Raw genomic sequence first — 57,386 nt, 5'->3', positions numbered from 1 at the left:
ATTGTGTCGCTGTCGATCTCGGCGCATCCAGCGGACGCGTAATGCTGGCGCGCTATGACAGTGAACATCGCACCCTGACGCTGCGTGAAATCCACCGCTTCGTAAACTGCCTGCAAAAACAGGACGGTTTTGATACGTGGGACGTCGACAGTCTTGAAGACGCCATTCGCCTCGGGCTGGAGAAAGTTTGCGATGAAGGCATCCGCATTGACAGCATCGGCATCGACACCTGGGGTGTGGACTATGTCCTGCTGGATAAGCAGGGCCAGCGGGTCGGGCTACCGGTCTCCTACCGCGACAGCCGCACCACCGGCATTATGCCGCTGGCGCAGGCGCAGATCGGTAAAGGCGATATTTATCAGCGTAGCGGGATCCAGTTTCTGCCGTTCAATACGCTTTACCAACTGCGCGCGCTGGTCGAACAGCAGCCAGAACTGGTGTCGCAAGTGGCTCACGCGCTGCTGATCCCTGACTACTTCAGCTATCGTCTTACCGGCGAAATGAACTGGGAATACACCAACGCCACCACCACCCAACTGGTCAATATCAACAGCGACGACTGGGATGAGACCCTGCTGGCCTGGACCGGTGCGGAGAAAACCTGGTTTGGCCGCCCTACGCATCCCGGCAATGTCATTGGCTACTGGATTTGTCCGCAGAAGAACTCAATTCCGGTGGTTGCCGTCGCCAGTCATGACACCGCCAGCGCGGTGATCGCCTCTCCGCTGGCCGATACCCATAGCGCCTACCTCTCGTCGGGAACCTGGTCGTTAATGGGCTTTGAAAGCCGTACGCCGTACACCAACGACGCGGCGTTGGCGGCCAATATCACCAACGAAGGCGGCGCGGAAGGCCGTTACCGGGTGCTGAAAAATATCATGGGGCTGTGGCTGCTCCAGCGCGTGCTGAAAGAACGCCAGATCGGCGATCTCCCTGCGCTGATCGCCGAAACGCAGACGTTAAAAGCCTGCCGCTTCCTGATCAACCCTAACGACGATCGCTTTATCAACCCGGACGACATGTGCGCGGAAATACAGGCGGCCTGCCGCGAATCCGGACAACCGGTACCGGTCAGCGACGCGGAGCTGGCGCGCTGCATTTTCGACAGCCTGGCGCTGCTGTACGCCGATGTACTTGAGGAACTGGCGGCCCTGCGCGGCGAGGCCTTCTCCCAGTTACACATCGTCGGCGGCGGCTGCCAGAACGCCCTGCTTAACCAGCTCTGCGCCGACGCCTGCGGCATCCGCGTGATGGCCGGTCCGATCGAAGCCTCTACGCTCGGCAATATCGGCATTCAACTGATGACCTTAGATGAACTGAGCAACGTCGATGACTTCCGCCAGGTGGTCACCGCCAACTATAACCTGACGACTTTTACCCCTCATCCTGACAGTGAAATTGCCCGCTATGTCGCGCAATTTCACGCAAAACGACAGACAAAGGAGCTTTGCGCATGACCACTCAACTGGAACAAGCCTGGGAACTGGCGAAACAACGCTTCGCCGCTGTAGGTATTGATGTCGAGGAGGCGCTGCGCCAGCTCGATCGTCTGCCGGTATCCATGCACTGCTGGCAGGGCGATGACGTAGCCGGTTTTGAAAATCCGGAAGGATCGCTTACCGGCGGCATTCAGGCCACCGGCAACTACCCGGGTAAAGCACGTAACGCCACGGAGCTTCGCGCCGACCTTGAGCAAGCGCTGAGCCTGATCCCAGGGCCGAAGCGCCTGAACCTGCACGCCATTTATCTGGAGTCGGAGACCCCGGTTTCCCGCGACCAGATAAAACCGGAACACTTTAAAAACTGGGTGGAATGGGCAAAAGCGAACCAGCTCGGGCTGGACTTTAACCCGTCCTGCTTCTCGCATCCGTTGAGCGCGGACGGCTTCACCCTTTCCCATGCCGACGACAAAACCCGTCAGTTCTGGATCGATCACTGCAAGGCCAGCCGCCGCGTTTCCGCTTACTTTGGCGAACAACTGGGCACGCCGTCGGTGATGAATATCTGGATCCCGGACGGCATGAAAGACATTACCGTTGACCGCTTAGCGCCGCGCCAGCGTCTGCTGGACGCACTGGACGAGGTGATCAGCGAGAAACTCGATCCGGCGCATCACATCGACGCTGTGGAAAGCAAACTGTTTGGCATCGGCGCGGAAAGCTACACCGTCGGCTCCAACGAATTTTATATGGGCTATGCCACCAGCCGCCAGACCGCGCTGTGCCTGGACGCAGGCCACTTCCATCCAACTGAAGTGATTTCCGACAAGATCTCTGCCGCGATGCTTTACGTGCCGCGCCTGCTGCTGCACGTCAGCCGCCCGGTCCGTTGGGACAGCGACCACGTGGTGCTGCTGGACGACGAGACCCAGGCGATCGCCAGCGAGATCGTACGCCACAATCTGTTCGACCGCGTCCACATCGGCCTCGATTTCTTCGACGCCTCCATCAACCGCATCGCGGCATGGGTTATCGGCACCCGCAACATGAAAAAAGCGCTGCTGCGCGCGTTGCTGGAGCCAACAGAACAACTGCGCCAGCTGGAAGCCAGCGGCGATTACACCGCGCGTCTGGCGCTGCTGGAAGAACAAAAATCACTGCCGTGGCAGGCGGTTTGGGAAATGTACTGCCAGCGTCACGATACGCCAGCCGGCAGCCAGTGGCTGGAAAACGTACGCGCATACGAGAAAGCGATCCTCAGTCAACGTCGTTAAGACAAATCGTAGGCCCGATCGGCCCAGCGCCATCGGGCAAATAATGAGACAGGTACACTATATTATGCAAAACATTACCGATTCCTGGTTTGTTCAGGGGATGATCAAAGCCACCTCCGATGCCTGGCTGAAAGGCTGGGACGAGCGCAACGGCGGCAACCTGACGCTGCGTCTCGACGAGGCGGATATCGCGCCGTTCAGCGCAGACTTCCACGCCACGCCACGTTACATCGCCCTGAGCCAGCCAATGCCGCTGTTGGCGAACACGCCGTTTATCGTGACCGGTTCCGGTAAATTTTTCCGCAATGTGCAGCTCGACCCGGCAGCCAATTTAGGCGTGGTGAAAGTCGATAGCGACGGCGCGGGCTATCACATTTTATGGGGACTGACCCACGAGGCGGTGCCGACCTCTGAACTGCCGGCGCACTTCCTCTCCCACTGCGAGCGCATCAACGCGACCCATGGCAAAGACCGTGTGATTATGCACTGCCACGCGACCAACCTGATCGCCCTGACCTACGTGCTGGAAAACAGCACCGATCTCATCACCCGCAAGCTGTGGGAAGGCAGTACCGAGTGTCTGGTGGTGTTCCCGGACGGCGTCGGCATTCTGCCGTGGATGGTGCCGGGCACCGACGACATCGGCCAGGCCACCGCACAGGAAATGCAAAAACATTCGCTGGTCCTGTGGCCGTTCCACGGCGTGTTTGGCAGCGGCCCGACGCTGGATGAAGCGTTCGGCCTGATCGACACCGCAGAGAAGTCCGCCGAAGTGTTAGTCAAAGTGTTGTCGATGGGCGGCATGAAGCAAACCATCAGCCGTGAAGAACTGATCGCGCTGGGTAAACGTTTCGGCGTAACCCCGCTCGCCAGCGCATTAGAACTGTATTAATCGCAACATCGCGCCCCGCTCACCGTTGCCGCGCTGAAACCTAACCAGAGCGGCAATATGTGGATCTCCCGTTTCGCTGTTGCATATGTCGATGTGGCTAACGGTTTTGAGTGGCAGGCCGTGGCAGCCTGTGGGGTACTGAGCGGCATCCCTATCCCTGGCGGTTCCGGCGCCATGCAAGCGCAGCGCCGCCGGACATAATTTCATCGTAATTAAGGAGAATAACATGAGCTTTATGCTGGCACTTCCCAAAATCAGCCTGCACGGCGCAGGGGCGATTGGCGATATGGTGAATCTGGTTGCGAACAAGCAGTGGGGAAAAGCGCTGATCGTCACCGACGGTCAATTGGTGAAGCTTGGGCTACTCGATAGCCTGTTCACCGCGCTGGATGCGCACCAGATGTCGTATCACCTGTTTGACGAGGTGTTCCCGAATCCAACCGAAGCGCTGGTGCAAAAGGGTTACGCGGCGTATCAGGAGGCGAACTGCGACTACATCATCGCATTTGGCGGCGGCAGCCCAATCGATACCGCCAAAGCGGTGAAAATCCTTACCGCTAACCCGGCGCCATCCACGTCCTATTCCGGCGTGGGCAAAGTGAAGAACCCGGGCGTACCGCTGGTCGCGATCAACACCACCGCCGGGACAGCGGCTGAGATGACCAGCAACGCGGTGATTATTGACGCCGAACGTCAGGTAAAAGAAGTGATCATCGACCCGAATATCATTCCGGATATTGCGGTAGACGATGCCAGCGTGATGCTGGATATTCCGGCGTCCGTCACCGCGGCGACCGGTATGGATGCCCTGACCCACGCGGTGGAAGCCTACGTTTCCGTTGGCGCGCACCCGCTAACCGACGCTAACGCGCTGGAAGCTATCCGTCTGATCAACCTGTGGCTGCCGAAAGCCGTGGCTGATGGCCACAACATGGAAGCCCGTGAGCAGATGGCGTTCGGTCAGTATCTGGCGGGGATGGCATTCAACAGCGCCGGCCTGGGGCTGGTTCATGCGCTGGCGCATCAGCCGGGCGCGACTCACAACCTGCCGCACGGCGTTTGCAACGCCATCCTGCTGCCGATCATTGAAAACTTTAACCGCCCGAACGCCGTCGCGCGTTTTGCCCGCATCGCCGGGGCGATGGGGGTGGATACCCGCGGCATGAGCGATGAAGCGGCAAGTATGGAAGCGATTAATGCGATCCGCGCCCTGAGCAAACGCGTGGGTATTCCGGAAGGGTTCAGCGCACTCGGCGTAACCAAAGAGGACATCGAAGGCTGGCTGGATAAAGCGCTGGCTGACCCGTGCGCGCCATGCAACCCGCGCACTGCCAGCCGCGATGAAGTCCGCGAGCTATACCTGGAGGCGTTATGATCCGCAAAGCATTCGTGATGCAGGTTAACGGCGACGCGCACGAAGAGTATCAGCGCCGCCATAACCCCATCTGGCCGGAGCTGGAAGCGGTGCTAAAAGCGCACGGCGCGCATCACTATGCGATCTATCTCGACGAAGCGCGCAACCTGCTGTTCGCCACCGTGGAGATTGAGTCCGAAGAGCGCTGGAACGCGATCGCGAATACTGACGTGTGTCAACGCTGGTGGAAACATATGCGCGACGTGATGCCCGCAAACCCGGACAACAGCCCGGTCAGCGCGGAACTGAAGGAAGTGTTTTATCTGGCGTAAGCGCCAATGAGTCCAGGCCCGGTGAATACCGGGCCTTTTTGCATCAGAAGTAATATTTGAAGCGAACGCGGGCGCCGTAGCGGTCGTCGGAATCGTCGCCGTGAACGTCATCGCCGTCGCTGTTCATGATGGAATAATAGGTACCGAGATAGATATTGAAGTTCTCCATATCCATCACGTTGGCGAACTGATAGGACGCATGAATAGTATGAATGTCATAGGTGCCTTCATCGTTAATCCAGCAATCATCGTCGCAGACGACACCTGAATATTCATCAATCTTGTTATGCGCATAAATATACCCCAGCTCAAAGCGCTTCCACAGGGCGTTCACCCCGGCGGTAAAGTCTTTTTCACTGCTGGCATCCAGATACGCGGTGCTGACGTTAAGCACCACTCCGTTGTCCGGATCGGTCTTTAAGCCGTCCCAGGTCATGGTTAAGCCATAGCCGGTGCGGTCGGACTGATCGACAAAGTCGCCCTGTGCGTCGGTGTAGCCGTAGGCGTTATTGACCACGTTCGATTCCATCGCCGCGGCCACCGAGAACTCATCTTTTGACCACGCGATAACCGGGCGCAGATAGGCAACGTTTTTCTGTTGATCCATCTCACGACCATGGTAGTCACCCTCATTAAACAGCGCGGTACCGTCTTCCAGCAGGGTGTTGAGTTCGAAATACCAGTTATCGATTTGCTTGCTGACAAGGAAGTTACCGCCCGCGTCGGAACGTCCGCGCCCTTCTTTCATCATGTAGATATAGCCGCTGCCGTCGTTGTACAGATCGTTAGCGGTATTGCCGGAATGTTCGACAAAAGTATCCTGATTCAGCGGGAACATATCGTAGGCTTCGAAACGCCCGACTTTCACCTTCCAGTCGTTTTCCTTGCCGAAGAAGAAGACCGCGTCATCAATGTCCACCGTGCCGGACATGTCACCTAAGGGCTGCGCCGAGAAGCCAGCGAAATAGCCGTTATCCAGCTTCCGCATCCCGTCAAAACCCAGCAGGATACGGCCATTCAGATCCCATTGTTCATTCGTTGTGTCAGGATCCATATTGGCATTGGTCATCGCCAGCAGGCCATGTTTGCTTTCGGCATCCATGTTGAATTCCACATCGCCGTAGATTTTCAAATCGCCGTAGCCGGAGAGCTGCAGATTTGGCGTCGCGGCGTTTTTCTGCGTTTCTTCCGTCGGTGTCTGTCCGTTAACCGGAGTGTTGCCCTGAGCGGCTTTGATTTCGCGGATCTCCGCAGCCTGCTGGACCTGTAATTGTTGTACCTGGCTTTCCGCCTGGGCCGCCCGGTTTTCCGCCGCCGCCAGTCGGGCCTCTAATTGCTCAAGCCGTTGTTCCAGAGTCAATTGCGCTGTTTTAGCAAAACCGGTATTTGCCACTAATAATAATCCGATTGCTAAAGATAACGTCGATTTCTTCATTTATTCGCTTTCCTTGAAATAAAGAATGATCAGCGTTTTCCTGTAGGAATACGCGTGGTGAATAATGAGATAAGAACAATTTTATTTTTATATATATTGACACCAGCAATTGAACCCATGAATGATTAAACAGCGATTGCGGGTGCTTTCACAGGCTAATAATTATTAGCATTCTGATTTATTGGTGTAAATGCAGCAAATACACAGTTCGTGAGGAATCTAACAAAAGCGGGGAAATAAACGAAATATCGTAAAAAGTTATAAATATAGATTTAATGAAAATATAATTTTAATTAATCATTGAGCGTGACGTTATTACACCACGCTCGAATTAATCGAAATAATCTTAATTTTGTTCGGCGACCAGAATTGCCTGCGTATCCGGTGCCAGCGCCTTAAATATATGTTCCCGATCGGCGGGGTAACAAATATAGTCACCCACACCTAATTCTTCCGGCGCGTCGGTCAGACCAACCAGCGCTTTTCCCTGCGTCACGATGATATGCTCTATCGACCCGGGCGGATGGGGCTGTGAAACGCGGTCGGCTCCCGGCTGGGTCAGCAGTAAATAGATATCGCGACGTGCGCCAGGGGGGCACGCGGCCAGCAAAATGGCCTGATAGTGCGCCTGCTCCGCCACCACTTTTGTCCCTTCGCCCCGCCGAATCACCTGCGTTTTTTGCACCTGCGGTTCCAGCAGCCGCGCAAAGGGGATATCCAGCGCCACACAGAGCGACCAGAGCGTTTCCAGGCTAGGATTACCGTTTCCCGCTTCCAGCTGTGAAAGTGTGGATTTGGCGATGCCTGCCCGGCGGGCGATTTCCGCCAGCGACAGTCCTGTCCGCTGACGTTCGCGTACCAGACTTTTAGCAATCACGCTGATGGGCTGTGTCATTCACGTCTCCGCGTTTTTTATAACGAACGATTCGTTCGTCTTGTAAATCGATCATGTTCCGTTCATTATAATGGAAACTCGTTCGATATGGCTAAAATGGATGAAACACCTCTTTTCCAGTCTGAAAGCAGACACGATAAAAGCGATATTTCTGGTATGCCTGGCCGTCGGCGTAGTGGGCATGTCCTACGGCTCGCTGGCAATGGCCTACGGTTTCCCGGTCTGGGTACCGTTTGTACTCTCGATTTTTGTACTGGCCGGCGCGTCAGAATTCATGTTCATCGGCATTGTCGCCAGCGGCGGAAACCCGTTAGCGGCAGCGGCAGCCGGTTTACTGGTTAATGCCCGCCACGTACCTTTCGGCGTGACGGTGCGCGATCTGGTCGGCACCCGCGCCGCCAGCTTTTTGGGCTGCCACATTATGAACGATGAGAGCGTGGTGTTTGGCCTGTCGCAGAAAACGCCGGAGCAGCGTAAAGCCGCTTACTGGCTTTGCGGTCTGGGCGTTGCCATTCTCTGGCCGGTAGGTACCCTGCTGGGTACGGTGGTGGGACAGTTGCTGCCCGCGCCGGAAACCATCGGTCTCGACGCCGTGTTCCCGGCGATCCTGCTCGCGCTTGTGGTACCTGCTTTCAAAAACCGTACTACTTTAATTCGCAGCCTGAGCGGCGCCGCCGTGTCGCTTGCTGCCGTGCCTTTTGCGCCGGTCGGGCTGCCGGTGCTGCTTTCCCTGCTTGGCTTACTGACGAGGAAAAAATAATGGGCAACATGACGCTGTTTATCCTCGGCATCGCAATTTTATCGGCGGGTACTTACCTGATGCGCCTCGGCGGCGCAAAGCTGGGGAGTCGTCTGGCGCTTTCCGAGCGCTCGCAGGCGCTGCTTTCCGATGCCGCGACGGTATTGCTGTTTTCCGTTGCGCTGGCGACCACCTTCTACGAAGGCGAACACTTTGCGGGTATAGCGCGTGTGTTGGGCGTGGCTTTCGCGGTATTTCTCGCCTGGCGGAAAATGCCGCTGATTGTGGTGATTATCGCTGCGGCGGTGGTGACGGCGCTCTTGAGAATGGCGGGAGTGCACTAACCACTAAAACAATCGCCGATCGCGATCACATCCTGTTTAAAACTGAGTTTCATTTTTCTGATTAAGCGTAGAAAGTAGTTAGTGTCGAAGAAAAATATCAGTGTCTAGCGTCGAATAATAATCGACGCTATTTTCTACTCTACGCGGGACAAGAAAGATGGCGCGGACAGCCAAAGAAAAATTATTGCATCATATTCTGACGCATTATGCGGAAAGCATTACGGGATTCACGGCCCAGGACTGTACTTGCTTTATGCAGGTCAACCGTAGCGTCATTAGTCACTACCTGAACCGACTGTGCGACGAGGGGCGTTTACGCAAAGAAAACACGCGCCCGGTGCGCTTCTTTATTCAGCATAATGGCGCACAAAATGAGCAAGCGTCCCGTTTAGTGTCGAAAAAGGCTGATGCTTTCCAGAGTCTGACCGGCGCCGAGGGTAGCCTGGCGGAAGCGGTCGCTCTCTGCCGCTCAGCGGTGGACTATCCGGGAGACGGCTTACCTGTGCTGATCTCAGGCGAAAGCGGCGTGGGCAAGAGCCATCTCGCCTCGCTGATCTATCAGTACGCCATCGGACGCGGCGTTATCGCCGCTGATAAACCGTTTGTCGAACTAAACTGCGCTGACTACGCCAACAACCCCGAACTGCTCTCCGCCACGCTGTTCGGCTATACCCGCGGCGCCTTCACCGGCGCCGATCGTGAGAAACAGGGCGCGTTTGACGACGCCAACGGCGGCTTTCTGTTCCTTGATGAAGTGCATCGTCTGTCCGCGGAAAACCAGGAAAAACTGTTCCTGTTTATGGATAAAGGCTATTTCTATCGACTCGGCGATAACCGCACCCGCCATCCGGCTTCGTTACGCTTTATCTTCGCCACCACGGAAAATATTGACACGGCGTTGCTCAATACCTTCCGCCGACGCATCCCGGTTCGGGTAACATTGCCTAACTTTATTTCGCGACCGCTCACAGAGCGTATCGCACAGGTCACTCTGTTCCTGTGTCAGGAAGCGGCCAACCTGGGCAGGGACATCCACCTCGATAATCAGTTGATGCGCCAGCTCGTCTCTTCTCCGGTGCGCGGCAACATCGGCGAACTGAAAAACCAGATCAAAGTCATGTGCGCCAGCGCGTGGAGCAATCACCGCGACGCCGATATCATCAGGCTACGCGGTACGCATCCGGACGGCGAAATGCTGGTGATTTCCGCCGACACAGGAGGACAGGAACCCGACGCCAGTATGCTGCTGCCTAAGGCGATGCATGATGAGGTCATTTTCCGCGATTTTTGCCACAGCGGTAATGTTCTGCTGCTGAACCGCAAAATCGAGCAGTTGCTGGCGACGGTGAAGGGCGTGGTTTCCACTGAAACGCTGTATAACGGCTACGTCTGGCAGAACACAATGCATGCGGTAAACGAACTGGAGTGTCTGACCGGCATCACCTGCGGTCCGGAGATCCGTAAAGCGCTCTGGCTTTGCCTGACCTACGCGTTGCATACGCCACAACAGGCGGAACAGGCCGATGAACTGCTGACCATTGCCGACTACGTTTCCGGCAAAGCGCGCCTGCTAACGGAGGAGTGTATTGCGCTGCTGGCGAAGCACGTCACGCATCAGCAGTTACCTCTGTTGCAGCCATTGTTCAGTTGTATCTTTCATTCTGTGGCCGGGGAAGATTCGCCGATTCAGGGCATTATTGTTTCCCACGGGCGCTCGACTGCGTCGAGCATTGCCGGCATCGCCAACCAGCTGACCGGCGGCTATTACTTTAAAGCCTTCGATATGCCCAACGCGACCTCAACCCGGGAAATTATCGACCTGCTGATAAGCCATCTGTCACGTCTTAAGCACGGCGGCGGGCTGATTATTCTGGTCGATATGGGCTCGCTGAAAGCGATCTACGAAGAGATTAAACTTCATCTGCACGGCGAGCTGCTGGTGATTAACAACGTCAGCACCGCAATGGCGCTGGATATTGCCTCGAAAATCCAGGACAAGTTGCCAATGGAGGCGATTATCGAAGGGGCGAAAGGCGCGTGGGAAGTAGAAACGCGTTATTACGCCGGAATACTTCCCGGCAACAAAATCATCATTTCGTGCATTTCCGGCGAGGGCATTTCCCGTAAGCTTAAAGATATCGTGCAGCGCTATCTGGCGCAGGAGGAGATCGACATCATCACGATGGAATATGACGATCTGAAGTGGAAAATCGCCCGCGCCGACCCGGCGCTTAACGGCACGCGGCTGATTATCACCACCACCGAACTGGAGGCGGGGTACATCCCGCTGCTCAGCGTCGAACAGCTGATTAAAGAGAAAACGCTGGTGCTGAAGCGCGACTACTTTAACGGATTAGTCATGGAAGGCGCTCTGGAGCCGATGATCGAGGAGGTGGTCAAACTGTTTACCGTCGAGGGGGTTGCCAGCAGGTTGAACTTCCTCAATCCGGTGGTGATCATCGACGAAGTGGAAGCCGTTATTAAGCAGTATGAGTCTTTCTACAAAATCCACTTTGAAAGCTATCTGCGTATCAACCTGTTTATGCATATAGCGCTGATGATTGAGCGCGTCATGGTGAATAACGGCGTCCGGCACCGCGAAGAAGCTGAACTCACGTTGGATCAGCAGGCTTTTGTCGCCGTACATGACACTTTTTTCCAGGCGCTAAACCGTAAATACAATATCACCCTGCCGCTGACCGAAGTGCTCATGATTTATGAAATTATGGAGCCGTGGATAGCCACCGAAGCGCTCTGTTAACGTTTCTGCCAGCTACAGACTGGCAGACGCTTCGACGCTGCGTTCGCAGCCCTTTTCGACACAGCAAAAGCCCTCGAACACTACGTTTTACTTCATTAAATTCAATAAGATAAAAATATGGCATGCCGCTTGCAATACCTTCAACAGATACTGAAAAATGAAGGAATGCACAATGCGAGAGTTGTACATCGCAACCCACGGGCACTATGCGCAGGGCATTGTCTCAGCGCTGAATCTGCTGGTCGGCGACGATCATGGCGTAACGCCGATTTGCGCCTACTGCGGCGACATCGGCTCAACGGCGGAACTGGCAGCCCGCTTTGAAGCGATCGTTCAGCAGACGATTAGCCAACAAAAGGAACTGGTGCTGTTTACCGATATGCCCGGCGGCAGCGTTAACAACACCGCCGTCCAACTGCTGGTTAAATATCCGCATATCCATGTGATCAGCGGCGCAAATTTGATCATGCTGATGGAGTTCTGCCTTTCTGAACAGACCGAAACCTTAGCGCGTATCCAGGACGCCATCACCGCCGCCAGCGGTGCGATGCAGTATGTGAACCGCCTGCCTGAAATTCTTACCGCTCGTCAGGCGGAATCAAGCGTCCCTGCTGACGATATGGACGGCTTTTTTGCCGCGGAGAGGCCATTATGACCATCGCTCTGGAAACGCTTGACCCGCGCTATTTCAAACCGCAACCGGGCCTGGATCGGCGCTGGCTGAGCGAAGCGCTGAAGGAAGTTATCACGCAGATAGACGCGATGCTGCCGCGCTTTACCACAACCTTTCCGGCAGCCAGCGCGGTTGATGGTCGCTATCCTGTCGTTGAAAAAGTCGACTGGACCGAAGGCTTCTGGACCGGAATGCTGTGGCTGGCCTGGGAGGTCACCGGTGCCGATAAGTATCGCGTCATTGCGGAAGGACTGCTCGACAGCTTTGAAGAACGCCTTGATAAGCAGATTAAGATTGATACGCACGACCTGGGATTTCTGTACCTGCTCTCCTGCGTTAACGCCTGGAAACTGACGGGCAACCGTCGCGCGCGCGAACTTGCGCTGCGCGCCGCCGAACGGCTGTATCAGCGCTTTAACGCAACGGCTGGAGTGATTCAGGCCTGGGGCGATTTGAACGATCCCGCGCGCCAGGGACGAATGATCATCGACTGTAATCTCAACGTCCCGCTGCTGTTCTGGGCGGCAAACGAAACGGGCAATAGCGCCTGGCGTGAAGCGGCTACCCACCATCTGGCGCAGGCGGCGCGCTATCTGGTGCGCGACGATGCCTCAACGTTTCATACCTTTTATATGGATATCCACAGCGGCCAGCCGCTGCGCGGCGATACCCATCAGGGCTTCAGCGACAGCTCCTGCTGGGCGCGCGGTCAGGCCTGGGGTATTTACGGTTTCGCGCTGGGTTTTCGTCATACCGGCGACGCCTGCCAGCCGGAGCTGGCGCGTAAACTGGCCCACTATTTTCTCAACCGGCTGCCGGACGATTACATCTGCTACTGGGATCTGATTTTCACTCCGCAGGATAACGCCTGGCGCGACACTTCCGCCGCCGCTGTCGCCGCCTGTGGGCTGGCGGAGCTGTTAACCCTGCTGCCGCTCAGCGACCCGCTGCGTCCCGCCTACGCGAACGCCATCGAACTGATGATGCGCAATTTACGTGAGCGCTACTTTGCCCACACGCAGGACGGCCTGCTGCGTGAAGGCGTTTACAACTATGGCCGCAACGTGGGTATTAATGAACCTAACCTTTGGGGCGATTATTTTTATTTCGAAGCCCTGGTTCGTCTTTCCCGCGTCTGGACACCCTACTTTTGCTAACTGGAGCTACACATGATTTCTTTAATTCGTATTGACGATCGCTTAATTCATGGCCAGGTCGCCGTTGTCTGGACTAAGCACCTCGGCGTCAACCGCATCCTTGTCGCCAACGATCAAATCGTAAATAACGACGTGCAGAAAATGTCGCTGCGGATGGCGGCGCCCGACACCGCGAAATGCGCCATCATGGCGGTAAAAGATGCGGGCGATGTGCTTAACGATCCGCGTTCCGAAGCGATGAAAATTATGGTGATCGTTAACAATGTCGCCGATGCCCGGCGTCTGGTTGAACAGGTGCCCGCGATAAAAAGCCTCAACGTCGCCAACTTCGGGCGCATTACCGATAATCTGGCGGCGAAAAAACGCATCAGCGATACCGTGTACGTCACGCCGGAAGACGTAGCGGATTTTCATGCCATCGCCGCGCGCGGCGTAAAAGTTGAATACCAGGTTCTGCCCTCTCATCCGGTGAAGAATTTGATTGAGATGCTGGATAGCGCCGCCAGCTAAGCGAGGTCGTCATGTTAACGTCTGCATTATTTGTCGCACTGGTGATGTATATCGCCAAGTTCGCCGACCATACGCTCGGCCAGCCGCTAATCGAACGTCCGCTGATTTGCGGCGCGATGGTGGGCTTTGTGCTGGGGGATTTTCAGCAGGGGATTATTATCGGCGCCACGCTGGAGCTGATTTTTCTTGGCACCATCACCATTGGCGGTTCAGTACCGGCCGATCTCGCCGTCGGTTCCGTCCTGGCGACGGCCTTCACCATCCTGACCAAAGCTGAACCCGCCGTCGCAGTGGCGCTGGCGCTACCAATCAGCCTGCTGGCGGTATTCGTGTATCAGGTGCTAAAGCTGGTTTACACCGCACTGGTGGAAAAATATGACGCATTGCTGGAGGAGGGACGCGATCGCGCGGCGCTGGGCATCACGCTGGGAATGACGATGTTTTACGGCGTGCCCTTTGCGGTACTGGCGTTCTTCGGCATTCTTTTCGGCACCGACGTCATCCGCAGTCTGGTCGAAAGCATTCCGGACCCGGTGATGCGCGGAATGACGGCGGTCGGTGGTATTCTGCCCGCGTTAGGCTTCGCCATTCTGTTGAAAGCGCTGTGGAACCGTAATATCGCCGCGTTCTTCTTTATCGGCTTTGCGATGGCGGCTTATTTACAATTGCCGATTATGGGTATCGCGATTATTGCCGCTTCCGTTGCGGTCTATCTGTGCTTCAACGAGTTCAATCAACTCAAGGCGAATAAACAAGCCACTGTCGCCGCGCCTGCGTCGGTGGACGATAAGGATGGGTTCTTCAATGACTGATATCCATAACAGCGCGTCGTGCGCGTATGACGACAGCAAAAGCGAAAAAAAGATGTTTCGCCAGCTGTTCTTCCGCCAGTTCCAGCTACTAGGCTCCATGAACTTTACTCGTATGGAAGGCCTGAGCTACGGCTGGGCCATCGCCCCCATGCTGAAAAAAATCTACGCAGGCGATCCCCACCGTTATACGGAGTCGCTCAAGCGAAACAGCCAGTTTTTCAACACCAATCAGCATCTGGCGCCCTTCATTATGGGACTGACGCTGTCGATGGAAAAAGAGAACGCCGCTAACCCGAACTTTGATACTTCAAGCATCAACGGCATTAAAGTGGCGCTGATGGGGCCATTCGCGGGCGTCGGCGACTCATTCTTCTATGGGGTATTGCGCATTATCGCCACCGGTATTGCGATTGGCCTGGCCTCACAGGGCAACCCGCTGGGGCCATTGCTGTTTCTGCTAATTTATAACATTCCCAGCTATCTGCTGCGCTATTACGGCGGGGTGATGGGTTACCGTCTGGGATCGAAATACATCGCTGAAGCAACGCAGTCTGGGTTACTTGGTTGTATTACCAAAGCGTCGTCGATAATGGGCTTAATGATGGTAGGCGCTATGAGCGCTAGCATGGTGAAATTTACAACCACCTTTAAAACGACTATCGCCGGGCAACCTTTTGTGCTTCAGGAGATACTCGACAAAATTTGCGTCGGGCTGATTCCTCTGCTGCTGGTGCTTGGCTGTCTGAAGCTGCTTAATAAAAAGGTGAGTCCGAATAAAGTGTTGATTATGCTGATTGTCTTTGGATTCGCCGCCGCAGGCGTTGGGGTAATTTGATGTGATACGCGCTGTGTCTGTTAGCACAGCGCGTATCAGGCCTACGGCTGGAAACGCCTGCAGACCTGACAAGGCAGAACGCCGCCGTCCGGCAAGGCTTATTTCAGCAATTCAGCAGTCATGTGCACACGGTTACCAGTATAAGCCTGGGTAATTTTGTAGGCGCTGGCGCCAGCTTGTTCAGCCTGAGCGGCGATTTTCGCTTCCGCGCTTTCCAGCGTCGAGCCGGTTGCGGTCACGGACTGCGCGGCGAAAGTACCGAAGGACGTAGCGAGAGCGATTACTGCGACAAAAGTTTTGATGCTTTTCATGATATAAACCCTTTCACTTGGTTGTTTGAGTAAGGCACTGTGCCTTTATGTGATAAATAATAGGCCGTTACTCAGACAACTGAAAGCGGAAGGATTTGCCAATCTAATTCAAATAAACTGAATATGTTATCCGGCAATTAACCGCTGCGGGTGCGTATAAACGGTCGCCCTGCCCGGCTTACAAAAGCCCACCAGCGTCAGGTTGCAGCGCTCGGCTACTTCCACCGCTAATGTAGTGGCGGCTGAGAGCGCAAATAAGATTTCAACGCCGCACATCGCCGATTTCTGCACCATCTCATAGCTGGCGCGACTGGATACCAGCGCCGCCCCCTGTTCCCAGGCTTTTCCTTCCCCGGCACGACGCCCGAGCAGTTTATCCAGCGCCACATGACGTCCCACATCTTCATGACCCCCCGCCAGTTCGCCACAAGGCATAACCCAGGCTGCGGCATGGGTGCATCCGGTCAGTTTTCCGATGGGCTGAAAGTCCTTCAGATGCTGTAAAGCCGGGTCGAGACTGGCGAGATGAAACGTCTGGGTGAATGGCAGCGGCTGCACCGGTTTACCAATGTCGTTAAGCTGTTCCACGCCGCAGACGCCACAGCCAGTCCGTCCAGCCAGCGCGCGGCGACGTTCTTTCAACCCCATAAAGCGGCGGCTGGAAAGCTCAATCCGCACCTCAAGCCCGTTACAGGACGGCACGACATCCATACCAAAAATATCCCGCGGGCTGGCGATGATTCCCTCAGAAAGGGAAAAGCCAACGGCGAAATGCGTAAGATCTTTCGGCGACGCCATCATCACAACGTGCGAAATGCCGTTATAGACCAGCGCAACCGGGACTTCTTCCGCGACCTCATCCCGCTGAGGATGTTGCAAATCCTCGCGCGTCCAGAGGCTAACCTCGCGATAACCCGTGACATTTGTCACATATTCGACTTCTTCTGGATGTATCTTATTCACTTTCTTTTAACCGTATAAGAACAGACGTACCAACATTGTGGTATTCTGTCACAAACCCCACCGGGACAAGGGGAAATTGACCCAATTCTGGACCTTTGCGGTCCTCTCCGCAAAGAAAAATAACAACCACTCCCTGAGCATTCCGACTGAATGTGAATGAGAAGTGACAATGTCGAAACAAGGAGCAAACCATGCAGGTCAGCAGAAGGCAGTTCTTTAAGATCTGCGCTGGCGGTATGGCAGGCACCACGGCGGCGGCACTGGGCTTCGCGCCCGGCGTAGCGCTAGCGGAAACACGGCAATACAAACTGCTGCGCACCCGCGAAACCCGTAATACCTGCACTTACTGTTCCGTTGGCTGCGGGCTGTTAATGTACAGCCTCGGCGACGGGGCGAAAAACGCCAAAGCATCTATCTTCCATATTGAAGGCGATCCGGACCATCCGGTAAACCGCGGCGCACTCTGCCCGAAAGGGGCCGGTCTGGTGGACTTCATCCACTCCGAAAGCCGCCTGAAGTACCCGGAATACCGCGCGCCAGGCTCCGATAAATGGCAGAAGATCAGTTGGGACGAGGCGTTTGACCGCATCGCGAAGCTGATGAAAGAAGACCGCGACGCCAACTACGTTGCGCAGAACGCTGAAGGCGTGACCGTCAACCGCTGGCTGTCGACCGGCATGCTGTGTGCTTCAGCCTCCAGTAACGAAACCGGCTATTTAACGCAAAAATTCTCCCGCGCGCTGGGTATGCTCGCGGTCGACAACCAGGCGCGTGTCTGACACGGACCAACGGTAGCAAGTCTTGCTCCAACATTTGGTCGCGGTGCGATGACCAACCACTGGGTCGACATTAAGAACGCCAACCTCGTCGTGGTAATGGGCGGTAACGCCGCTGAAGCGCACCCGGTCGGGTTCCGCTGGGCGATGGAAGCGAAAATTCGCAACGGCGCGAAGCTGATTGTGATCGATCCGCGCTTTACGCGTACCGCGTCGGTGGCCGACTTCTATGCGCCGATTCGTTCCGGTACTGACATTGCTTTCCTGTCAGGCGTGATGCTGTACCTGCTGACAAACGAAAAATACAACCGCGAATACACCGAAGCTTACACCAACGCCAGCCTGATCGTGCGTGAAGACTTTGGCTTCGACGATGGCCTGTTCACCGGCTACGACGCGGAGCAACGCAAATACGACAAAACCAGCTGGAACTACGAGCTGGACGAAAACGGCTTTGCGAAACGCGACACCACCCTGCAACACCCGCGCTGCGTCTGGAACCTGCTGAAACAGCACGTTTCCCGCTATACGCCGGACGTTGTCGAAAATATCTGCGGCACACCGAAAGCCGACTTCCTGAAGGTGTGTGAGTACATCGCGGAAACCAGTGCGAAAGACAAAACCGCGTCGTTCCTGTATGCCCTCGGCTGGACGCAGCATTCCATCGGCGCGCAGAACATCCGCACCATGGCGATGATCCAGTTGCTGCTCGGCAACATGGGGATGGCGGGCGGCGGCGTTAACGCCCTGCGCGGTCACTCTAACATTCAGGGGCTGACCGACCTGGGCCTGCTGTCGCAAAGCCTGCCGGGTTACCTGACCCTGCCGAACGAGAAGCAGACCGACCTGCAAACCTACCTTACCGCCAATACGCCGAAGCCGCTGCTGGAAGGCCAGGTCAACTACTGGGGCAATTATCCGAAATTCTTTGTCTCGCTGATGAAGTCCTTCTTTGGCGACAAAGCAACGGCGGAAAACAGCTGGGGCTTTGACTGGCTGCCGAAGTGGGACAAAGGGTACGACGTGCTGCAGTACTTCGAGATGATGAACGAGGGCAAGGTCAATGGCTATATCTGCCAGGGCTTTAACCCGGTGGCGTCATTCCCGAACAAAAACAAAGTGATCGCGTCCCTGTCGAAACTGAAGTTCCTGGTGACCATTGATCCGCTCAACACCGAGACCTCAACCTTCTGGCAGAACCACGGCGAGTCGAACGATGTCGATCCGTCGACAATTCAGACCGAAGTGTTCCGCTTGCCGTCCACCTGCTTTGCGGAGGAAAACGGGTCTATCGTTAACTCCGGCCGCTGGTTGCAGTGGCACTGGAAAGGTGCCGACGCACCGGGAATAGCCCGTACCGACGGTGAAATTCTGGCGGGTATTTTCTTGCGTATGCGCAAGATGTACGCCGAACAGGGCGGCGCCAACCCGGAACAGGTGCTGAACATGACCTGGAACTACACCAAACCGGATGAGCCAGATTCGGAAGAAGTGGCGCAGGAAAGTAACGGTAAAGCGCTGGCGGATATCGTCGACCCGGCAACGGGCGCGGTGATCGTCAAGAAAGGCCAGCAGCTCAGTTCGTTCGCCCAGTTACGTGACGATGGTACCACCGCCAGCGGCTGTTGGATTTTTGCCGGTAGCTGGACACCGGAAGGTAACATGATGGCGCGTCGCGATAACGCCGATCCGTCAGGCCTCGGCAATACGCTGGGCTGGGCGTGGGCATGGCCGCTTAACCGTCGTATTTTGTATAACCGCGCCTCCGCTGATCCACAAGGCAACCCGTGGGATCCGAAACGTCAAATCCTGAAATGGGATGGGACGAAATGGAGCGGGATGGACATTCCGGACTACAGCGCCGCCGCACCGGGTAGCGATGTCGGACCGTTTATCATGCAGCCGGAAGGGATGGGGCGCCTGTTTGCTGTCGATAAGATGGCGGAAGGTCCGTTCCCGGAACACTATGAGCCGTTTGAAACACCGCTGGGCACCAACCCGCTGCACCCGAACGTGATCTCTAACCCTGCCGCCCGCATCTTTAAGAGCGACGCCGAAGCGCTGGGTAAAGCCGATAAGTTCCCGTATGTCGGCACCACTTACCGCCTGACCGAGCACTTCCACTACTGGACCAAGCACGCGTTGCTTAACGCTATCGCCCAGCCGGAACAGTTTGTGGAAATTGGCGAGAAGCTGGCGAACAAGCTGGGCATTGCCCACGGCGATACGGTGAAAGTCTCCTCTAACCGCGGTTACATTAAGGCTAAGGCGGTAGTGACCAAGCGTATCCGCACGTTGAAAGCTGACGGCAAGGATATCGATACCATCGGTATTCCGATTCACTGGGGCTACGAGGGCGTGGCGAAAAAAGGGTTTATCGCCAATACGTTAACGCCATTCGTTGGTGATGCGAACACGCAGACGCCGGAGTTTAAGTCCTTCCTGGTGAATGTGGAAAAGGTATAACGGAGACGACTTATGGCTTATCAATCGCAAGACATCATTCGTCGTTCCGCGACTAACGGTTTCACCCCCGCGCCCCAGGCGCGGGATCACCAGCAAGAAGTGGCGAAGCTTATCGACGTAACCACCTGTATCGGCTGTAAAGCCTGCCAGGTGGCCTGTTCGGAGTGGAATGACATTCGTGATGAAATCGGCAGCAACGTCGGGGTTTACGATAACCCGGCGGATTTGACCGCCAAATCATGGACGGTGATGCGCTTCTCGGAAGTGGAACAGAACGACAAACTGGAATGGCTGATCCGCAAGGACGGCTGCATGCACTGTGCCGATCCGGGCTGCCTGAAGGCGTGCCCGGCGGAAGGGGCGATCATTCAGTATGCTAACGGCATTGTCGACTTCCAGTCTGAACAGTGCATCGGATGCGGCTACTGCATCGCCGGATGCCCGTTCGACGTGCCGCGTCTGAATCCGGAAGACAACCGCGTGTATAAATGTACGCTGTGCGTCGACCGCGTCAACGTCGGCCAGGAACCGGCCTGCGTGAAAACTTGCCCAACCGGCGCTATCCACTTTGGCTCAAAAGAGGATATGAAAACGCTGGCGGGCGAGCGCGTCGCCGAGCTGAAAACTCGCGGTTACGACAACGCAGGCCTGTACGATCCGGCAGGCGTCGGCGGTACGCACGTGATGTACGTGCTGCACCATGCCGACAAGCCGAATCTGTACCACGGCCTGCCGGAAAACCCGGAAATCAGCGCCACCGTGAAGTTCTGGAAAGGGATCTGGAAACCTCTTGCAGCGGTCGGCTTTGCAGCGACCTTTGCGGCCAGCGTCTTCCACTACGTCGGGGTCGGTCCGAACCGTGCGGAGGAAGAAGATGACAACCTGCATGAAGAGAAAGACGAGGTGCGCAAATGAAACGTCGTGACACCATCGTGCGCTACACCGCACCGGAACGCATCAACCACTGGATCACCGCCTTCTGCTTCGTGCTGGCGGCGGTGAGTGGACTGGGCTTTTTCTTCCCGTCCTTCAACTGGCTGATGCAGATTCTCGGCACGCCACAGCTGGCGCGCATTCTGCACCCGTTCGTGGGCGTGATCATGTTCGCCTCGTTCATCATCATGTTCTTCCGTTACTGGCATCACAACCTGATCAATCGGGACGATATTTTCTGGGCGAAGAACATCCGCAAGATTATCGTCAACGACGAGGTTGGCGACACCGGACGGTATAACTTCGGCCAGAAATGCGTGTTCTGGGCGGCGATTATCTTCCTGGTGCTGCTGCTGGTGAGCGGCGTGATCATCTGGCGTCCGTACTTTGCCCCGGCGTTTTCCATTCCGGTGATCCGCTTTGCGCTGATGTTGCACTCCTTTGCCGCCGTCGCGCTGATCGTGGTGATTATGGTGCATATTTACGCTGCGCTGTGGGTGAAAGGCACGATTACGGCTATGGTTGAAGGCTGGGTTACCCGCTCGTGGGCGAAGAAACATCACCCACGCTGGTACCGCGAAGTGCGTGAAAAGCAGGACAAATCATCGTCCTGACCCGCTGATTATCCATCCCAATGACTCTGGCGCCGGGAACATTGTTTCCGGCGCTATTTCGTGTCAGGCTCCGCCAGCTAATCCGAACGGTGAATAGTCTGCTCCGTTAAGATCGGGTATCGTACCGCACACATTGCGATGTCACCGGTATATCCCGCAGACCGATTGCGGTTATCATTACTGATATTCACCAGAGCGGGCGCGTGGCAGGCGCCAAATCAAGAGCGGATGACAGACCACCGATCCGCCTAACCAGGAAGCACTCAATGAGCATTCGTATCATCCCGCAAGATGAGCTGGAAAAAAGCGAGAAGCGCGCGACGGATATGATCCCACCGTTATTATTTCCCCGGCTCAAAAATTTATATAACCGTCGCGCCGAACGTCTGCGCGAACTGGCAGAGAACAACCCGCTGGGCGATTACCTGCGCTTTGCTGCGCTGATCGCCCACGCGCAGGAAGTGGTGCTGTACGATCACCCGCTTCAGATAGACCTGACCGCACGCATTAAAGACGCGAACGAACAGGGCAAACCACCGCTGGATATTCACGTTCTGCCGCGCGATAAACACTGGCAAACGCTGCTGCATTCGCTGATTGCGGAGCTGAAGCCCGAAATGAGCGGCCCGGCGCTGGCGGTGATCGAAAACCTGGAAAAAGCCTCCGAACAAGAGCTGGAACAGATGGCGAGCGCGCTGTTCGCTGCGGATTTTGCCTCTGTAAGCAGCGACAAAGCGCCGTTTATCTGGGCTGCGTTGTCACTTTACTGGGCACAGATGGCTAACCTGATCCCGGGCAAAGCCCGCGCCGAGTACGGCGAACAGCGCCAGTATTGCCCGGTGTGCGGCTCAATGCCTGTCTCCAGCATTGTGCAAATTGGCACCACGCAGGGGCTGCGCTATCTGCACTGCAACCTGTGTGAAACCGAATGGCACGTGGTGCGCGTGAAATGCAGCAACTGCGAGCAGAGCCGCGATTTGCACTACTGGTCGCTGGAAAATGAGCAGGCGGCAATCAAAGCCGAAAGCTGCGGCGACTGCGGAACCTACCTGAAGATTCTCTATCAGGAAAAAGACCCGAAAGTCGAAGCGGTGGCTGACGATCTTGCCTCGTTGATTCTGGACGCCAAAATGGAGCAGGAGGGCTTTGCCCGTAGCTCTATCAACCCGTTCCTGTTCCCGGGTGAAGGGGAGTAAAGCTTACCTGGACCGGATGGCCCCCGTCGTCCGGTCTACAAGTGATATGGCGTGATCACCCCCGTATCCCGGCAAAGTCTTTTGTATTACGCATCACAAGCTGACAGCGATGGATTTGGGCGGTTGCCAGGATGATCGCATTCGGCAGTTTCATACCATACTCCTGCATCAGGCTGACGCTGCGTTCTGCGATATCCTGTGTAACGCCAATCACGTTGAAGACGCTTAAAGCTATACGCGTGCGGTTTTCCTGATGATATTTCTTCGCACCGACCATTACTTCCATCCATGTGATAAGGCTAATCGCATTTTGTGTGGGATACGTTTCAAGCCCCTGTTTCGCTTCACGACGACCGTTAAACAAATCGATCTATGGGTATCAAATAATACAGACCCTTGCGGCATCACCATTCCTCGCGCAATTTCCTTTCGTATTCGATACCGTCTTCTTCGCAGCCCTGCCACAGTCCTGACGCGTTAGAAAGGGTATTTTCTGCCAGACCTTGTCTTTCAAGGTACTGTTCAACTGCTTCGCGTAATAGCTCAGCACGCGGTAGGTTGCGCTGCTTTTTGAAATCATCAAGACGCTTGATCACATCGTCTGGCAGGTCGAGTAAAACCCTGCCCATAACCATTCCAACCATCATACTCATATATCTCTCCGGCATATCGTTTGCAGCTATTTTTCGCACAACATACACCCGTGGCGGCAGGGAAAAAAGCGCTTTCAGACGTGACTTTCACTTTTGCGAGGCGCTTTCCAGAATCGCTATCACGGTAAAATTCGTCATTTTATTTCGCCCCTATCCAGGCTATAACACTGTGTATTCATACAGATAAAGGGTGAGAAATATGGCGCTGGAAAAGGGCATTGCAAAGTTGGTTGGAGACTTTATCGCCGCAGGACGCCCCTCTGTTCGCGGTCAGCGTATTGATGACAGGAGGGCGGGCTATGTCGCCAGTACGGTGCTCGCCGGCGACACGGAAAGTCGTGTCGAAGTGGAAGTGTGTGTACTCGAAGAAATAACGTTTCGGGTGGTTTCTCCCCGTCACGCATCAGGCGCGCTGCCCTGTGTGATCTATTATCACGGCGGCTGTTTTGTCAGCGGAGGATTTGCCACCCACGATAAGCAACTACGCCAGTTGGCTTACCGCAGCAACTGCCGGGTAATCGCCGTCCAGTACCGTCTCGCGCCAGAGCATACTTTCCCGGCGGCGCATGACGATGCTGAAAAAGGGGCAAATCTTGTCTGGACCTACCACGAGCGATTTGGCATCGACCGACAGCGCATTACGCTTGCCGGAGACAGCGCGGGTGGGCAGTTGGCGCTGGTAACCGCGATGCGCCTGAAAGCGGCGAAACGCTGGCTGCCTGCGCAGTTGTTACTCATTTACCCTATGCTCGACGCCACGGCGCATTTTGAAAGCTATACCCGCAATGGGCTGGATTACCTCATCACGCGTGACACATTACTTACCGGCTATGAGATGTATTTATCACACACCGACCGCCAGCACCCCGAAGCCAGCCCTTTGTGGAGAGAGGATTTCAATGGCCTGCCGCCCACTCACATTATTAGCGCAGAGTACGATCCACTGTGCGATGAAGACGAAGCGCTGTATGACCGCCTTACGGCACAGGGCGTAGATTGCACCTGCCAGCGTTACCTCGGCGTTATTCATGGATTCTTCCAGCTTGGCGGAGTAAGCCAGGCCGCGCGCAGCGCAATGCAGGATATCGCCTGGCGCATTGGACAGCAGAAGGCAGCCTACTCCTCCTCGTTCCCACCTTCTTCATAGGGACCGAAGGGCTTTGCGGGCAGGACGATATAAATGCCTTCAAATATCGCGCCGGTTGTTTCATCGCCCAACAGTTCGACCTGCAGCTGGACGCGCGCTTTTTTACCTCGCGCCAGTCGGTCGAGATCGCCGCTCAGTGAGCCGAGATCGGCTACCGCGCTGGGTCTGCCGCTGATGGGCTTGCTGTAGCGAATATGGGCGTCGGCAAGAATAATGGTGCCGCCGAGGTGGCGCTCACGCAGCATTAGCCAGATAAGCCCCCAACCGGTGAGTGTCGCCAGCGAAAACAGACTTCCGGCGAACAGCGTGTGGTGCGGGTTTTGATTGCCCGTCTCCGGCATGGTGGTAATGAATTTTTGCCCGGTGTACTGCTGAATACGTACGCCCATTTTCTCGCTTAGCGGGATATGTTCATACCAGGCCTGCTGTAACTGTCCGCACCAGTCGCCGCGATGCAATATGTCGTCGAGCGAAGCGACAGGCTTAATCATCAAAAAATGGCGTACCGGCGTGGTTTGCGGCGTGGTAATTTCGCCCTGATTCACAAAGCCCAGCTTGGCGAAGAAGTCGACCGCGTCCTCTCGAGCGCTACAGGTTACTCGCTTAACGCCCTCCTGACGCGCCACCGACTCCAGCGTCATCGCCATCAGCGTCCCCAGTCCTTTTTCCTGTACTGCGGGATCAACGGCCATAAAGCGGATAGAGGCTTCGTTATCGGCATTAATGTACAACCGTCCCACGGCAACCAGGTTACCGTCTTCATCCACGACCATCTGGTGATGCGCCATCGCGTCCCAGGCGTCACGTTCGGAACCTTTTGGCTGATGCAGCGGTTTACGCAGCATTTCCCAGCGAAACTGATAGTAACGCTCTAATTCTTCTTCTGTTTGCGGTACACGAAGGTGATACATAGCTGTACTCTCTCTTGTTACCCGCGGCCACGCCGGAAGCTGATTCATACCTGAAGCCAGAACGTCACGGGACCATCGTTGACCAGCGCAACCTGCATATCCGCAGCGAAGCGTCCGGTTTGCGTGTTCATTTCCTGCTGGCGGCAGCGCCCGACGAAATAATCGTACAGCGCCTCAGCACGTTCCGGCGTTGCCCCTTTGGAGAACCCGGGACGCATGCCGCGTTCCGTATCGGCCGCCAGCGTAAACTGCGATACCACCAGCACGCTTCCGCCCGCCTGCTGCACGTTTAAGTTCATCTTGCCGTCAGCATCGCTAAAAATACGGTAGCCCAGTACGCGCTCGCATAAGCGATTCGCTTTCTGCTCGTCGTCATCCTTTTCGACACCTAATAAGATTAAAAGTCCGTTGCCAATTTCACCCGTCACCTCTCCCTCCACGGTGACGCTGGCACGGGTTACGCGCTGAATGAGTGCAATCATGGTTGGTCTGCTTCTTCTTGTTCTGCGGCTTGTTTGAGTTTGCGGTATTCCCCGAGAGTGACAGTTATTTCCGCGCCAAGCAAGACGATACACCAGGTCCAGTATACCCAGACAAATAAAATCGGGATCACCGCCAGCACGCCATAAATGAGCTGATAAGACGGAAACATGGTGATATAAAGCGCGAAACCTTTCTTTCCTGCTTCGAACAGCACCGCAGCGACAAATGCGCCGACAACGGCATCACGATTGGGTACGCGCGTAGTCGGCACAATACTGTAAAGCAACCAGAAAGAGAGCCAGGAAAGGATCAGCGGGAAAATGCGCAGGACATCATCAATCACCGAATTGAGATCGCTTGCCCAGCGCAATGAAAGTAAATATGAGCTGATGGCAAGACTCGCCCCGGCCAGTAGCGGCCCGAGCGTCAGGATCATCCAGTACACGGCAAAAGAATAGACCTTTGGCCGCGTACGCTTGCTGCGCCAGATGGTATTGAGGGCGCTGTCGATGGCGTACATCAGCAGCAGTGCGGTAACGATCAGCCCACACGCCCCGACGGCGGTCATTTTGTTGGAATTCGCCACAAACTGTTCGATATAGCGCTGAATCACATCGCCTGTGGCGGGGATAAAGTTGGCAAAAACAAAGTGCCGGAGCTGAACGCTGACTTCGGAAAACATGGGAAAGGCGGCAAACAGCGCAAAAACAACCGCGATCAACGGCACTAAAGAGAGCAACGAGACGTAGGCGAGATTTCCTGCCAGCGTCGTCATATTGTCTTCATCAATGCGCCGCCAGAGCAGCTTTAGCCAGGCCCGGATCGGGCGCGTATGGTGCCTGGCTTTTTGATGCGTGGTTTTTAGCATAACAGCGTCGCGAAATAATCAGGAATGGTGGATTTATCGGTCACCAGAATGCTGGTCATCCCAACCTGGTTAGCCCCTTCTATATTATCGGCGTTATCGTCAAAAAAGACCGCATCGCTCGCGGAAAATCCTTCCTGCTGGAGAACGTGCTGATAGATACGCGTTTCCGGCTTGCGCATACCGAGATCCTGAGAAAGATAGATATGATCCGCCGCCTGGCGAATCTCAGGGTACTCTTCCGGCCAGAACGTGGTATGCAGACGGTTAGTGTTCGACAGAACAACCACGCGATGTCCCTGCTCACGCAGTTTATGCATGATGTCGATCACCTCAGGCCGCAGCGCGACAAACACCGCTTGCCAGCCGTGAGAAAATTGCTCATAGCTCAGCGACAGTTCCATCTCCTGACACAGCGCTTCGGCAAACGCTTCGTCAGTGATTTCTCCGCGCTCATGCTGGTGGAAGACGTCTCCCATCGTAAAACTTTGCTTTAATGACGCCAGCGGTACACGGCTCAAATCACTCCATGCCCCTAACACGCGGTTGAAGTCGATATCGACAATCACATTACCTAAATCAAAGATATAGAGCATGTTCATCTCCTTACTCGCCGTGGATGAATAACTGTAGCGGGAAAGGCGAAGTTTGACTATCCGTCTGACCGGGAAGATCAGCGAAAAAAAGGCGATGCATTTTCAGCATCGCCTCTGGTGACATCACCCGATTATCGGGCCTGTGGTTTCAATCTTTACAACGATTTATGGCAGCCTGTCGTATCAGAAAGTGTACTTCACGCCAAGCATCGCGGAGGTATCACTGTAGCTGTTGTCGCCCACCTGCTGTGCAACGTTACCCCAGACCTGCAGCCGTGGCGTCACCTGCCCTTCCACACCCACTTTTAGTTCGCCAATATTGCGCGTGCCGCTGATTTCATCCGTGATGGAGCCCATCTGCACGGCCTGGTTATTGGTATTGTGGATCCAGTTTGCCTCTACGAACGGCTGGAACTCACGCCCTTTACCGGCGTCTTTTTCCGCGTGCCCTTTCAGGTAAGCGCGAACGCCAAGACGGGTCATCAGATTGCCGTCAGTTTTATCTTTGACAACCGTTCCGTTATTTTCACGGTGGGTATCAGCCTGCACATCCATCCAGATAACCTGGGCTTTCGGCTGGATCCAGTAAGTTGCGTTCTCACTTTCACCGACCAGGAAGCTGTAACCGCCTTCCACAGACGCCGTGATACCGTCGGATTTGTAGCTTTCGCTGGCCAGATGGTCACCGCGAACGGTGTTATCGAACCAGTTGTACAATACCCAGCTGTCCAGGTAGGTGCCGGTTTTATCGGCTTCGTTCGCATACCAGGTGGCGTACAGGCCAACGCTATAACCGTCTACAGAACCGCGAGAGGCATAGCCTGTCTGGCTATTACGGGTTTTGCTTTTCTGGTTGGCATAGCCCGCCATCGCGCCGAGATGCCAGCGGTCAAGGCCGTCACTGCTCCATTGCGCCAGGTCGCCGCCAATTTGCAGGACGTAGCGGTTTGCCGTGGTTTTCAACTGCCCGCTGGCGTCGTCGAAGCGAGTATGACCGCCCTCGTTGCGCATCCACATACTGGTGACTTTTTCTTCTCCGGTCAGCACGTCGGTGTACTGCGTCTCACCCAGACGGTCGTGCAGTCGGGTGATAAACATCGTGTTGGCTGCGTAATTGTTCGCCAGATAGCTGCCAAATTCCGGACGATACTGGTGCTCAACCGGCGTGGGTTCAGGCGCAGGCGGCGTCGGTGGTGTTGGAGGCTCCGGCGGCTCAGGAGGGTCAACCGGATCGACCGGGTCTGGCGGTGTCGGAGGCTCTGGCGGATCGACCGGATCGGGATCCGGTTCTTCCGGCGGATCCACAGGCGTCAGCTCACTGGTCAGATACCAGTCGCTGGCTTTTTTCACCACATCGTAGTCATACGCGCCCGCGACAATACGTCCGGCTTTGGTGAAGGTACCGTCAGAGTTCCCTGCGACCTCAACGATTTTGATACCGTCAACGGTCAGCTCGCCCATGCCGCCAATGTTGTTAATGCCGACGTTGGTATTGCCGGAGGTATCGCCCTGTACAATCAGCTTATCGGTAAATGAACTGTCGCCTTCCAGAACCGTGTTCAGTACCAGCAACGCGTTAGTACCAATATAGTTACCCATCACGGTCAGGGTCTTGAAGGTGGACTGATCGTCGCGGGATACGCCGTCAGGGCTGTAGCGCAACGTCGCCTGATCCAGCGTCAGGTCAGTCAGCGTGGAGTCTTTGGTCATCGTCCACAGGCTGTCGCCGCCTTTCATGTTCAGGTTAACTTTTGACGTGGCGTCTACGCTGGACGAGCCGACGAACAGGGAAGTATCTGCCATATTCAGCGCCACGGTACCGCCATTGATGGCGTTGATATTGCCTTCAATATCAAACACGCCTTCGCTGTCGGTCAGCGCCGTTCTGTCGATGTTTAACCGGTCGGTCCTGAGATACGTATCGGCAATCTCCGGCACTGCCAGCGCCTGGCTGGCAATGATTGAATCAACGCCGTTGGCCTGAATCACATCGGCGCTGTCAGCCACTCTCAGCTTCGCGCCTCCCGCCAGATACACCGTACCCGGACGGATATTATCCGTGTAGGTACCTTGCTGTTCCGTAGAGGCGTAAATAGCGAATGCGTTGGTTCCCGTGGTTGAAATATCCACCCCGTCACCTAGCTGGATAAGGCCGCCCTTATTGGCGTAAACAGCATGCCCCGCTTTGGTGGTGGTAGAAATTTCAGAGTCATCGCCGATAAAGACATACGCATTACCTTTGGTGTTATGGCTTTTCCCTTGCAGAATATCCACAATCCCCATGCCGTTGGTATCTCTGTCCCGGTTACCGGCGTAAACAGCGTAGCCTTTACTGTCTGCCACATTCGCCGCAGTACCCGTGCCTGTGACTTTCAACACGTTTTTTCCGGCCAGGACAATAATGCTGTTTGCTCCCGCGTTCTGGAAGTTATTCGCCCGGACGGCAACGCCATCTTTTACCGCAATATTCGCAGATTCAGAGACATAAACCAGAGAGTCGTAGTTATTATTAAAATCGGACGCCGCATTAATGCCGTCAGCCGACGACCCCGTGGTTTCAATGGTTAAATTTCTGGCTTTAAAAAAGACCGCTTCGCTGTTGCCCCTAATCGCATCGGCAGCAGAACCGGACGTTTTAATAGTAATGTCTTTCAGACTTGGCGCATTCATGCCGTTCGTCTGTAGATAAACACCAAAGCCCCCGAGCGGGGATGTAGCGCCTGTCCCGGTGGTTGTGACGTTAATCAGATCGTAATCACCAAGGGGGGTAGCACCTGCGTAATAATAAAGTACGTTGTTATGGTCCAGCGTCAGCTCCGCGTCTGCTATCGGAACATGGCCGCCTACAGCAATAAGCGCAACGGCAATGCTTAATGCCGTCTTATTAAAAAGCGCGCTCTTTTTCAGATCTTTATTCATGGTTTTCATATTTCCACCTTTTCCTTAACGTTTGTTTTTACACGTACTCGTCAGGAATCAGGACTCCGTTTTCTAATGAAAATAACTGCTTGAAAAAACCAAAGGTAAAAGGACCGCGCTCTTTAAATTAAAGCGACGCCGAACTTAAAAATTTATGCACCTTACCTTTTACGGCATAAATATCTTTAATTAATCGGGCTGTCAATGGGTCTTAAATAACGTAAATTAATATTCAGGAGGATTTTTTCTTAATTATTTGCATTATTCCTGGGCGTTTTTTTAGCCAAAATAGAAACAACGTTCCTAAAGCCAAATCAGCAAATAAATCAATGAGTAAAAAAAGCATTTTTTGTAAAAAGAAGGGCGTTTTAGGAGTAATGTTTTTGACACCAGGATAATTATCAAAATCTGATTTTTGTGATAAAAAACCGCCGGGACGGCGGCGATTTTTCAGTAGTGTCTTCCGGAAAGCTTACGTTCAAAACGGCTAACAGGATTTATCCCCAGCGGAATGTCAGGCTTCGCCTTGAAACTGCCATCGGCTCTCAATCACCAAAGGTGAATCCACACAGACTAACTGCGGAGTACGGTTAATGCCATCAGGAGCCTGCGTAAGTGGATTGACACAGGTCGCATCTGGCTGTTTATCAAACACCACAAGACTCTGCGCAGCAGATGTCATCAAAATACTTAACTTTCCGGGCCATTTCAGTCTGACGTTTACCCCGGACGTAAAACCAAAACAGTCATCCCATGGCCCTTCACGTGGGGGGATTCTGTTGCCTGTTGGCAGTTCATCATCGCCAGGCTCTTCCTGCCAGTCTGGCTGGAAAAGAACCTGTAATTCTTCGTCTTCGCGATGAGACGTTAGCCGTTTAGCAAACCAGGGATGCCACCCGGCAGACGCCGGAAACGTATCTGATGCTGTGCGAATTTCCAGACGCAAAATCAGGGCATCCTCTTCCAGAGCGAGCGTTTGCAAAACTTCGCCTTGCCATGGCCATGGTGAGCCAAGCAGCATAGCGAGTTTTAAGGTATCTGCGGTTTGCTCCATCACCTTCCAACAGGAATAACAAGCCATTCCATGCAGTGCATGGGGCGGTTTATTGGCAGGTAATGTATAACTCTGCTCACCCACATTTATCGTGGCGTTACCCAGCCGCCCTGCCCAAGGAACCATCGGGAAACAACCATACTGAAACGCTCTTCGTTGCGGTTCCCACTGGCGCAGCACTTCATATCCAAATGCCTGTAATGATGTCATTCTGGCACCATCATGTGGATAAACCTGTAGACGGATGTTTCCTTTGTTCAGCGTGATAACATCGCCTACCGGTCCTGGCCATAGAGCATCAAAAGCCTGTTGCAACGCTTGTTGATGCGCGTGATTGCATTTATTTTTCATGAACTTGTTCTCTGATATAGCGGTAAGAAGAAAATCGTTTCTTAGCGTCTTTTTTATTGGGTGAATGCGGCTTAATGAGCCAGACGCAAATAAAAGAGAGGGCAGAAATGGCAAAAAGGAACAGAGCAACATACCAGGGTTTGCCGTTCCCCATCGCCAAAAGAGTGGAGGCAATAAGCGGGCTCATTCCCCCCAGAATAGCTGAGAATTGATACGCAAATGAAAGCCCGGTGTAACGGACGCGGGTACCAAACATGCGGGTAAATAATGTCGGCTGAACCGCAAACATCATCGTCGGGCCTAAGTTATAGCCCAGGATCATACTGCACCAGATAATAAGCGTACTCTTCGTGTCCAGCAGGAAGAAAAATGGAAACGCAAACAGAACGCAAAAACCCGCGCCAAACAGATACATTTTCCGCTGCCCAACGCGATCAGAGATCCAGCCAACCAGTGGGCAACACACGATGCCAATCGCCGAAGCAATAAGCATACCGGTTAAAGGGATATCACTTGATAAGGCCAACTGGCTGGAGATATAGACTATGCCAAAGGCATTGATGATATTGGACGAGACGCTCTCTGCCAGTCTGGCCCCCAGTGCCAGCATGATATTCCGCGGATGCTTGCGAAAGAGCTCAATGAGAGGCGGTGCCGTTTTCTCAGACGAGGTCGCCGTATTATGCTTTTTAAAATCCAGTGTTTCTTCTGTATGTAGTCGTATAAACATGCCGACGATTAACATCACAGCGGATAACCAGAAAGGAATACGCCAGCCCCAGGAAAGAAATTGTTCCTGCGTCAGAAAATGATTACAGAGCGCAAATACGCCCGTTGCCAACATAATGCCCACCGATGCCGCTGTTTGCGGCAATGAGCCTAAAAACCCACGTTTATGTTGGGGAGCAGACTCAATGGTCATTAATGCCGCGCCACCATATTCTCCTCCCAGGCCAAATCCCTGAATCAGACGCAGAATCATCAACGTAACAGGAGCCCAAATGCCGATCTCCTGATACGTTGGGATAAAGCCGATCAAAAACGTCGAGCTACCGACAATGCCCAATGTCCAGATAAGCGTTATTTTTCGCCCAACTTTATCGCCGAAGTGGCCAAAAACAATGCCGCCTAAAGGACGCGTCAGAAAACCCACACCAAAGGTTGCGAAGGCCGCAATCAAACCAATAAAAGGATCGCTGTCAGGGAAAAACAACGGTGCAAAAACCAGTCCTGCTGCCGTACCGAAAATAAAAAAGTCGTACCATTCCATTAGCGCACCAGCAAAACTGCCAAGCACAACGCGCCTCATGGCTTTGCCAGATAACCCTTCTTTCGGTACCAGTAATTCTTTAGCCATAATTTTCCTCTCCGGGTCGGCGAGAAAGCTACGGAACAAACCACGTCAAAGGTGGAGAGCGTTATTTATAAGCGCGTCGACGCTGGCCGACGCGCCTGATAATTATTTCTCCAGTTCTGCCAGTACCTCGGCATCTTCGGCATCAACGTTAGTCCCAAGAGGTTCCCACTTAATCAGTACGCAGGTCAGGAATCCAAGGAATGGCACCATGGCCAGCCAGTAGAAAGCCTCTGTCTTCAAGGCTCCCCACAGCATAGGCCAGAAGATTAGCCCGGCAATCGCCCCTGTTCTCATGATGGCCCTTGCAAATCCTACCCCCGTCGGGCGGATAGTCGGTGGATACGAGAGCGTGGCGATCGTCATCCCTAACCCGCCTGGCCCTGCGGAATGGAAGAAAATAATCGCCCCCAGAAGGGCCAAAGAAAGCCAAGGATTTGTGGTTGCCAGAGTACCGAGTGCCAGCAAGGCAATGGTCACGAGTGCAAACCCGTACATTGATTGCAAGCGTGTTCCCAAACGCTGGAGGATCAGCGAACCAATCATCCCCCCGGTGATGCCACACAGAGCATTCACGACAGCGGAGCCCGTTAGAGCACCGGTTAACCCGCCGCTCAGAATACCGGCCAATGTCAGCGGTAAATAAACACCCACCGCGTTATACTGCCAGGCCTGCATTGTGGCAACGACGCAACCCAAGATGGTGCGCTTGCGATAGCGCGAGTTGAACAGAATGCCATATCCCCCACGCAGCTTATTTTCCGTCTTTTCTGAAGTCTGGTTCTGCATGAGTGAGGGTGCGGCGACGCGTGCCTGAACACCATAGCGTTTGGCCAGAATGTCGCAGGCCTCTTCATATCGTCCTACCCGCGCCGCCCACATCGCGGACTCGCCAATAAAGAAGTAGCGGAGGAACATGATAATGACGGCAAAAATAGCGCCAATGAAGATCCCATAACGCCAAAGCTGCTCTTCTGCAATGCCAGAGAGAAGCAGCGGCAACAGAACGAGATAGACCACCGTGGTGGAGACATACCAGGCCATTTGCCAGAGATTAACGGATGAGCCTGTTTTCTTCGACGTAGACCCGCGAAGTTCCGCAACTGCATTTGTCGCCAGAGGGAAATCTATTCCCAGGCCAAATCCCATAATTACGCGGCATACCAGCACCCACCAGATATTGGGGGCTATTGCTACCGCCGCTGCGCCTATCGTGCATAAACCCATTCCGATGATAAATGCGCGTTTTTGCCCAAAACGGTTTATTACCCGGTTGGCTAATAAACCGCCAATCAGCGCCGCAACTAAAACAGAGGCGTTAACGGTGGCGGCGAGGCCAGGGGAAATACCGAATTGCGCCGCGATGTATTTGTTACCAAATCCGACCATCGCAGCCTGATAAGCGTCAATGAGAATGCCACCCAGCGCGATAAAAATAACGCCAGCACTGGTATTGACTGCTGAATTTTTATTAACAATATCAATCACATCCTGAGGGCGACTGATTGAATAAGGTGCAGGACTGGTGATGTCACTCATCGCAGTATCCTTTTTCATTGTTGTAGGGTGGCGCTGCTGTGATGCAGCGCCAGACAGAGGCTTAAGGTATTAATCTTCAGCAAATTGCAGCATGACTTTTATTGAGTCATTTTGCTGCGCACGTTCAAATGCTTTGGCAGCCTCGCCAACCGGGAACAGATCCGTCACCAGTTCACGGGTATCAAAGCGACCATCCGCAAGCCACTCAATCACGACATCAAAATCTTCCGGGATGTACATACCGGAATTGAGCAGATCGCGTTCGAAACGCTGCATCATCGGCAAAGGAATCTCACGAGGACCATTTGGTACGCCCATGCAGACGACCGTTCCACCCGCATAAACACGCGTACAGGCATCATTCAGGGTGGTCTGCGCGGCAACCACATCGATCGCCCCGGTGAAACGAACCTGTGGGTCAAGCTCACCTGGAGCCCAGACTTCTGCTGCCCCCAGTTTTTGTGCAAGCGCACGTTTAGCCGCATCCGGTTCAATGACGGTGATTTTCCCCGCCCCCATGATGCGCAGAGCCTGAACAATGGAAAGCCCGATTGTGCCTGCACCAATCACTAATACGCTCTCCAGCGAGGCTTCAGGCATACGATTGACGCAATGACGGGCACAGGCTGCGGGTTCAGCGAAGGCCAGAACTTTCAGGGGCAGAGAGGCAGGGGCGACATGGCAATTTCGGGCCGGAACAATATGCTGCGAGCGTGCAAAACCTGGTGCACGAAAACCCGCGACCTGCGGGGGTTCACAGAGATTGAAACGACCCGCTTTACAGGCACGGCATTCCATGCAAGCCATAATCGGATCGACTACGACATGATCGCCCGGTTTCACGTTCGTCACTTCACTTCCGACTTCCGTTACGCGTGCCGCAATTTCGTGCCCCGGCACAACAGGCGGTTTTGCGAACGGATGCCCCCCTTTCAGGACATGCAGGTCTGACCCACAAATACCATAGAACACCGGGGCAATGCGGACTTCATGGGGATTAAGCTGCTGGTGTGGCGCTTCGACATATTGGGTAGTGACTTTCCCAATATCAGAAAACAAAACCTGAGTAATTTTATCCATAATCATTCTCCAAATTCGTTATGAACTGGTGATTAGCGTTGAGTCATCCCTTCATCCACGATCTCCGCTAAACGTTGTAACCGTGGAACAGATACATCACGCAACATAGTTTGAGGATCTTGGGCGCCGATGACCGAAGCCCATACGGCACGCCCTGCAAGGAATCCGCTCGCGCCACCTTTAATTGCAATACGAACTGCGCGGCCAAATATATCCGCATCAACACCAGAGGAGAGAATGACCCATGGCATTTTCATTTGATCGTTCAGTTTTTGACACGCCGCCAGAAGCATCTGTTCGTCCCCTTTGCCGCCTAATGGCATCTCTGCTTTGTAGAGATCGGCGCCGGTGCCGCCTAACTCAGCCGCAGCAGCCACAATGGCGCTTTCCCTATCAAACTCCCAGCCACGACGTGGTGGACGCACGACGGGTTCAATAATGCTGACCAGACCAGCGCTGCGGCAGCGCTGTACGAATTCATTCACCATATCAAGACGCGCTTGCGCAGGTTCGTCTTCACGCCAAAGTACCAGCAGCTTCATTGCTTTTGCGCCCATTTTACGAGCCTGTTCGGGGTCAACAGCGGTATCAATTTCAACACTATCAACCGGTATACCATTGCCCGGTACGAAATGGTCAGCCGCTACGATCAGGCCACATGTATCCGCTACAGCCCCCTGCGCAACAATTTGATCGAGGCAGAATTGTTTATCAGCGAGAACAGCGGAAGCATAAGGAGACAGGATGCGCGTTGCCGCAACCTTAAAGTCCGTCAATACGCTATCGGCAACGGGTGTGGGATGTCCGGCTGCTGCAAACATCAGGCGCATCGCTTCACGCTGATCAACCGCCAGCATGGCGAATCCACCACCGGGGCGGGAAATATCTTTCAGCGTGTATGGGGTGTTATGGGAAGACATAGTAACTCCTGTGAATGTTTATAGCCTTAAAGTGAGTCCGGGCGGCCCGCCTGCTGACGAACCTGAGATAACAATGCGCTCCAGTCCTGACGACCCCTGCCGTTTTCACTGGCACTGGCATAGTAGGTTTCTGCTGCTACGCCCATATTGAGCGGCGCACCTGTCTGATGAGCGACATCAACTGCGATACGCAGATCCTTCAACGCAAGATCCACCATAAATGCCGGACTAAGGTCTCCTTTCAGTACTTTCCCCGGCCATGTGGTAGTAAAATGTCCTTTGCCTGCGGCGGTACCACTCATCACCTTAATTGCCACATCGAGGCTTAGCCCCAGAGACTCACAAAGGACAGCGGCCTCTGCTGATAAGGCATTCAGTGCAATGCTCATGTAGTTATTGATAAGCTTCACGCGGATCCCCATGCCTGGGCCACCCGCCTCTACCAGTTCATTACCCATACACAGTAGAATGGGGCGCGCGCGTTCGACCTGCTCAGGTGTACCACCAGCCAGAATTAACAGTGTGCCGTCAATGGCGTTAACGGATGTCCTGCCAACAGGTGCATCCATCATGCTGATGCCCCTCTCTTTCATCTCGTGAATCAGCGCATCGGTCTGCAATGGGTGAATAGTGGACATATCAATGACCAGCGCATCATCAGACAGGGATTCGCATACTCCCTCTTCCCCAAACAGAACTTGCCGAACGACGTCGCCATTTGGCAGCATGGTGATCACAACAGCAGCATCTTTGGCGGCGTCAGCTGGCGTTTGCGCCGCAATGGCCCCTTTTTTCACCGCCTCCTCCACAGCCTGCGGATTCAGGTCAAACACACGTAAGGTATGTCCTTTCTGTAAGAGATTGCTGGCCATTGGGCTACCCATCTGCCCCAACCCTAAAAATGCGATAGTTGTCATGAACGCTCTCCAGTCTCTGGTTGGCAAAATAATTACACATAAAGTTCTTTTTCGTCTATTTTTGAGCATATTTGTAATTTATGATGAAAAACGAGACTAGCGTCACCAATTTGATCATTTATGTCATTAAAATAAACAAAAGACGACAGCCTTACACAGGACTAAACAGATATGACCAGAATCGCATGCGTTGGGATCACCGTTCAGGATCGGATTTACTCTCTTAATCACCTGCCTGAGGGTGGAGGGAAATATCAGTCAAATCACTATATGGAGACCGGAGGCGGCCCGGCAGCCACGGCGGCGGTAGCTATTGCCAGGCTCGGCGTTGAAGTGGATTTTATCGGGCGAGTGGGTGACGATAGTTGTGGGAGTACGTTACTTAATGAGCTTCAGGGTTGGGGAGTAAATACCACATATTGCCGTCAGTACCCGAATGCCCGTTCTTCGCAGTCAGCCATTCTGGTTGATCAAGATGGCGAGCGGATCATCGTGAACTATCCGAGCCCTGACCTGAAAACCGATGCGCAATGGCTGGAATCGATCGATTTCACACGTTACGACATTGTTCTGGCTGATGTTCGCTGGCATGAGGGAACGTTAAAAGCTTTTACTCTGGCTCGTGCAGCGGGCGTCATGACCGTCCTGGATGCGGATATGACGCCGCAAGACATCGCCCCACTGGTCGCTCTCGCCGATCATGCCGTATTTTCTGCGCCTGGACTGAAGCGAATGACCGGACGGGAAGATGCCGAACAAGGGCTGAAACACGCGGCGAAACATACCGACGGCAAAGTCTATGTCACACAGGGTAATGAAGGATCGTTATGGATTGAAAATGAGCGTTTGTGTCATCTTCCCGCCTTTTCTGTCAAGGTTGTCGACACGACTGGCGCTGGGGACGTGTTTCATGGCGCAATGGCAGTAGCATTGGCGGAAAAAATGCCGATTGAACAGGCTATTCGCTTCGCCAGTGCGGTCGCCGCAATGAAATGTACACAGGCGGGTGGACGGGCCGGAATTCCTAATCGTGAGCAAACCGAATCATTTTTGTCACTTTATGCGTAAAATAGCCTGCATCGACGAAGAGACGTACAGGAGTATTCATGAGCATCACTGAAGTCACCGGGAACCCACGACACGATCAGCTTATTCATTACATTGCAGAACGCGGCTATATGAATATCGAAGAGTTAGCACAGTTGCTGGATGTGTCCACGCAAACCGTGCGCCGGGATATTCGTAAGCTAAGTGAGCAAGGGCTCATCACTCGCCATCATGGTGGGGCAGGACGGGTTTCCAGCATCATGAATACGGCTTTTGAACAACGGGAACTCTCACTGACACAGGAAAAGCGAGCGATTGCAGAAGCCGTTGCAGACTATCTTCCGGAACGTTGCACCGTATTTATCACTATTGGTACGACGGTAGAAGCCGTTGCCCGCGCCTTGCTCCATCGCCGTGATCTTCGCATCATTACAAACAGCCTGCGGGTGGCGCAAATCCTGTATAAAAACCAGGATATTGAAGTGATGGTGCCCGGTGGGACATTACGCGCGCATAATGGCGGGATTGTGGGGCCGGGTGCTGAGAATTTTATTGCTGGATTCAGAGCCGACTACCTGATTACCAGTATCGGGGCTATCGAACAGGACGGAACACTGCTGGAATTTGATGTTAATGAAGCCCTTGTGGCGAAGACGATGATCAAGCATGCGCGAAATACCTTGCTGGTTGCCGATCATACTAAATTCACCGCATCTGCCGCAGTGTCTATCGGTAATGCACGCCACGTGCGGGCTTTTTTTACAGATGCCCCACCGCCAAATACTTTCAAGCATCTGCTCAATGAAGAGAACGTTGAGCTGGTCATTGCCGAACAGGATGATGCCTGATTTTACAGAGATAAAAAAAGCCGCTGAATTTCAGCGGCTTTTTTTCATTTTTGCTTGCCGGACGATGCCCGGTTTACCCATTACACGCCCGATGCGCTAGCAGGCATTTGGCGGGATTACTCTTCTTTCGGACCACGCATCGCGCGACGGCGATCGTTTTCCGTCAGATGACGCTTACGAATACGGATAGACTGTGGCGTCACTTCTACCAGTTCGTCATCATCGATGAATTCCAGCGCCTGCTCAAGCGTCATCTTAACCGGCGGAACCAGAACCGTTGCTTCGTCCGTACCGGACGCACGCATGTTGGTCAATTTCTTACCGGTCAGGCAGTTTACCGTCAGGTCGTTGGAACGGCTGTGAATACCGATGATTTGGCCTTCATAAACTTCCGCACCGTGTCCCAGGAACAGCTTACCGCGATCCTGCAGACCGAACAGCGCAAACGCCACCGCCTTACCCTGACCGTTGGAGATCAGTACGCCGTTGTTACGCTGGCCCACTTCACCCGGACGCACGTCGTCGTAGTGGCTGAAGGTGGAATACAGCAGACCGGTACCGGACGTCATGGTCATGAATTCGGAACGGAAGCCGATCAGGCCACGGCTTGGGATCACGTAGTCGAGACGCACGCGGCCTTTGCCATCCGGATTCATGTTTTTCAGGTCGCCTTTACGCTCGCCCAGCGCCTGCATCACGGAACCCTGGTGCTGTTCTTCAACGTCCAGCGTCACGTTCTCGAACGGCTCTTGTTTACGGCCATCGATTTCACGGAAGATAACTTTCGGACGGGAAACCGCCATTTCGAAACCTTCACGACGCATGTTTTCGATAAGAACAGACAGGTGAAGTTCACCGCGACCGGATACACGGAACGCGTCCGCATCTTCGGTTTCTTCAACGCGCAGCGCAACGTTGTGTACCAGTTCTTTGTTCAGGCGGTCAAGGATCTGACGAGAGGTAACGTATTTACCTTCTTTACCACAGAATGGCGAGGTGTTGACGTTGAAGAACATGGTGACAGTCGGTTCGTCAACAGACAGCGCTGGCAGCGCTTCCACATTCTGCGGATCGCAAATGGTGTCAGAGATGTTCAGCTCACCCAGACCGGTGATAGCAATGATGTCGCCTGCTTCCGCCAGATCGCTGTCGATACGCTCCAGACCCAGGTGAGTCAGTACCTTACCGACTTTACCGTTACGGGTTTTACCTTCGCTATCAATGATAGTGATCTGCTGGTTCGGCTTCACTTTGCCGCGTTTGATACGGCCAATGCCGATAACGCCAACGTAGTTGTTGTAGTCGAGCTGGGAGATCTGCATCTGGAACGGACCGTCAAGGTCAACGTCCGGCGCAGGTACGTGGTCAACGATCGCCTGGTACAGCGGAGTCATGTCTTCCGCCATATCTTCGTGATCCAGACCAGCAATACCGTTCAGGGCGGATGCGTAAATGATCGGGAAGTCCAGCTGTTCGTCGGTCGCGTCAAGGTTTACAAACAGGTCGAATACCTGATCGACAACCCAGTCCGGACGCGCGCCAGGACGGTCAACTTTGTTGATAACCACGATAGGCTTCAGGCCATGAGCAAAGGCTTTTTTGGTCACGAAGCGCGTCTGCGGCATCGGGCCGTCAAATGCGTCAACCACCAGCAGCACGGAGTCGACCATGGACATGACACGCTCAACTTCACCACCGAAGTCTGCGTGCCCAGGGGTATCAACGATGTTGATACGGTAATCATTCCATTTAATAGCGGTGTTTTTCGCGAGGATAGTAATCCCACGCTCTTTCTCCAAATCGTTGGAGTCCATCACACGCTCTTGAGTTTCGGCACGAGAGTCGAACGTACCGGATTGCTGCAGCAGCTTATCAACCAGGGTAGTTTTACCATGGTCAACGTGCGCGATGATGGCGATGTTACGCAAATTTTCGATCACAACTTTGCCTCAGGCATTAGAAATAGCGCGTTATTGTACACGGATTAATCGCACTACAAAACAGGATCACAAACATCCTCCGCAAACAAGTATTGCAGAGTTTCTTTGTGATCGCTTTCACGGAGCGTTAAAAGGGTTATTCATTGTGCATTGCACCAACATGGTGCTTAATGTTCACATTAAAGCACTATTTTGGTGCAACATACGCAGTATGGTGCAGCCCTTTTGCACGATGGTGCGCATGATAACGCCTTTTAGGGGCAATTTAAAAGTTGGCACAGATTTCGCTTTATCATTTTTACGGCGACACGGCCAAATGATGAAAGAATTGAACACCTCGTTACCACGACGACCATGACCAATCTGGAGAGTTAAGTATGTCCGCTGAACACGTTTTGACGATGCTGAATGAGCACGAAGTGAAGTTTGTCGATCTGCGCTTCACTGATACCAAAGGTAAAGAACAGCACGTCACAATCCCTGCTCATCAGGTGAATGCCGAATTCTTTGAAGAAGGCAAAATGTTTGACGGCTCCTCGATTGGTGGCTGGAAAGGTATCAACGAATCTGACATGGTGCTGATGCCGGACGCCTCTACTGCGGTTATCGACCCGTTCTTCGCAGACTCTACCTTGATCATTCGTTGTGACATCCTGGAACCGGGTACGCTGCAGGGCTATGACCGCGATCCGCGTTCTATCGCCAAGCGCGCGGAAGACTACCTGCGTTCTACCGGCATCGCCGACACGGTGCTGTTCGGGCCAGAACCGGAATTCTTCCTGTTTGACGACATCCGTTTCGGCAGCTCTATCTCCGGTTCCCATGTCGCTATTGACGATATCGAAGGCGCCTGGAACTCTGCCACCCAGTATGAAGGCGGCAACAAAGGCCACCGTCCGGCAGTGAAAGGCGGTTACTTCCCGGTTCCGCCAGTAGACTCCGCTCAGGATATTCGTTCTGAAATGTGCCTGGTGATGGAGCAGATGGGTCTGGTCGTTGAAGCGCACCACCATGAAGTGGCAACCGCAGGTCAGAACGAAGTGGCAACCCGCTTCAACACCATGACCAAAAAAGCGGACGAAATTCAGATTTACAAATATGTGGTTCACAACGTTGCGCACCGCTTCGGTAAAACCGCGACCTTTATGCCAAAACCGATGTTCGGTGATAACGGTTCCGGGATGCACTGCCACATGTCGCTGTCGAAAAACGGCACCAACCTGTTCTCTGGCGACAAGTATGCCGGTCTGTCCGAGCAGGCGCTGTACTACATCGGCGGCGTGATCAAACACGCAAAAGCGATCAACGCCCTGGCGAACCCGACCACCAACTCCTACAAGCGTCTGGTTCCGGGCTACGAAGCGCCAGTCATGCTGGCCTACTCCGCGCGTAACCGTTCCGCATCTATCCGTATCCCGGTAGTGGCTTCTCCGAAAGCGCGTCGTATCGAAGTGCGCTTCCCGGACCCGGCGGCGAACCCGTACCTGTGCTTTGCCGCCCTGCTGATGGCGGGTCTTGACGGTATCAAGAACAAGATCCACCCAGGCGAAGCGATGGACAAAAACCTGTACGACCTGCCGCCGGAAGAAGCGAAAGAGATCCCGCAGGTTGCTGGTTCTCTGGAAGAAGCCCTCAACGAGCTGGATCTGGACCGCGAGTTCCTGAAAGCGGGTGGCGTCTTTACCGATGAAGCTATCGATGCCTACATCGCCCTGCGCCGCGAAGAAAACGACCGCGTACGCATGACGCCGCACCCGGTAGAGTTTGAGCTGTACTACAGCGTTTAATCGTTTTAAGTTGCCGTGGAAACTTTTGCCTGCTCCGGCAGGTTTAAGACTGATGTCGACCCTCATCGCCGCCATTCGGCGTGAAGGTTGTCAGCAATCTGTAGCCCATCATCTGATGGGCTTTTTTCTCCGCCAACAACCTGATCCTTCGCGCTTTTTCTGCGTAAAAGCTATAATGCACTAAAATGGTGCAGACTGTCAGGAGACTGCTGTATGGCAACAGGCACGCCGCCCGATGCTGGGCAGATCCTCAATTCGCTTATCAACAGCATCTTGCTGGTCGACGATGAGCTGGCGGTACACTACGCCAACCCGGCTGCTCAGCAGTTGCTCGCTCAAAGCTCACGCAAACTGTTTGGTACGCCGCTTCCTGAACTCCTGAGCTACTTCTCCTTAAATCTTGAACTCATGCGCGAGAGTTTAGAGGCGGGACAAGGTTTTACGGATAACGAAGTGACGCTGGTGATTGACGGGCGTTCGCATATTCTTTCCGTCACCGCGCAGCGTATGCCGGACGGCCAGATTTTACTGGAGATGGCGCCGATGGATAATCAGCGCCGTCTGAGCCAGGAGCAGCTTCAGCACGCTCAGCAGGTCGCCGCACGCGATCTGGTACGTGGGCTGGCCCATGAGATAAAAAACCCGCTCGGCGGCTTACGCGGCGCGGCGCAACTGTTGAGTAAAGCCCTGCCTGACCCGGCGCTGCTGGAATACACCAAAGTGATCATTGAGCAGGCCGACAGGCTGCGTAACCTGGTCGACCGGTTGTTAGGTCCGCAGATGCCAGGCACCCATGTCACGGAGAGTATTCATAAGGTGGCGGAGCGTGTGGTAGCGCTGGTGTCGATGGAGCTACCGGATAACGTCACGCTGATCCGCGATTACGACCCCAGCCTGCCGGAGTTGCCGCACGACCCGGAGCAGATCGAACAGGTGCTGTTGAATATTGTTCGCAACGCATTACAGGCGCTGGGACCGGAGGGCGGAGAGATCGTGCTGCGCACCCGTACCGCCTTCCAGCTTACGCTGCACGGCGAGCGCTACCGTCTGGCGGCGCGTATTGACGTGGAAGACAACGGGCCGGGGATCCCTTCCCATTTACAGGACACGTTGTTTTATCCGATGGTCAGCGGTCGCGAAGGCGGCACCGGGCTGGGCTTATCCATCGCCCGCAATTTGATCGATCAACATTCCGGCAAAATTGAATTTACCAGTTGGCCAGGGCACACCGAGTTTTCGGTTTATCTGCCTATCAGGAAATAAGGTGACGTTTATGCAACGAGGAATAGTCTGGGTAGTCGATGACGATAGTTCCATCCGTTGGGTGCTTGAACGTGCTCTCGCTGGGGCGGGTCTGAGTTGCACCACATTTGAAAACGGTAACGATGTACTGAACGCACTGGCGAGTAAAACGCCGGACGTATTGTTGTCCGACATTCGGATGCCTGGCATGGACGGGCTGGCGTTGTTAAAGCAGATCAAGCAGCGCCATCCAATGCTTCCGGTCATCATAATGACCGCGCATTCTGATCTGGATGCCGCCGTCAGCGCCTATCAGCAGGGCGCGTTTGATTACCTGCCAAAACCGTTTGATATCGACGAGGCCGTCGCGCTGGTTGAGCGCGCCATCAGCCATTATCAGGAACAGCAGCAGCCGCGCAATATTCAGATCAACGGCCCCACCACCGATATCATCGGCGAAGCGCCCGCCATGCAGGACGTGTTCCGCATTATCGGGCGGCTGTCCCGTTCTTCTATCAGCGTGCTGATTAATGGTGAGTCCGGGACCGGTAAAGAACTGGTCGCCCACGCGCTGCATCGCCATAGCCCACGGGCGAAAGCGCCGTTTATCGCGCTGAACATGGCGGCGATCCCAAAGGACCTGATTGAATCCGAGCTGTTTGGTCATGAAAAAGGGGCGTTTACCGGCGCGAACACCATTCGTCAGGGTCGCTTTGAGCAGGCCGATGGCGGTACGCTATTTCTTGATGAGATCGGCGATATGCCGCTGGATGTGCAGACACGCTTGCTGCGCGTGCTGGCTGACGGTCAGTTTTACCGCGTAGGCGGCTATGCGCCGGTGAAGGTGGATGTGCGAATTATCGCCGCCACGCACCAGAACCTCGAACAGCGGGTACAGGAAGGTAAATTTCGTGAAGACCTGTTCCACCGTTTGAACGTGATACGCGTTCATCTGCCGCCACTGCGCGAACGGCGGGAGGATATTCCACGACTCGCCCGCCACTTCCTTCAGGTCGCAGCGCGTGAACTTGGCGTTGAAGCTAAACTGCTGCACCCGGAAACCGAAGCCGCGCTGACGCGTCTGGCGTGGCCGGGCAACGTTCGACAACTGGAAAATACCTGCCGTTGGTTAACGGTGATGGCGGCCGGTCAGGAGGTGTTGATCCAGGACCTGCCAGGCGAGCTGTTTGAAGCGACAGTGCCAGACAGCCCTTCCCACTTGCAGCCAGACAGTTGGGCGACCCTGCTGGCGCAGTGGGCGGATCGGGCGCTGCGTTCCGGTCATCAAAACCTGCTGTCTGAAGCGCAGCCGGAAATGGAGCGCACCCTGCTGACAACTGCGTTACGCCACACCCAGGGGCATAAACAGGAAGCCGCGCGACTGCTCGGCTGGGGTCGAAATACCCTGACGCGGAAGTTAAAAGAGCTGGGAATGGAGTAAGCGTCGGCGCGCGCGTGTAAAGATTAATAATTGAGCGCAAATTGCCGTTATTTTGCGCTTTACTGTTCCGATGAGTTGAGTATGATCGTGCCCGGCAAACGGGGGACACATTATGCTGGAATCGATTATAAATCTGCTATCAAGCGGAGCGGTCGACAGCCATACGCCACAAACTGCGGTCGCCGCAGTACTGTGCGCGGCGCTGGTTGGGCTGTTCAGCTAACGGAGTGCCGGATAACGCTTACGCTTATCCGGCTAACTCTTTACTGTTCGGCTTAAATCACCCGCGAGAATTGCTGCATCCGCGCTTTCTGACGCAGATAAGCATCGAAGCACATGCAAATGTTGCGAATCAGCAAACGGCCTTTCGCTGTCACCTGAATCCCTTTCGCATTCACATCCACCAGCCCATCTTTCGCCAACGGCGCCAGCAGTTTCAGATCTTCCGCGAAGTAGTCGGCGACATTGAGATCCCATTGCTGTTCAACGGCAGAATAGTCGAGACGGAAATTGCAAATCAGCGACTTGATGACGTCACGACGAATACAGTCGTCACGCGTCAGGGCTATGCCGCGCCACAGCGCATTTCCCTGTTCATCCACTTGCTGATAATAGTGCTTAAGCTCTTTCTGGTTCTGCGCATAGCAGTCGCCAATCATACTGATGGCGGAAACGCCCATCCCCAACAGGTCAGTATCGCCCTGGGTGGTGTAGCCCTGGAAATTACGATGCAAAACGCCTTCACGCTGGGCAATCGCCAGCTCATCGTCCGGACGGGCAAAGTGATCCATGCCAATGAACTGATAGCCGCTCTCTGTCAGCGAGGCGATGGTCTGCTGGAGAATATCCAGCTTCTGCTGAGCACTCGGCAGATCCGCGTCTTTAATCTTACGCTGGGCGGCAAACAGCGTCGGCAGATGCGCGTAGTTAAAGACGCTCAGCCGATCCGGATTCAGTTCCGCCACCCGCTTCAGAGTAAAAGCGAAGCTTTCCGGCGTTTGTTTCGGCAAACCATAAATCAGGTCAATATTGGTGGAGGTAAAACCGATTTCACGGGCATGGTGAAGCAGCGCAAAGATAAACTCTTCGTCCTGTTCGCGGTTGACCAGACGCTGCACCTCTTTATTGAAGTCCTGCACCCCCATGCTCAGACGGTTAAAGCCTTCCGCTCGTAAATGATCGAGCACATCCAGTTCAATTTCGCGCGGATCAACTTCGATCGAGATTTCCGCATCGGCGTTGAAATGGAAATTATCGCGCAGCAGGGTCATTAAGCGGCTGATTTGCGCTTTATTCAAATAGGTTGGCGTACCGCCGCCCCAGTGCAGCTGGCTAACCTGCCGACCAGCAAACAAGGGCGCGCGGTGCAGCATTTCCTGTTCCAGGGCATCCAGATACTGATCGGCTTTGTGCTGCTGGCGGGTGACAATCTTATTGCAACCGCAGAAGTAACAGAGTTTGTGGCAAAACGGAATGTGGACGTACAGCGAGAGCGGACGCTCAGGATAACGCGCAACGGCCTGCAAGAATGCCTGCTCATCAAACGCTTCAGAAAACTCGAGCGCGGTCGGGTACGAGGTATATCGTGGCCCGGAATAGTTATATTTCTGGATCAGGGCCAGATCCCAGTCTATTTGTTGTTCAGACATGCTCACTCCTTCCGATGGCGTCTCTGGCGGGTACGGCGTACCGGCCTCACTCCACTGCGAGTGATAAGCCGGTTGCGCAGCCACTTTTGTCGCCGCGACAACCGTTGTAGTTTAACGAATAACCACACCAGATAACATATAACCGGAAGGGTTATAAGCAGGACGGGAAGGCCCACGGTGTAAACCGTCAGTTACCCCCGCGAAGCAGGCGCATCATATCTTCCTGCTGCTCGTCTTCTTCCTCTTCTTCGTCATCATCGTAGGAGAGGCCCAGCTTCTGCATCAGTTCGTCGATGCGATCCAGTTTGGCATCCACCCAGCTCTGATCTTCGGCGCTCAGGGTTTCGCCAGCTTCCAGACGTTCTAACAGCGCATCCAGGCGCTCATCCGTTTCCAGTAAATCCAACTCAGCCTGCGGTGAAAGCATAGGTTTCTCGCTCTTCGGTTTGTGCTGTTTGGTGACTTTTTCCGTCACGCCCAATGGAATGGGGGTTTTACTGCCAATACGTGGATCTTTTGCTTTTTTCTGGTTTTTTGCGCCCGTCGCCGCGTCACCACCCGTCGCACGACTACCCGCCGCGTGACCACGGTGTTTTTTCTGGCGCTTGCGGTCGCGAGCTTCCTGATTCAGCTCTTCGCGGGTTTTACGGCGCGCCTTTGCAGGCCCTTTGCCGCGTGGTGTAGATGTGGATTTCATAGTGATTCGTCTTTGGCTGTTTTATTCAGTATACATTTGCGCCAGAATCTAGCAGAAATAAAGAAAAAAGGCGACAGATTGCTCTGTCGCCTTTTAACCTGACTCACAACCCTTAACGGGTTCTACATTCCGTGTCGGCTCTCAACGCACCCTGTTTTTCCTTCAGCCTGGAACGTTCCGTGTCTTTTCCATTTCCGTAATCTCAACGTCTCCGGACGTCTGTCTTCCTGACAATCCTGTGTCTTCGCCTCCTGGCGCTCCTGACCCTCATCCTGAGTCGTTTATCCTTCCAGCGTCCTCGCTATAAGTAATACTCTACTCTTTTGACGAAAACAGACAAGCCATCGGGCGTGTAATACAGACATTTTCAGATTATTACACAACGTTAATAGATTGATTTAGTTACTTTAATTGATTTTCAGCCCTGCAATTATGCCTAAATTTCGTATAAGAATTGTCGGCAATGTCTCACAAAGCACAGGGTTTTTGCTTACAGACGTCGTGCGCCGAAAAATCCGTCTTTTGCTGCCGTTCAGGTATAATCGCCGCAAAGCTTTGACTGACGGAGACGACCGCTTTGATTAACTTGAATTATCAACAGACGCATTTTGTGATGAGTGCGCCTGATATTCGCCATTTACCTTCCGACACCGGAATTGAAGTGGCTTTTGCTGGCCGTTCTAACGCAGGCAAATCCAGTGCGCTGAATACGCTGACCAATCAGAAAAGCCTGGCGCGGACCTCAAAAACGCCTGGCCGTACCCAGCTTATTAACCTGTTTGAAGTGGTCGACGGCAAACGCCTCGTTGACCTGCCTGGCTATGGCTACGCCGAAGTACCAGAGGAAATGAAGCGTAAATGGCAGCGCGCGCTGGGTGAGTATCTTGAAAAACGTCAGAGCCTGCAGGGTCTGGTTGTGCTAATGGACATTCGCCATCCACTGAAAGATCTCGATCAGCAAATGATTCAATGGGCGGTTGAAAGCAATATCCAGGTACTGGTTCTGCTGACCAAAGCGGACAAACTGGCAAGCGGCGCGCGTAAGGCGCAGTTAAATAAAGTACGCGAAGCAGTGCTGGCTTTTAATGGCGATGTACAGGTTGAAGCGTTTTCGTCGCTGAAGAAACAGGGCGTGGATAAGTTGCGGCAGAAACTGGACAGTTGGTTTAGCGATTTGGCGCCGGTAGAAGACGTACAGGACGAAGCGTAAGTTTCGTCATGCCGGATAGCGGCGTGAATGCCTTATCCGGCCTACGGACTCATCTTTATAGCAGAAAGAACGCAATAAAAAACGCCCCAGTCAGAAACTGACTGGGGCGGCTAAAATATTCAGCCAAATCCGATTACGTGAAGTAAAAGGTCTGAAAGATAGAACATCTTACCTCTGTACCCTACGCGAATAACTTTACTCTTTTTTAAGCAGCTCAGAAAGCACTTTTTGTAATTTTTTTTCATTCTTTACATAAGGAATTCCAATACTCATCACAAAATGCTTCTGCTTATGTTGCTTACTTACGAAAAAGGTGAGTTATTCCGCGTCCTCTTAGTGCGCCTGATCCCAGTTTTCACCGCTACCGACTTCCACCAGCAACGGTACGTCAATGCGCGTACAGTTTTCCATCAATTGGTGGATCTGCTTCGACACGGCATCCAGGTCGTCTTTATGCACTTCGAACACCAGTTCATCGTGCACCTGCATGATCATACGAACGCGCGGCTGCTCGCTTTCCAGCCAGGCATCAACGGCAATCATCGCACGTTTGATGATATCGGCGGCGGTGCCCTGCATCGGGGCGTTGATCGCCGCACGCTCAGCACCTGCGCGGCGCGCGCCGTTGCTGGACTTAATATCCGGCAGATAGAGACGGCGGCCCTCCAGCGTTTCAACGTAGCTCTGCTCTTTCGCCTGGGCACGCGTACGCTCCATATACTCCAGAACGCCAGGATAACGCTCGAAGTAGAGATCCATATACTTCTGCGCTTCCTTGCGCGGAATGTTGAGCTGGCGCGCCAGACCAAAGGCGCTCATGCCGTAGATCAGGCCAAAGTTGATCGCTTTCGCGCTGCGACGCTGTTCATTCGTCACGGTGTCCAACGGCAGGCCAAACACTTCCGCCGCGGTGGCGCGGTGGATATCTTTGCCTTCTGCAAACGCGGTCAGCAGCCCTTTGTCACGCGACAGATGCGCCATAATGCGCAGTTCAATCTGCGAATAGTCGGCAGACACAATAACGTAGTCCTTCGGCGGGATGAACGCCTGACGGATACGACGTCCTTCTTCGTTACGTACCGGAATATTTTGCAGGTTCGGGTCGGTGGACGACAAACGCCCGGTTGCGGTGACGGCCTGATGATACGACGTATGTACGCGCCCGGTTTTCGGGTTAATCATTAACGGCAGTTTGTCAGTGTAGGTCGATTTCAGCTTCGCCAGGCCACGATACTCCAGTATCACCTTCGGCAGTGGGTAATCCAACGCCAGCTCTTCCAGCACCTCTTCCGACGTTGACGGCGCGCCTCCTGGGGTTTTCTTCAACGGCTTGATCCCCTGTTTTTCAAACAGGATGGTTTGCAGTTGTTTGGTTGAAGAAAGATTAAACGCTTCTCCTGCGATGTCGTGCGCTTTCTGCTCCAGCTCCGCCAGACGCAGCGTAATCTCTTCTGAATGCTTGTGCAGAACCGCCGGGTCGATCATCACACCGTTGCGCTCAACGCGGGAAAGCACCGGCACCAGCGGCATTTCGATGTTTTCAAAAACGTTCAGCGGTCCTTTATGCTGCTGAAGTTCTGGCCACATTTTCAGATGCAGTTGTAACGTGACGTCCGCATCTTCTGCCGCGTAGCGCCCCGCCTCTTCCAGGGCAATCTGGTTAAAGGTCAGCTGATTTTTGCCTTTGCCAGCAATCTCTTCGAAGGTGATGGTTTTGTGTTTCAGCCAGCGATCGGAGAGACTGTCCATATCGTGACGTCCGGCCACGCTGTTCAGGATGTAGGACTCCAGCATGGTATCAAAGGCAATGCCGCGCAGTTCTATGCCATAGTTCGCCAGAATGCCGCGATCGTATTTCAGGTTTTGCCCAACCTTGCGGACATTTTCGTCTTCCAGCAGCGGCTTGAGCAGTTCCAGCGCGCGGTCACGGGCGATCTGATCCGGCGCATCCAGATAATCATGCGCAACCGGAACATACGCCGCCACGCCGGGTTCAATAGCAAACGACAGTCCCACCAGGTTGGCGGTGAGGTTATCAAGGCTGTCCGTTTCAGTATCAAAAGCGAACACTGGCGCTTTTTTCAACTTCGCGATCCACGTTTTCAGCGTCGCTTCATCAAGGATGGTGACGTAGTTGTCATAAGAGAGCGCGGCGGCAGGTACGTCAGCGGCTTCATCAATCACAATCGTCTCTTGCGGTTTAGCCGCAGGCTTCGCGCCCTTCGCTTGCAGCCATTTTCCAGCCTCGACATCGGCGGTCCAGCGTTTGAACTCGTATTTGCGGAACAGGCCCAGCAGCTCATCGGCAATCGGCTGCTGTACAGCCAGTTGTTCACAGGTCAGTTCCAGTTCGACGTCGGTTTTAATGGTTGCCAGCTGGTAAGAGAGATAAGCAACTTCTTTATTTTGCTCAAGTTTACCCGCCATCGTTTTCGCCCCGCGGAAGGTCAGTCCGGCGATTTTCTCCGGCTCGGCATAGAGAGTATCAAGTCCTCCCAGCCCCTGGAGCAGCGCCTGGGCGGTCTTCTCGCCGACCCCCGGTACGCCCGGTATGTTGTCCGAGGAATCGCCCATCAGCGCCAGAAAGTCGATGATAAGCTCTGGCGGTACGCCATATTTATTGACCACTTCCTCCGGGCCCAGAATCGTGTTGGTCATGGTGTTGATCAGCGTAATATTGGGCGTAACCAGCTGCGCCATATCTTTATCACCGGTGCTGATCAGCACCGGACGGCCCACCTTCTCGGCCTCGCGCGCGAGGGTGCCGATCACATCGTCCGCTTCCACGCCCGATACAGCCAATAATGGCAGACCCATCGCTTTCACCATCGCGTGCAGCGGCTCGATTTGCGCACGCAAGTCATCCGGCATCGGTGGGCGATGCGATTTGTAATGCTCGAATAACTCGTCACGGAAGGTTTTGCCTTTAGCATCAAACACCACTGCGGCATGCGTTGGCTGATACTGCAGGATCAGGCTGCGCAGCATGTTGAGGACGCCATACATCGCGCCTGTCGGCTCCCCCGCGCTGTTGGTCAGCGGCGGGAACGCATGGTATGCGCGATAAAGATAAGAGGAGCCATCTACAAGGATAAGTGGGTTTTCTGGGATCTGAACCATAATGTCCGTGCCTGTTTATCAGATTATGGGTAAAGGATGCCACAGACGGGATGAAAACATCAGTTTTTCGCCGCATTTGTAGGAATTCTTTTGTCGATCTTCGGGATCGCTCGCAACATTATCTGTGGATAACTTTGTGCATAATTAGTTTTCTTCGATTTAATTTCAAATGCATATTTTTGCGATAACTCATTTTACATATTATTTTCAATGAGTTATAAAATTAACCAGGAATTTTCCTCACCTTTTCAGCGAAATATGAAATGTGGATAGATAAGCCGTCTTTTTTGAATCAGCGAAGATCCGTCATTTGGATCGTTTTCTGATAAAATCAGCCACCTTGCGCATTTAAGCGCACTGTTTATGGCTAATCCTTTGAATACATTATTGATGACGAGATTGCTCGCTTCGCTGACGTTATTGCTTAGCATCGTACTGACCATTTTAGTCACTATTATCTGCTCTGTGCCGATCATCGTTGCCGGGATCGTAAAGCTTCTGCTCCCCGTCCCCAGCGTTTGGCGCAGGGTCTCCCTGTTTTGTAATTTTATGATGTACTGCTGGTGCGAAGGGCTGGCGCTGCTGCTACATCTAAATCCCTGGCTGAAATGGGATGTGGAAGGTCTGGAAGGGCTGAGCAAGAAAAACTGGTATCTGCTGGTTTGTAATCACCATAGCTGGGCAGATATCGTGGTACTTTGCGTACTCTTTCGTAAACACATTCCCATGAATAAGTACTTTCTCAAGCAGCAGTTAGCATGGGTACCTTTTATTGGCCTCGCCTGCTGGGCGCTGGATATGCCGTTTATGAAGCGCTATTCGCGCGCTTATTTGCTGCGCCACCCGGAGCGGCGCGGTAAAGACGTGGAAACGACCCGCCGCTCGTGCGAGAAATTTCGTGCGCATCCGACAACCATCGTAAATTTTGTCGAAGGTTCCCGCTTTACTGAAGAAAAGCGCCAGCAAACCCGTTCACCGTATAAGAATCTGCTGGCGCCTAAAGCCGCGGGGATCGCAATGGCGCTAAACGTGCTGGGCGCCCAGTTCGACAAATTGCTTAATGTCACATTGTGCTACCCGGAGAATGACCAGACGCCCTTCTACGACATGTTGAGAGGTAAGCTGACGCGCATTGTGGTTCGCGTGGATATGCAGCCCGTTACCCGGCAACTGCACGGGGACTACGTTAACGATAAAGACTTTAAGCGCCATTTCCAGCGCTGGCTGAATACGCTGTGGAGTGAAAAAGACGCCCAAATAGAGGCAATAAAAGCTGAAAATAATAAAGCCGGTCAGTGACCGGCTTTATTATTATTTTTTGCTGACCAGATATTTCACGGTATCTGCGTACTGCTGTACAAAGATATCCATGCTGCTGGTGTCCATCCCCTGCGGATTCACCTGATATTTGCCGTTAACAAACATCGCCGGAACGCCACTCAGTTCCAGGTCGGCCGCCGCTTTTTCCTGCTGTGCGACCAGTGATTTCACCACAAAGCTGTTCCACGCCGCGTCGTAGTCTTCACCCTTAACGCCAGCATCAACGAACACTTTACGAATATCCGCTACGCTTTGTACTGTCTGGTTTTTCTGTACCGCTTCGAACATCGGCACGGTTACTTTATCTTCCACACCCAGCGCCATCGCTACGGCCCACGCCTGGGTCAGATCTTTACCCAACGGGCCGAGGAATTCGACGTGGTATTTGGTCATTTTGACGCCTTCCGGCAGTTTTTTCTTCACGTTATCAGAAACATGAAGCACTTCTTCGAACTGGTAGCAGTGTGGGCAATAAAAAGAGAAGAATTCCAGCACCTGCGGTTCACCGGCAACGGGCTTTTCCAGTGTGGAGTACTGCTTGCCATCCTGGAATTGCGCTGCCGATGCGCTAAAAGCTAAAACCATACCAGCCAGCGCCAGCCAAATCTTTTTCATGATTGCGTCTCCGATTAATACATAGGTGTTAATTGTAATGGGGGTTCGTGCAGGATTTTAGTCTGCTCGATGAACGTCGCGGTCTGACGCTGCCAGTAATCTTCCCCGGTTAACCACGGGAAATTCTTAGGAAAGGCAGGATCGTCCCAACGACGCATCAGCCAGGCCAGATAATAAACTAAACGCATCGCGCGTAAAGGCTCTATTAGCCCGATTTCAGCCGGATTAAATTCACTAAATTCTTCATACGCTTCGATAATCGCTTCCAGCTGCATGCGCTGTTCCGCTTTGTCTCCATTCAGAAGCATCCAGAGATCCTGTATAGCCGGACCATTACGGGAATCATCTAAATCCACAAACAGGGGTCCATCGCGCCAGAGAATGTTCCCGACATGACAGTCGCCGTGTAGTCGCAGCATGTCAAACGATGTATGCCAGCGATCCGTCACCGCTGCGATCAGCGCATCGGTCGCTTTCAGGAAGGCCGCTTTCTGTCCGGAGGGAATAAGTACGGCATGCTCAAACAGTTTGCGCGGTTCAGTGAGGTATTCTTCCAGACCGATGGTGGGGCGGAACGTAAAAGGCTGACGTCGTCCGGTACGGTGCATACGCCCAAGATAGCGGCCAACGGACTCCATCTGATCGATATTATCCGCTTCAAACTGTCGGCCGCCTACGCTCGGGAAGATGGCGAAGTGGAATCCCTGATGATGCAACAGCGTCTGGCCATCAAAGGCCAGCGGTGCGGCCACCGGAACATCATCATTCACCAGTTCCTGCGCAAAATGATGCTCTTCCAGGATCTGTTCAACGGACCAGCGCTCAGGGCGATAGAATTTCACAACAAAACGCTGACGATCTTCATCCTGAAACTGATAGACGCGGTTTTCGTAGCTGTTCAGCGGGGTCAGTCCGGAATCCACCCGGATCCCCTGTTCAAACAGCGCATCCATGATGGTATCCGGGTGTAATGTCTGGAAAGTAAAAGCGTTATCGTTCATCCCATCATCCGGAAAATGCTTTGAATGATTCAGGATATCATTTCATGACGGTTTCGGTTGCGCCGCTTACAAGCTTTTACTCTTTAATTACGCCGCGTGCGCGCAGCAACGCCGTTTTGAAATCTTCCTCGTAGTCTTTCTGAATCCCGGGAATAACGGCGTCTTTGGCAGAGTCGCGCATTTTCAGGTGATAGATCAGAATGTCGTCAGTTAAATCCGCCAGCTCGCCGTCAAAACCTGACTCTTTGGCCAGTTTCTGCAAAAATTGCAGCAGGTTCAGGTCTGGCTCCTTTTGCCAGGCAGGCTGGAGGAGTTCAATAACTTCATTCAGACGTTTACATTTCATGGTAGTGCTCCTTACTCTTGAGACAGACACGTTAGCAGGGTCAATCCCACAATAAAAGAGGCGATATCAGTGAATGAGGATAGTGCAATAACAGGGGTTGTGCTGGCGGGCGGAAAAGCCAGGCGAATGGGCGGAATAGATAAGGGGTTACTTGAACTGCAAGGGAAGCCGCTGTGGAAACACGTTGCCGATACGCTCTTATCGCAACTGGATAGTGTGATGGTGAACGCAAACCGCCATCTTGATCGCTATCGCGCCGGTGGGCTGAAGGTTATCACCGATTCACTGGAGGATTACCCTGGTCCGCTCGCCGGTATGCTTTCCGTTTTTCAGCAGGCGGAAGGCGACTGGTTTCTGTTTTGCCCGTGCGACACGCCGTTTATTCCTGATGATTTGGTCGCTCGCTTGCGACATCAGCGACACAATGCGCCAGTGGTATGGGTTCACGATGGCGAGCGGGATCATCCTACCATCGCGCTGGTAAACCGCTCGGTTCAGCCATTTTTGCAGCAGTATTTGTGCTCTGGTGAGCGCCGGGTAATGGTTTTTATGCGCCAGGCAGGCGGACATGCCGTTGATTTCAGCGATTGCAAAGAAGCTTTCGTAAACGTGAATACACTTGAGGAACTTGCCAGATGGCAGGACAAACCATAATCCCTTTACTGGCGATAGCTGCATGGAGTGGAACCGGAAAAACCACGCTGTTAAAAAAGCTGATTCCAGCGCTTTGCGCCAGCGGCGTCCGTCCGGGTTTGATCAAGCACACCCATCATAATATGGACGTGGATAAGCCAGGTAAAGACAGTTATGAACTGCGTAAAGCAGGAGCCATGCAAACCCTGGTCGCCAGCCAGCAGCGTTGGGCTCTGATGACTGAAACGCCGGAAGAAGCAGAGTTGGATTTAGCGTATCTGGCAAATCAGATGGATGCTTCTAAGCTGGACCTGGTGCTGGTAGAAGGGTTCAAGCATGAAACAGTGGCGAAGATCCTATTATTCCGCCAGGAATGCGGCCACGGGGTGGATGAACTGGCTGTAGACGAGCATGTCATTGCGATTGCCAGTGATGTGCCGCTTGACATGAGCGTACCCGTTCTGGATATAAATGATATACCGCAGATCGCCACCTTTGTTTTGGACTGGCTGAAGGGGTATTCCTCGCCGTCGCCCGAATAAGGCAAAGCCGCCATCCCGTGCCGGATGGCGCTGCGCTGAGATGGCCTGTGCCAGAAACGCAAAAAGCCCATCCGTCAGGATGGGCTTTTCACTTGTTTGATGCCTGGCAGTTCCCTACTCTCGCATGGGGAGACCCCACACTACCATCGGCGCTACGGCGTTTCACTTCTGAGTTCGGCATGGGGTCAGGTGGGACCACCGCGCTACGGCCGCCAGGCAAATTCTTTGTGCTCTGTACGCAATACTTTATCGCATCAGCAGCGCTGGCTGCGCAAACTATTGCGTACTTAACTCTGAATCTGAGCTGAAAATCTTCTCAATTCCGCCAAAACATCTTCGGCGTTGTAAGGTTAAGCCTCACGGTTCATTAGTACCGGTTAGCTCAACGCATCGCTGCGCTTACACACCCGGCCTATCAACGTCGTCGTCTTCAACGTTCCTTCAGGAG

The 57,386-nt window shown here is 53.9% G+C and carries 52 protein-coding genes, 2 rRNA genes and 3 pseudogenes (1 of these 57 running past the window's edge); 29 read left to right on the top strand and 28 right to left on the bottom strand.

Annotated features, from left to right (window positions below):
• The 6 genes and pseudogenes from rhaB to rhaM all read left to right on the top strand — a co-directional run.
• Nucleotides 1-1,457, top strand: the 3' portion of a protein-coding gene (gene rhaB, locus OOJ60_RS20700) for a rhamnulokinase (protein WP_205613117.1). 13 nt of this gene lie to the left of the window's left edge; 1,457 of the gene's 1,470 nt are visible here — the last part of the coding sequence; its start codon lies beyond the left edge, outside the window; its stop codon occupies nt 1,455-1,457.
• A complete protein-coding gene (gene rhaA / locus OOJ60_RS20695; protein WP_199957756.1) occupies nt 1,454-2,713 on the top strand; it encodes an L-rhamnose isomerase in 1,260 nt (419 codons plus the stop codon). Before rhaB ends, rhaA begins: the two co-directional genes overlap by 4 nt.
• 64 nt (nt 2,714-2,777) lie before the next feature.
• Nucleotides 2,778-3,605, top strand: coding sequence for a rhamnulose-1-phosphate aldolase (rhaD, locus tag OOJ60_RS20690; RefSeq protein WP_205613116.1), 828 nt, complete (start codon nt 2,778-2,780; stop codon nt 3,603-3,605).
• Nucleotides 3,606-3,656: 51 nt separating this feature from the next.
• Nucleotides 3,657-3,776 (top strand): annotated as a pseudogene (locus tag OOJ60_RS20685) (ABC transporter permease); the annotation flags it as partial.
• A 55-nt stretch (nt 3,777-3,831) separates the two neighbouring features.
• Nucleotides 3,832-4,980 carry a lactaldehyde reductase gene (gene fucO / locus OOJ60_RS20680; protein ID WP_205613115.1) on the top strand — a complete coding sequence of 383 codons (1,149 nt, stop codon included), beginning with the start codon at nt 3,832-3,834 and terminating at the stop codon, nt 4,978-4,980.
• A complete protein-coding gene (gene rhaM, locus OOJ60_RS20675; RefSeq protein ID WP_205613114.1) occupies nt 4,977-5,291 on the top strand; it encodes an L-rhamnose mutarotase in 315 nt (104 codons plus the stop codon). The genes fucO and rhaM overlap by 4 nt, the downstream gene beginning before the upstream one ends.
• A 43-nt stretch (nt 5,292-5,334) precedes the next feature.
• Here rhaM and OOJ60_RS20670 read toward each other — a convergent pair whose 3' ends face one another.
• Together OOJ60_RS20670 and OOJ60_RS20665 are read right to left on the bottom strand one after the other, a co-directional pair.
• Nucleotides 5,335-6,726, bottom strand: coding sequence for a carbohydrate porin (locus OOJ60_RS20670; RefSeq protein ID WP_205613113.1), 1,392 nt, complete (start codon nt 6,724-6,726; stop codon nt 5,335-5,337).
• Between the two features lie 346 nt (nt 6,727-7,072).
• Nucleotides 7,073-7,621, bottom strand: coding sequence for a helix-turn-helix domain-containing protein (locus OOJ60_RS20665; protein ID WP_042292509.1), 549 nt, complete (start codon nt 7,619-7,621; stop codon nt 7,073-7,075).
• A 100-nt stretch (nt 7,622-7,721) separates the two neighbouring features.
• On the opposite strand from OOJ60_RS20665, the gene OOJ60_RS20660 reads away from it, so the two are divergent.
• The 8 genes from OOJ60_RS20660 to OOJ60_RS20625 all read left to right on the top strand — a co-directional run bounded on the left by OOJ60_RS20660 (nt 7,722) and on the right by OOJ60_RS20625 (nt 15,452).
• Nucleotides 7,722-8,381 carry an AzlC family ABC transporter permease gene (locus OOJ60_RS20660; protein ID WP_060570987.1) on the top strand — a complete coding sequence of 220 codons (660 nt, stop codon included), beginning with the start codon at nt 7,722-7,724 and terminating at the stop codon, nt 8,379-8,381.
• The gene (locus OOJ60_RS20655; RefSeq protein WP_199957755.1) at nt 8,381-8,704 is read left to right on the top strand and encodes an AzlD domain-containing protein; all 324 of its coding nucleotides are present in this window, start codon (nt 8,381-8,383) and stop codon (nt 8,702-8,704) included. The genes OOJ60_RS20660 and OOJ60_RS20655 overlap by 1 nt, the downstream gene beginning before the upstream one ends.
• A 157-nt stretch (nt 8,705-8,861) precedes the next feature.
• Nucleotides 8,862-11,465, top strand: coding sequence for a sigma 54-interacting transcriptional regulator (locus OOJ60_RS20650; protein WP_205613112.1), 2,604 nt, complete (start codon nt 8,862-8,864; stop codon nt 11,463-11,465).
• 172 nt (nt 11,466-11,637) lie between these two features.
• Nucleotides 11,638-12,120 carry a PTS sugar transporter subunit IIA gene (locus tag OOJ60_RS20645; protein ID WP_042292499.1) on the top strand — a complete coding sequence of 161 codons (483 nt, stop codon included), beginning with the start codon at nt 11,638-11,640 and terminating at the stop codon, nt 12,118-12,120.
• Complete coding sequence (locus tag OOJ60_RS20640; RefSeq protein WP_205613111.1) at nt 12,117-13,295, top strand: glycoside hydrolase family 88 protein; 1,179 nt, start codon at nt 12,117-12,119, stop codon at nt 13,293-13,295. The genes OOJ60_RS20645 and OOJ60_RS20640 overlap by 4 nt, the downstream gene beginning before the upstream one ends.
• Nucleotides 13,296-13,307: 12 nt before the next feature.
• Nucleotides 13,308-13,805 (top strand): PTS system mannose/fructose/N-acetylgalactosamine-transporter subunit IIB, encoded by a 498-nt coding sequence (locus OOJ60_RS20635; protein ID WP_205613110.1) that lies wholly within the window; start codon nt 13,308-13,310, stop codon nt 13,803-13,805.
• 11 nt (nt 13,806-13,816) lie between these two features.
• The gene (locus OOJ60_RS20630) at nt 13,817-14,617 is read left to right on the top strand and encodes a PTS mannose/fructose/sorbose/N-acetylgalactosamine transporter subunit IIC (RefSeq protein WP_042292489.1); all 801 of its coding nucleotides are present in this window, start codon (nt 13,817-13,819) and stop codon (nt 14,615-14,617) included.
• On the top strand, nt 14,610-15,452 hold the full coding sequence (locus OOJ60_RS20625) for a PTS system mannose/fructose/sorbose family transporter subunit IID (protein WP_042292487.1): 843 nt from the start codon (nt 14,610-14,612) through the stop codon (nt 15,450-15,452). The genes OOJ60_RS20630 and OOJ60_RS20625 overlap by 8 nt, the downstream gene beginning before the upstream one ends.
• 98 nt (nt 15,453-15,550) lie before the next feature.
• Here OOJ60_RS20625 and OOJ60_RS20620 read toward each other — a convergent pair whose 3' ends face one another.
• Together OOJ60_RS20620 and fdhD are read right to left on the bottom strand one after the other, a co-directional pair.
• Nucleotides 15,551-15,763: a DUF1471 domain-containing protein gene (locus OOJ60_RS20620; protein WP_042292481.1), complete on the bottom strand. Its 213-nt coding sequence runs from the start codon at nt 15,761-15,763 to the stop codon at nt 15,551-15,553.
• Nucleotides 15,764-15,889: 126 nt separating this feature from the next.
• Nucleotides 15,890-16,726 carry a formate dehydrogenase accessory sulfurtransferase FdhD gene (gene fdhD, locus OOJ60_RS20615; RefSeq protein WP_042292478.1) on the bottom strand — a complete coding sequence of 279 codons (837 nt, stop codon included), beginning with the start codon at nt 16,724-16,726 and terminating at the stop codon, nt 15,890-15,892.
• A 191-nt stretch (nt 16,727-16,917) separates the two neighbouring features.
• Here fdhD and fdnG point away from each other — a divergent pair, with 191 nt between their 5' ends.
• From fdnG to fdhE, 4 genes are all read left to right on the top strand, one after another.
• Nucleotides 16,918-19,968 (top strand): formate dehydrogenase-N subunit alpha, encoded by a 3,051-nt coding sequence (fdnG, locus tag OOJ60_RS20610; protein ID WP_082636871.1) that lies wholly within the window; start codon nt 16,918-16,920, stop codon nt 19,966-19,968.
• A gap of 12 nt (nt 19,969-19,980) precedes the next feature.
• A complete protein-coding gene (gene fdxH, locus OOJ60_RS20605) occupies nt 19,981-20,883 on the top strand; it encodes a formate dehydrogenase subunit beta (RefSeq protein WP_060570983.1) in 903 nt (300 codons plus the stop codon).
• Nucleotides 20,880-21,515 (top strand): formate dehydrogenase cytochrome b556 subunit, encoded by a 636-nt coding sequence (gene fdoI / locus OOJ60_RS20600; protein WP_205613109.1) that lies wholly within the window; start codon nt 20,880-20,882, stop codon nt 21,513-21,515. The genes fdxH and fdoI overlap by 4 nt, the downstream gene beginning before the upstream one ends.
• A 266-nt stretch (nt 21,516-21,781) precedes the next feature.
• A complete protein-coding gene (gene fdhE, locus OOJ60_RS20595) occupies nt 21,782-22,711 on the top strand; it encodes a formate dehydrogenase accessory protein FdhE (RefSeq protein WP_042292465.1) in 930 nt (309 codons plus the stop codon).
• 35 nt (nt 22,712-22,746) lie between these two features.
• Here the strand turns inward: fdhE and OOJ60_RS20590 are convergent.
• Nucleotides 22,747-23,116: pseudogene (locus OOJ60_RS20590) on the bottom strand (type II toxin-antitoxin system VapC family toxin).
• Entirely contained in the window at nt 23,116-23,364 is a 249-nt protein-coding gene (locus tag OOJ60_RS20585; protein WP_233470912.1) for a CopG family transcriptional regulator, read from the bottom strand. The pseudogene OOJ60_RS20590 and the gene OOJ60_RS20585 overlap by 1 nt, the downstream one beginning before the upstream one ends.
• A 199-nt stretch (nt 23,365-23,563) precedes the next feature.
• On the opposite strand from OOJ60_RS20585, the gene OOJ60_RS20580 reads away from it, so the two are divergent.
• On the top strand, nt 23,564-24,511 hold the full coding sequence (locus OOJ60_RS20580) for an alpha/beta hydrolase (RefSeq protein ID WP_060570981.1): 948 nt from the start codon (nt 23,564-23,566) through the stop codon (nt 24,509-24,511).
• Here OOJ60_RS20580 and fabY read toward each other — a convergent pair.
• The 11 genes from fabY to yihU form a co-directional block, all read right to left on the bottom strand.
• The gene (gene fabY, locus OOJ60_RS20575) at nt 24,481-25,422 is read right to left on the bottom strand and encodes a fatty acid biosynthesis protein FabY (protein ID WP_042292459.1); all 942 of its coding nucleotides are present in this window, start codon (nt 25,420-25,422) and stop codon (nt 24,481-24,483) included. The genes OOJ60_RS20580 and fabY overlap by 31 nt on opposite strands.
• Nucleotides 25,423-25,466: 44 nt before the next feature.
• The gene (gene dtd / locus OOJ60_RS20570; RefSeq protein WP_042292457.1) at nt 25,467-25,904 is read right to left on the bottom strand and encodes a D-aminoacyl-tRNA deacylase; all 438 of its coding nucleotides are present in this window, start codon (nt 25,902-25,904) and stop codon (nt 25,467-25,469) included.
• Nucleotides 25,901-26,773 carry a virulence factor BrkB family protein gene (locus OOJ60_RS20565; RefSeq protein WP_205613108.1) on the bottom strand — a complete coding sequence of 291 codons (873 nt, stop codon included), beginning with the start codon at nt 26,771-26,773 and terminating at the stop codon, nt 25,901-25,903. The genes dtd and OOJ60_RS20565 overlap by 4 nt, the downstream gene beginning before the upstream one ends.
• Entirely contained in the window at nt 26,767-27,366 is a 600-nt protein-coding gene (gene yihX / locus OOJ60_RS20560; RefSeq protein WP_042292451.1) for a glucose-1-phosphatase, read from the bottom strand. The genes OOJ60_RS20565 and yihX overlap by 7 nt, the downstream gene beginning before the upstream one ends.
• A 183-nt stretch (nt 27,367-27,549) precedes the next feature.
• Complete coding sequence (locus OOJ60_RS20555; protein ID WP_205613107.1) at nt 27,550-30,294, bottom strand: autotransporter outer membrane beta-barrel domain-containing protein; 2,745 nt, start codon at nt 30,292-30,294, stop codon at nt 27,550-27,552.
• Between the two features lie 505 nt (nt 30,295-30,799).
• A complete protein-coding gene (locus tag OOJ60_RS20550; protein WP_205613106.1) occupies nt 30,800-31,690 on the bottom strand; it encodes an aldose epimerase family protein in 891 nt (296 codons plus the stop codon).
• Complete coding sequence (locus OOJ60_RS20545) at nt 31,680-33,047, bottom strand: MFS transporter (protein ID WP_205613105.1); 1,368 nt, start codon at nt 33,045-33,047, stop codon at nt 31,680-31,682. Before OOJ60_RS20545 ends, OOJ60_RS20550 begins: the two co-directional genes overlap by 11 nt.
• Nucleotides 33,048-33,149: 102 nt before the next feature.
• Nucleotides 33,150-34,583, bottom strand: coding sequence for an MFS transporter (locus OOJ60_RS20540; RefSeq protein WP_042292442.1), 1,434 nt, complete (start codon nt 34,581-34,583; stop codon nt 33,150-33,152).
• 69 nt (nt 34,584-34,652) lie between these two features.
• Nucleotides 34,653-35,663, bottom strand: coding sequence for a zinc-dependent alcohol dehydrogenase (locus OOJ60_RS20535; protein ID WP_205613104.1), 1,011 nt, complete (start codon nt 35,661-35,663; stop codon nt 34,653-34,655).
• 32 nt (nt 35,664-35,695) lie between these two features.
• Nucleotides 35,696-36,583, bottom strand: a complete 888-nt coding sequence (locus OOJ60_RS20530; RefSeq protein ID WP_199957751.1) for an aldolase — start codon at nt 36,581-36,583, stop codon at nt 35,696-35,698.
• Between the two features lie 26 nt (nt 36,584-36,609).
• A complete protein-coding gene (gene yihU / locus OOJ60_RS20525) occupies nt 36,610-37,500 on the bottom strand; it encodes a sulfolactaldehyde 3-reductase (RefSeq protein ID WP_042292436.1) in 891 nt (296 codons plus the stop codon).
• 171 nt (nt 37,501-37,671) lie between these two features.
• Here yihU and OOJ60_RS20520 point away from each other — a divergent pair, with 171 nt between their 5' ends.
• Entirely contained in the window at nt 37,672-38,568 is an 897-nt protein-coding gene (locus tag OOJ60_RS20520; RefSeq protein WP_205613103.1) for a sugar kinase, read from the top strand.
• Between the two features lie 38 nt (nt 38,569-38,606).
• On the top strand, nt 38,607-39,395 hold the full coding sequence (locus tag OOJ60_RS20515; RefSeq protein WP_042292431.1) for a DeoR/GlpR family DNA-binding transcription regulator: 789 nt from the start codon (nt 38,607-38,609) through the stop codon (nt 39,393-39,395).
• Nucleotides 39,396-39,511: 116 nt separating this feature from the next.
• Here OOJ60_RS20515 and typA read toward each other — a convergent pair whose 3' ends face one another.
• Entirely contained in the window at nt 39,512-41,335 is a 1,824-nt protein-coding gene (typA, locus tag OOJ60_RS20510; RefSeq protein ID WP_042292429.1) for a ribosome-dependent GTPase TypA, read from the bottom strand.
• Nucleotides 41,336-41,712: 377 nt separating this feature from the next.
• On the opposite strand from typA, the gene glnA reads away from it, so the two are divergent.
• The 4 genes from glnA (at nt 41,713) to OOJ60_RS20490 (ending at nt 46,028) form a co-directional block, all read left to right on the top strand.
• The gene (gene glnA, locus OOJ60_RS20505; RefSeq protein WP_042292427.1) at nt 41,713-43,122 is read left to right on the top strand and encodes a glutamate--ammonia ligase; all 1,410 of its coding nucleotides are present in this window, start codon (nt 41,713-41,715) and stop codon (nt 43,120-43,122) included.
• A gap of 213 nt (nt 43,123-43,335) precedes the next feature.
• Nucleotides 43,336-44,385 (top strand): nitrogen regulation protein NR(II), encoded by a 1,050-nt coding sequence (glnL, locus tag OOJ60_RS20500; protein WP_042292424.1) that lies wholly within the window; start codon nt 43,336-43,338, stop codon nt 44,383-44,385.
• Between the two features lie 10 nt (nt 44,386-44,395).
• Complete coding sequence (gene glnG / locus OOJ60_RS20495) at nt 44,396-45,805, top strand: nitrogen regulation protein NR(I) (protein ID WP_042292676.1); 1,410 nt, start codon at nt 44,396-44,398, stop codon at nt 45,803-45,805.
• A 112-nt stretch (nt 45,806-45,917) separates the two neighbouring features.
• On the top strand, nt 45,918-46,028 hold the full coding sequence (locus tag OOJ60_RS20490; protein ID WP_090050632.1) for a YshB family small membrane protein: 111 nt from the start codon (nt 45,918-45,920) through the stop codon (nt 46,026-46,028).
• 52 nt (nt 46,029-46,080) lie between these two features.
• Here the strand turns inward: OOJ60_RS20490 and hemN are convergent, their stop codons facing one another.
• The 3 genes and pseudogenes from hemN to OOJ60_RS24775 all read right to left on the bottom strand — a co-directional run bounded on the left by hemN (nt 46,081) and on the right by OOJ60_RS24775 (nt 48,516).
• Entirely contained in the window at nt 46,081-47,454 is a 1,374-nt protein-coding gene (hemN, locus tag OOJ60_RS20485; RefSeq protein ID WP_205613102.1) for an oxygen-independent coproporphyrinogen III oxidase, read from the bottom strand.
• A 187-nt stretch (nt 47,455-47,641) separates the two neighbouring features.
• On the bottom strand, nt 47,642-48,151 hold the full coding sequence (yihI, locus tag OOJ60_RS20480; RefSeq protein WP_042292418.1) for a Der GTPase-activating protein YihI: 510 nt from the start codon (nt 48,149-48,151) through the stop codon (nt 47,642-47,644).
• Between the two features lie 112 nt (nt 48,152-48,263).
• Nucleotides 48,264-48,516: pseudogene (locus tag OOJ60_RS24775) on the bottom strand (hypothetical protein).
• A gap of 212 nt (nt 48,517-48,728) precedes the next feature.
• Between OOJ60_RS24775 and yihA the strand changes: the two are divergent.
• Nucleotides 48,729-49,361, top strand: a complete 633-nt coding sequence (yihA, locus tag OOJ60_RS20475) for a ribosome biogenesis GTP-binding protein YihA/YsxC (RefSeq protein ID WP_042292415.1) — start codon at nt 48,729-48,731, stop codon at nt 49,359-49,361.
• Between the two features lie 119 nt (nt 49,362-49,480).
• On the opposite strand, the gene OOJ60_RS24900 is transcribed toward yihA, so the two are convergent.
• Entirely contained in the window at nt 49,481-49,528 is a 48-nt protein-coding gene (locus tag OOJ60_RS24900; RefSeq protein WP_071892919.1) for a spot 42 RNA, inhibition of DNA synthesis, read from the bottom strand.
• A 166-nt stretch (nt 49,529-49,694) separates the two neighbouring features.
• Nucleotides 49,695-52,481 carry a DNA polymerase I gene (gene polA, locus OOJ60_RS20470; RefSeq protein WP_205613101.1) on the bottom strand — a complete coding sequence of 929 codons (2,787 nt, stop codon included), beginning with the start codon at nt 52,479-52,481 and terminating at the stop codon, nt 49,695-49,697.
• A 363-nt stretch (nt 52,482-52,844) separates the two neighbouring features.
• On the opposite strand from polA, the gene OOJ60_RS20465 reads away from it, so the two are divergent.
• Nucleotides 52,845-53,780 (top strand): acyltransferase, encoded by a 936-nt coding sequence (locus tag OOJ60_RS20465; protein WP_205613100.1) that lies wholly within the window; start codon nt 52,845-52,847, stop codon nt 53,778-53,780.
• 12 nt (nt 53,781-53,792) lie between these two features.
• Here the strand turns inward: OOJ60_RS20465 and dsbA are convergent, their stop codons facing one another.
• From dsbA to OOJ60_RS20450, 3 genes are all read right to left on the bottom strand, one after another.
• Complete coding sequence (gene dsbA / locus OOJ60_RS20460; protein WP_042292408.1) at nt 53,793-54,416, bottom strand: thiol:disulfide interchange protein DsbA; 624 nt, start codon at nt 54,414-54,416, stop codon at nt 53,793-53,795.
• Nucleotides 54,417-54,430: 14 nt separating this feature from the next.
• Nucleotides 54,431-55,417: a serine/threonine protein kinase gene (locus OOJ60_RS20455; protein ID WP_205613099.1), complete on the bottom strand. Its 987-nt coding sequence runs from the start codon at nt 55,415-55,417 to the stop codon at nt 54,431-54,433.
• A gap of 76 nt (nt 55,418-55,493) precedes the next feature.
• Nucleotides 55,494-55,763, bottom strand: a complete 270-nt coding sequence (locus OOJ60_RS20450) for a YihD family protein (protein ID WP_012133952.1) — start codon at nt 55,761-55,763, stop codon at nt 55,494-55,496.
• Between the two features lie 69 nt (nt 55,764-55,832).
• On the opposite strand from OOJ60_RS20450, the gene mobA reads away from it, so the two are divergent.
• Together mobA and mobB are read left to right on the top strand one after the other, a co-directional pair.
• Nucleotides 55,833-56,417, top strand: coding sequence for a molybdenum cofactor guanylyltransferase MobA (gene mobA / locus OOJ60_RS20445; protein ID WP_181822245.1), 585 nt, complete (start codon nt 55,833-55,835; stop codon nt 56,415-56,417).
• Nucleotides 56,399-56,938 carry a molybdopterin-guanine dinucleotide biosynthesis protein MobB gene (gene mobB / locus OOJ60_RS20440; RefSeq protein WP_205613098.1) on the top strand — a complete coding sequence of 180 codons (540 nt, stop codon included), beginning with the start codon at nt 56,399-56,401 and terminating at the stop codon, nt 56,936-56,938. Before mobA ends, mobB begins: the two co-directional genes overlap by 19 nt.
• A 101-nt stretch (nt 56,939-57,039) precedes the next feature.
• On the opposite strand, the gene rrf is transcribed toward mobB, so the two are convergent.
• Nucleotides 57,040-57,155 (bottom strand): 5S ribosomal RNA (rrf, locus tag OOJ60_RS20435).
• Between the two features lie 129 nt (nt 57,156-57,284).
• A 23S ribosomal RNA gene (locus OOJ60_RS20430) occupies nt 57,285-57,386 on the bottom strand; the annotation flags it as partial.

This window comes from Citrobacter sp. R4, assembly GCF_026719175.1.
Classification (GTDB): domain Bacteria; phylum Pseudomonadota; class Gammaproteobacteria; order Enterobacterales; family Enterobacteriaceae; genus Citrobacter_A; species Citrobacter_A sedlakii.
This window is presented reverse-complemented; position numbering and strand designations above follow the sequence as displayed.

Excerpts from the sequence above, each read along its gene's own strand:
- rhaA (WP_199957756.1), top strand. The coding sequence starts at position 1,454 with ATGACCACTCAACTGGAACAAGCCTGGGAACTGGCGAAACAACGCTTC.
- rhaD (WP_205613116.1), top strand. The coding sequence starts at position 2,778 with ATGCAAAACATTACCGATTCCTGGTTTGTTCAGGGGATGATCAAAGCC.
- fucO (WP_205613115.1), top strand. The coding sequence starts at position 3,832 with ATGAGCTTTATGCTGGCACTTCCCAAAATCAGCCTGCACGGCGCAGGG.
- rhaM (WP_205613114.1), top strand. The coding sequence starts at position 4,977 with ATGATCCGCAAAGCATTCGTGATGCAGGTTAACGGCGACGCGCACGAA.
- OOJ60_RS20670 (WP_205613113.1), bottom strand. The coding sequence starts at position 6,726 with ATGAAGAAATCGACGTTATCTTTAGCAATCGGATTATTATTAGTGGCA.
- OOJ60_RS20665 (WP_042292509.1), bottom strand. The coding sequence starts at position 7,621 with ATGACACAGCCCATCAGCGTGATTGCTAAAAGTCTGGTACGCGAACGT.
- OOJ60_RS20660 (WP_060570987.1), top strand. The coding sequence starts at position 7,722 with ATGAAACACCTCTTTTCCAGTCTGAAAGCAGACACGATAAAAGCGATA.
- OOJ60_RS20655 (WP_199957755.1), top strand. The coding sequence starts at position 8,381 with ATGGGCAACATGACGCTGTTTATCCTCGGCATCGCAATTTTATCGGCG.
- OOJ60_RS20650 (WP_205613112.1), top strand. The coding sequence starts at position 8,862 with ATGGCGCGGACAGCCAAAGAAAAATTATTGCATCATATTCTGACGCAT.
- OOJ60_RS20645 (WP_042292499.1), top strand. The coding sequence starts at position 11,638 with ATGCGAGAGTTGTACATCGCAACCCACGGGCACTATGCGCAGGGCATT.
- OOJ60_RS20640 (WP_205613111.1), top strand. The coding sequence starts at position 12,117 with ATGACCATCGCTCTGGAAACGCTTGACCCGCGCTATTTCAAACCGCAA.
- OOJ60_RS20635 (WP_205613110.1), top strand. The coding sequence starts at position 13,308 with ATGATTTCTTTAATTCGTATTGACGATCGCTTAATTCATGGCCAGGTC.
- OOJ60_RS20630 (WP_042292489.1), top strand. The coding sequence starts at position 13,817 with ATGTTAACGTCTGCATTATTTGTCGCACTGGTGATGTATATCGCCAAG.
- OOJ60_RS20625 (WP_042292487.1), top strand. The coding sequence starts at position 14,610 with ATGACTGATATCCATAACAGCGCGTCGTGCGCGTATGACGACAGCAAA.
- OOJ60_RS20620 (WP_042292481.1), bottom strand. The coding sequence starts at position 15,763 with ATGAAAAGCATCAAAACTTTTGTCGCAGTAATCGCTCTCGCTACGTCC.
- fdxH (WP_060570983.1), top strand. The coding sequence starts at position 19,981 with ATGGCTTATCAATCGCAAGACATCATTCGTCGTTCCGCGACTAACGGT.
- fdoI (WP_205613109.1), top strand. The coding sequence starts at position 20,880 with ATGAAACGTCGTGACACCATCGTGCGCTACACCGCACCGGAACGCATC.
- fdhE (WP_042292465.1), top strand. The coding sequence starts at position 21,782 with ATGAGCATTCGTATCATCCCGCAAGATGAGCTGGAAAAAAGCGAGAAG.
- OOJ60_RS20585 (WP_233470912.1), bottom strand. The coding sequence starts at position 23,364 with ATGAGTATGATGGTTGGAATGGTTATGGGCAGGGTTTTACTCGACCTG.
- OOJ60_RS20580 (WP_060570981.1), top strand. The coding sequence starts at position 23,564 with ATGGCGCTGGAAAAGGGCATTGCAAAGTTGGTTGGAGACTTTATCGCC.
- fabY (WP_042292459.1), bottom strand. The coding sequence starts at position 25,422 with ATGTATCACCTTCGTGTACCGCAAACAGAAGAAGAATTAGAGCGTTAC.
- dtd (WP_042292457.1), bottom strand. The coding sequence starts at position 25,904 with ATGATTGCACTCATTCAGCGCGTAACCCGTGCCAGCGTCACCGTGGAG.
- OOJ60_RS20565 (WP_205613108.1), bottom strand. The coding sequence starts at position 26,773 with ATGCTAAAAACCACGCATCAAAAAGCCAGGCACCATACGCGCCCGATC.
- yihX (WP_042292451.1), bottom strand. The coding sequence starts at position 27,366 with ATGCTCTATATCTTTGATTTAGGTAATGTGATTGTCGATATCGACTTC.
- OOJ60_RS20555 (WP_205613107.1), bottom strand. The coding sequence starts at position 30,294 with ATGAAAACCATGAATAAAGATCTGAAAAAGAGCGCGCTTTTTAATAAG.
- OOJ60_RS20550 (WP_205613106.1), bottom strand. The coding sequence starts at position 31,690 with ATGAAAAATAAATGCAATCACGCGCATCAACAAGCGTTGCAACAGGCT.
- OOJ60_RS20545 (WP_205613105.1), bottom strand. The coding sequence starts at position 33,047 with ATGGCTAAAGAATTACTGGTACCGAAAGAAGGGTTATCTGGCAAAGCC.
- OOJ60_RS20540 (WP_042292442.1), bottom strand. The coding sequence starts at position 34,583 with ATGAGTGACATCACCAGTCCTGCACCTTATTCAATCAGTCGCCCTCAG.
- OOJ60_RS20535 (WP_205613104.1), bottom strand. The coding sequence starts at position 35,663 with ATGGATAAAATTACTCAGGTTTTGTTTTCTGATATTGGGAAAGTCACT.
- OOJ60_RS20530 (WP_199957751.1), bottom strand. The coding sequence starts at position 36,583 with ATGTCTTCCCATAACACCCCATACACGCTGAAAGATATTTCCCGCCCC.
- yihU (WP_042292436.1), bottom strand. The coding sequence starts at position 37,500 with ATGACAACTATCGCATTTTTAGGGTTGGGGCAGATGGGTAGCCCAATG.
- OOJ60_RS20520 (WP_205613103.1), top strand. The coding sequence starts at position 37,672 with ATGACCAGAATCGCATGCGTTGGGATCACCGTTCAGGATCGGATTTAC.
- OOJ60_RS20515 (WP_042292431.1), top strand. The coding sequence starts at position 38,607 with ATGAGCATCACTGAAGTCACCGGGAACCCACGACACGATCAGCTTATT.
- glnA (WP_042292427.1), top strand. The coding sequence starts at position 41,713 with ATGTCCGCTGAACACGTTTTGACGATGCTGAATGAGCACGAAGTGAAG.
- glnL (WP_042292424.1), top strand. The coding sequence starts at position 43,336 with ATGGCAACAGGCACGCCGCCCGATGCTGGGCAGATCCTCAATTCGCTT.
- glnG (WP_042292676.1), top strand. The coding sequence starts at position 44,396 with ATGCAACGAGGAATAGTCTGGGTAGTCGATGACGATAGTTCCATCCGT.
- OOJ60_RS20490 (WP_090050632.1), top strand. The coding sequence starts at position 45,918 with ATGCTGGAATCGATTATAAATCTGCTATCAAGCGGAGCGGTCGACAGC.
- hemN (WP_205613102.1), bottom strand. The coding sequence starts at position 47,454 with ATGTCTGAACAACAAATAGACTGGGATCTGGCCCTGATCCAGAAATAT.
- yihI (WP_042292418.1), bottom strand. The coding sequence starts at position 48,151 with ATGAAATCCACATCTACACCACGCGGCAAAGGGCCTGCAAAGGCGCGC.
- polA (WP_205613101.1), bottom strand. The coding sequence starts at position 52,481 with ATGGTTCAGATCCCAGAAAACCCACTTATCCTTGTAGATGGCTCCTCT.
- OOJ60_RS20465 (WP_205613100.1), top strand. The coding sequence starts at position 52,845 with ATGGCTAATCCTTTGAATACATTATTGATGACGAGATTGCTCGCTTCG.
- dsbA (WP_042292408.1), bottom strand. The coding sequence starts at position 54,416 with ATGAAAAAGATTTGGCTGGCGCTGGCTGGTATGGTTTTAGCTTTTAGC.
- OOJ60_RS20455 (WP_205613099.1), bottom strand. The coding sequence starts at position 55,417 with ATGAACGATAACGCTTTTACTTTCCAGACATTACACCCGGATACCATC.
- OOJ60_RS20450 (WP_012133952.1), bottom strand. The coding sequence starts at position 55,763 with ATGAAATGTAAACGTCTGAATGAAGTTATTGAACTCCTCCAGCCTGCC.
- mobB (WP_205613098.1), top strand. The coding sequence starts at position 56,399 with ATGGCAGGACAAACCATAATCCCTTTACTGGCGATAGCTGCATGGAGT.